Source organism: Micromonospora humi (genome assembly GCF_900090105.1).
GTDB lineage: Bacteria > Actinomycetota > Actinomycetes > Mycobacteriales > Micromonosporaceae > Micromonospora > Micromonospora humi.
The window spans coordinates 1-55463 of record NZ_FMDM01000024.1; the positions used below are offsets into that span (position 1 = coordinate 1).

Sequence of the window (55463 nt, forward strand, 5' to 3'; positions counted from 1 at the left end):
CCCACGATCCCCAACGTGCGACCCCGCTCGACCGCGAACGACACCCCGTCCACCGCCCGGACCACACCGTCCTCGGTGTCGAACCGCACCCGCAGGTCGCTGACCTGGAGATAGGGCGCTTCACCGGAGCGCTGCTCCGGCACCTCCGGGCGGTCCGGCTCCCCGGACGGCACCGCCTCCGACCTGCCCATGACCGCCTCCCCCTCGGTAGTGAAGAGAACCTACAGCAAATCCCTGGAGGCGAAAATAAGCTACAAAGCGCGGGCTGTCAGCGGTCAGAGCGTAACGACTAGGTTTCCGACCTGAACAGCCCTCACCTGGGACATTCACCGCCGCAACTGCGCATCGTCGTCTCGCCGTCGCACCCGAGGTGCGACCATGGTCGTGGCGACCACAGGAGGATTCCCGCCGACACGAGGTGGAGGTGACCATGACCGCGGCGGTGTTCGGCCACAACGGCCCGTGGACTGAAGAGGAGTACCTCGCCCTCGGCGAGACGCAGCAACGCGTCGAACTCTTCGACGGGAGCCTCCACGTGACACCGGCACCGACGCCACGGCACCAGCGGATCCAGCGGAACCTCGGCAACCTGCTCGAGACAGCGGCACGGCGCGTGGGCCTGGAACTGTTGGAGACGGTGAACGTCCGGCTCAGGCCGGGCCGGATCCCCATCCCCGACCTGGTCGTCACCGCGCCGATCGACTTCGACGAGCCGATGGTCGAGGCGCGGGACGTGCGACTCGTCTGCGAGGTCATCTCACCGAGCAACGCGGCGACCGACAAGGTGCTCAAGATGCACTACTACGCCGCGTCCGGCATCGAGTGGTATCTGGTTGTCGAGCAGGAGGACGGCACCCTGCACCTCTACCGGCGGCAGGGGCGGCACTACCGGGAGGTGTCGGTGACCAAGCCCGGCGACGTCCTGGAGCTGACCGAGCCCGTCCGGGCCACGATCCGGCCCGAGGACCTCGTCCCCTGACGGATGTCGGTGCGCTCGCCTAGGGTCGGGCGCATGGGATTCGACGCGGCGACCGCCGCCGTCCAGGCCGCCCTCGACGCGGGAGCCCGCTACGCGGACGCCCGGGTGATGCACCGTCGCTACGAGTCGATGTCGGCGCGCAACGGCGACGTCGAGGAACTGGCCCAGCACGAGAGCATCGGGCTGGGGGTGCGCGCCCTGGTCGGCTCCGGTTGGGGCTTCCACGCCGTACCCGAGCTGTCCGACGCCGCGGCCCGCGACGCCGGCCGGCGCGCGGCGGCGATCGCCACCGCGAGCGCGCGGGTCCCGGGCCCGCCGATCGACCTCGTGCCGGTCGACGCGGCGGTGGCGAGCTGGGCCTCCGACTGCGCGGTCGATCCGCTCGGGGTCCCGCTGTCCGACAAGGGCGACCTGCTGGTCGGCGCCACCGCGACGATGCGCGAGCACGGCGCCGACCTGGCCGAGGGGCTCTACCAGATCTGGGACACCACGAAGTGGTTCGTCTCCAGCGAGGGCCACCGGATCGACCAGCACATCCGGGAGTGCGGTGGCGGCATCTCGGCCACCTCGATCGGCGACGGCGAGACGCAGCGCCGGTCCTACCCGAGCTACCGCGGGCAGTACGGCACCACCGGCTGGGAGCTGGTCACCTCGCTCGACCTGGCCGCGCACGCCGCCCGGATCGCCGAGGAGTCCCGCGAGCTGCTCACCGCCCCGGAGTGCCCGGCCGGCGAGACCGACCTGATCCTCGGTGGCGAGCAGCTCGCGCTGCAGATCCACGAGTCGGTCGGGCACGCCATCGAGCTGGACCGCATCCTCGGCTGGGAGGCGGCGTTCGCCGGCACCTCCTGGCTCGACCTGGCCCGCCTCGGCTCGCTCCGCTACGGCTCCGAACTGATGAACGTGACCATCGACCCGACCATCCCCGGCGCGCTGGGCAGCTTCGGCTTCGACGACGAGGGTTCCCCCGCGGTCGCCCGGGACGCGGTCCGCGAGGGGCGGTGGGTCGGTGTGCTCGCCGGCCGGGACTCGGCCGCCGTCGCCGGTCTGGGCTACGGCGGCAGCGTACGCGCCGACGGCTGGGCCCGGCTGCCGATGGTGCGGATGACGAACGTGGGCCTGGAACCGGGTCCGCACACGCTCGACGAGATCATCGCGGCCACCGACGACGGGGTGCTGATGGACGTCAACCGCTCCTGGTCGATCGACGACAAGCGGCTCAACTTCCAGTTCGGCTGCGAGGTCGGCTGGGAGGTGCGCAACGGCCGCCGGGGGCGGATGCTGCGCAACCCGACCTACACCGGCATCGGGCCGGTCTTCTGGCGCTCGATGGACATGCTCTCCTCGGAGACGGTCGCCTGGGGCACGCCCAACTGCGGCAAGGGGCAGCCCGGCCAGATCGGGCACACCGGCCACCCGGCCGCGCCGGCCCGGTTCCGCGGCGTCCGGGTGGGGGTGCGCGCATGAGCGAAGGCACCGAGCGGGATCTCGCGGCCCGGGTGGTGGAGCTGGTCCGGCGGGTGGCCGGCCCGGCCGCCCAGGCGGAGGTCCTGGTGACCCGCTCCGACCTGGCCCTGACCCGGTTCGCCAACTCGTTCATCCACCAGAACGTGGCCGAGACCGGCACCACCGTGCAGCTGCGACTGCACGTCGACGGCCGGACCGCCGCAGGCGGCAGCAGCCGGGTCGACCCGGACGGGCTGGCCGCACTGGTCGAGCGGACCCGGGCGGCAGCCCGGCTGGCCCCACCCGACCCGGCCTGGCCGGGGCTGACCGCGCCGGCACCCACGCCCGCCGGCCGGCCCGTCGACGAGGCGACCGCGTTCGCGTCGCCCGACGAGCGGGCCGCCCGGGTACGCGCGTTCGTGGACGCGGTCGAGGGGCTGGAGGCGGCCGGCTACTGCCGCACCTCCTACCGGTCCGGGGCGTTCGCCAACTCGGCCGGGCACTCGGCGGTGGGCCGGGCGGCCGAGGCGGCCATGGACGGCATCGCCCGCGCCGGCGGCGCGGACGGAGTGGCCCGGCACAGCGCCGACCGCCTGGCCGACCTGGAAGGCGCCGTGCTCGGCGCCCGCGCGGCGGCCAAGGCGCGGGCCGCGACCGACCCGATCGAGCTGCCGCCCGGGCGCTACGAGGTGGTGCTGGAGCCGGCCGCCGTGGCCGACCTGCTGCAGAACCTCGCCTGGTACGGCTTCAACGGCAAGCGATACGCCGAACGCCAGTCCTTCGCCGAGCCGGGCGTGGCGCAGTTCGACCCGGCGGTGACGCTGGTGGACGATCCGCTGCACGCCTCGACGCTGCCGTTCGACCTGGAGGGCACGGCCCGGCGGGCGCTGCCCCTGGTGGAGGCCGGCACCACCCGGGCGGTGGCGCACGACCGGCGCAGCGGCGCCGAGGTGGGCGCCGGGTCCACCGGGCACGGCATGGCCGGCGGGTCGACGTTCGGCCCGATCCCGCGCAACGTACGCCTGCTGCCGGCGGACCGGGCGGCGGACGTGTCCGTCGGCGCCGCGGCGGTGGGCGCCGGGGTGACGGGCGCGGTGGGCGACCCGGACACCGCGGCACTGGTCGCCGGCGTGCGGCGGGGGTTGCTGGTCAGCGACTTCTGGTACACGCGAGTGCTGGATCCGAAGCAGTTGGTGGTCACCGGGCTGACCCGCAACGGCGTCTGGCTGGTCGAGGACGGCGTGCCCACCCGGGCGGTGCGCGACTTCCGGTTCACCGAGTCCTACCCCCGGGCGCTGGGGCCGGGGCGGGTGCTCGGCCTGGGCCGGTCGCCGGTCCGCCAGCCGGACCGGTCCGACGGGTCCTGGTGTGAGGCGCCGACGGTGCGGCTGTCCTCGTGGAACTTCACCGGCGGCGCGTCCGGCTGACCGGTGGGCCCGCGCCGGCGACCGGTCGGCGCGCAGCTCGCCGCGTCACGCATATTGATCATGATCCGGGTCTTTCCAACCAGCGGGACACACGGGACACTGCGTTGCGCGGCCGGGCCGTGAAGATCGGCGTAACGTGTGTCACTTGACCGCGCCGGTTCGCGGCGTGGTCATGCGTGCGCAATGACGGGGTAGTGACGTCAGGGAGACTCAAATGACATCAACGGCAACGAGGCCGCGGGGTGTGCGGGCGCGTGCCGCCATCGCGGCGAAGACGTTGCGGACCGACCGCTGGTGGCTCGCGCCACTGATCACCGTGGTCGGGCTCAGCGCCTGGGTCATCTACGCGACCGTCCGGGTGTTCATGCACGACTTCTACTGGGTCGCCGACTACCACTACCTGACGCCGTTCTACTCCCCCTGCGTGACCGAGCGGTGCGTCGAGGGCGCCTCGCACTTCGGCAGCTTCCTGCCCGGCTGGTGGATCATCCCGGACGCGGCGTTGACCCTGCCGTTCCTGCTGCTGTTCCGGCTGACCTGCTACTACTACCGCAAGGCCTACTACCGGTCGTTCTGGCTGTCGCCGCCGGCCTGCGCGGTGCCGGACGGCCACGACAGCTACAGCGGTGAGACCCGCTTCCCGCTGCTCGGGCAGAACCTGCACCGTTACTTCTTCTACGCCGCCGCGATCATCTCCCTGATCAACACCTGGGACGCGATCTACGCCTTCCACTCCCCGGAGGGCTTCGGCTTCGGCCTGGGCAACGTCATCCTGCTGGTCAACGTGGTGATGCTCTGGGCGTACACGATCTCCTGCCACTCCTGCCGGCACATCATCGGCGGCCGGCTCAAGCACTTCTCCAAGCACCCGGTGCGATACAAGGCGTGGACCGCGGTGTCCTGGCTGAACGTCCGGCACATGCAGCTCGCCTGGATCACCCTGGGCACCCTGGCGTTCACCGACTTCTACGTGATGGCGATCGCCGCCAACTGGTTCAACGACCTGCGGTTCATCAACTGAAGGCCCCTGACATGACTGAAACGCGAATCGAACGACACCACTACGACGTCGTCGTGATCGGGGCCGGCGGCGCCGGCCTGCGCGCGGCGATCGAGGCCCGGCTGGCCGGCAAGAAGACCGCGATCATCTCGAAGTCGCTGTTCGGCAAGGCGCACACGGTGATGGCCGAGGGCGGCGCCGCGGCCGCGATGGGCAACGTGAACTCGCGCGACAACTGGCAGGTGCACTTCCGGGACACCATGCGCGGCGGCAAGTTCCTCAACAACTTCCGGATGGCCGAGCTTCATGCGAAGGAGTCGCCGCAGCGGATCTGGGAGCTGGAGACGTACGGCGCGCTCTTCGACCGGACCAAGGACGGCAAGATCTCGCAGCGCAACTTCGGCGGTCACGAGTACCCGCGCCTGGCGCACGTCGGCGACCGGACCGGCCTGGAGCTGATCCGCACGCTCCAGCAGAAGATCGTCTCGCTCCAGCAGGAGGACAAGCGCGAGTTCGGCAGCTACGACGCGCGGATCCGGGTCTTCTCCGAGACCACGATCACCGAACTGCTGCTGGACGGCGACCGGGTGGCGGGCGCGTTCGGCTACTACCGGGAGTCCGGCGAGTTCATCCTCTTCGAGGCGCCGGCCGTGGTGCTGGCCACCGGCGGTGTCGGTCGGTCCTACAAGGTCACCTCGAACTCCTGGGAGTACACCGGGGACGGTCACGCGCTGGCGCTGCGCGCCGGGGCCACGCTGATCAACATGGAGTTCCTCCAGTTCCACCCGACCGGCATGGTCTGGCCGCCCTCGGTGAAGGGCATCCTGGTCACCGAGTCGGTGCGCGGCGACGGCGGCGTGCTGAAGAACTCCGACGGCAAGCGGTTCATGTTCGACTACGTCCCCGACGTCTTCCGCAAGCAGTACGCGGAGACCGAGGAGGAGGCGGACCGCTGGTACACCGACCCGGACAACAACCGGCGTCCGCCGGAGCTGCTGCCCCGCGACGAGGTCGCCCGGGCGATCAACAGCGAGGTCAAGGCCGGTCGGGGTACGCCGGCCGGCGGCGTCTACCTGGACATCGCGTCCCGCCGGTCGGCGGAGGAGATCCGTCGCCGGCTGCCCTCGATGTACCACCAGTTCAAGGAGCTGGCCGACGTCGACATCACCAAGGAGCCGATGGAGGTCGGCCCGACCTGTCACTACGTGATGGGTGGTGTCGAGGTGGACCCGGACACCGGCGCGGCGGCGGGCACCGTCCGCGGCCTGTTCGCCGCTGGCGAGGTCTCCGGCGGCATGCACGGCTCCAACCGGCTCGGCGGCAACTCCCTGTCCGACCTGCTGGTCTTCGGCAAGCGGGCGGGCGGGCACGCCGCGACGTACGCCGATCAGCTGGGCGCGCGCCCGGCGGTGTCGGTGGCGGCGGTGGAGGCGGCGGTGGAGACGGCGCTGGCGCCGTTGCAGCGCGACACCGGCGAGAGCCCCTACCAGCTCCAGCAGGACCTCCAGGTGGTGATGGGCGATCTGGTCGGCATCATCAGGCGCGAGGGCGAGCTGGCCGACGCGCTGGGCAGGCTGGCCGAGCTGCGGGAGCGGGTGGCGAAGGTGAGCGCGGTCGGCGGTCGCCGCTACAACCCGGGCTGGCACCTGGCGCTCGACCTGCGCAACATGCTGGTGGTCTCGGAGTGCACCGCGAAGGCGGCGCTGGAGCGGCAGGAGTCGCGCGGCGGGCACACCCGGGAGGACTACCCGGCGATGGACCCGGCGTGGCGTCGGGTCAACCTGGTCTGCGCGCTCGACGGCGACGCGGTCCGGCTCACCCACAAGCCGCTGCCGACGATGCGGCCCGAGTTGATCGGGCTCTTCGACCGGGCGGAGCTGTCCAAATATCTCACCGACGAGGAACTCGCCGAGTTCGACGCTCTCACCGAAGAGGAGCGCTGAGGAATGGGAACCGATCCGCAGCAGGCGGCCGGCAAGCCGGCCGCGAAACGGCAGTTCCGCATCTGGCGGGGCGACGAGACCGGCGGCGACCTGCAGGACTACACGGTCGAGGTGAACGAGGGCGAGGTCGTCCTCGACGTCATCCACCGCCTCCAGGCCACCGAGGCGCCGGACCTGGCGTGCCGGTGGAACTGCAAGGCGGGCAAGTGCGGCTCCTGCTCGATGGAGATCAACGGCAAGCCGCGGCTGGGCTGCATGACGCGGATGTCGACGTTCGAGGAGGCGGAGACCGTCACGGTCACCCCGCTGCGCACCTTCCCGGTGATCCGGGACCTGGTCACCGACGTCTCGTTCAACTACGAGAAGGCCCGGGAGACGCCGGCGTTCGCGCCGCCGGCCGACGTGGCGCCCGGCGACTACCGGATGCAGCAGATCGACGTCGAGCGGTCGCAGGAGTTCCGCAAGTGCATCGAGTGCTTCCTGTGCCAGAACGTCTGCCACGTGATCCGTGACCACGACGAGAACAAGCCGGCGTTCTCCGGTCCCCGGTTCTTCATCCGGGCCTCGGAGCTGGACATGCACCCGCTCGACACGCGCACCGACCGCAAGGAGTACGCGCAGTCGGAGATGGGGCTCGGCTTCTGCAACATCACCAAGTGCTGCACCGAGGTCTGCCCCGAGCACATCAAGATCACCGACAACGGGATCATCCCCATGAAGGAACGGGTCGTGGACCGCAGGTACGATCCCCTTGTGTGGCTCGGTAACAAGATCTTCCGGAGGGGTCAGGTGCCTCAGACCAGCGCGACCAGCGGGCATTCCAGCGGTGCGGTGACCAGCGGCGCGGCCCACGGCGGGGTGCACTCGCACGCCGGCGGCTCGCACGACAGCGGCGCCGAGCGCCAGGCCCAGCAGGGCGTCAACTGGCAGCGGGAGGTGCCGCACCCGACGGCGCCGGCGGTCGACTCCAGCGGCAAGCTGCCGCTGACCGAGCTGACCTTCGACCGGGCCGCCGCGCCGTCGCCGTTCGGCGACGACGTGGAGTTCCCGCTGCCGGCCGAGCATCTCAACTTCGCCCACCCGCAGCAGGACGAACCGAAGCACTGAGCAGCGGCGCGACGATGACGGGGGCCAGCGGCACACGCCGCCGGCCCCCGTCCCGTTTCCGACCGGCTGTCCGGTTCGGCGGCGACCCGGCCCGGCGCGAGGGCGGGCGGCGCGGCTCAGGAGCCGGCGAGCAACGGGCGCAGCGCGGGCACGATCGGCACGTCGGCCGGCAGCCAGTCGACGCTGTCCAGCTCGGCCGCGGAGAGCCAGCGCAGGTCGGCGTGCTCCAGGGCGGTCGGCTGGTCGCCGTGGAGCAGACGGGCCGCGTAGACCCGCAGGACGGACCGGCCGTGGGCCATCCGCACGTCCCGGCCGACGCGGGCGCCGACCGCGACCCGGACGCCCAGTTCCTCGGCGCACTCGCGAGCCAGCGCGTCGGTCTCGGTCTCGCCCGGCTCGACCTTGCCGCCGGGGAACTCCCAACGGCCCGCCACCTCGGCAGGCGCCGCGCGTTCACAGGCGAGGACCCGACCGGCCACGATGATCGCCGCTCCGACGACCACCCTCGGCTCACGCCGGTCGGCCTGCCCACTCCCGCTAAACCGTTCGGTCCGCACGGGCCACCAGCGTGCCAGATCAATCGGCGGTTTGGGTAGCTGAGTCGGCCATCAGGCCAGCAGAACACGGAAGTGTGGGCGTGGACACACCTTCCGTGCGACGACAGACTAGAGGGCGTCGACTGGGACACGGGATGGCGACGATTTGGCCACAAGCCGGCAACGACGCCTGGGAGGTGCGGTGATGCGCGTGCTGTTCAGCAGCCGGGCGAAGCACGACTACCTCAGCGACGCGCTCGCTCTGCTGTCCGGATGGACGCGAGAGGGTGAGCAGATCCGCCGCACGCTCGTCCTCGACGACACCCAGCACGCCGCGCTCACCGAACGGGTGGCCGTGGTGGCCGACGCGCTGCGGCTGCGCCCCGAGATCAGCCGCCGGGCCGACCGGACCCAGATCCGGCTCGGTCACGACGACGGCGAGCCGCTCACGGAGGGCGAGGTCCTGCTCGCGGCGCGCATCGAGGACGCGGTCCGGGCGGTCACCGAGCACTGAGCGCTGGCGCGGCTGTCCTACCGTCGTGGACATGTCTGGCCCGACGTACGACCGCAAGGAACAGTTCCAGCAGATCCAGAGTGGCCTGCTGCCCGGGGAACAGATCGTCGCCGTCTACGACGCGATCGGCACCGGCACCGGCTTCATCGGTCTGACCGACCGGCGGGTGATCGTCCAGGACCGCTCGTTCGTCGGCAAGAAGTTCGCCATCACGAGCATCCCGTACTCGAAGATCACCAGCGTGAGCGTGGTGAGCAACAAGTCCTGGGGCGGCTCGTTCTTCTCCACCGGGGCGATCGCCGTGCACGTCGGCACCCACTCCTACGAGGTGGAGTTCCGGGGCGCGGACAAGGCCCACCACGTGCACAACGTGATCCTGCACCACATCTCCTGAGCGGGCTGGCACAATCGCCGCCATGCGGGGGCTGATCGCACGCGGGCGTGCCTGGCACGCCACCCACCGGCGGGCCGTACGCCTGCTCCGCCGGCTCGTCCTGGTCGCCGCGGCCGGCGTGGTGGCGCTGGCCGTGGTGACCGCGGCCAGCGCGGCCTGGATCCGCGGCGACGCCCGGGGGCGCGTGTTCACCGCCGCCGACGTGCCGGAGGCGCCGGTGGCGCTGGTGCTCGGCGCCAAGGTGGAGGCCGACGGCACGCCGTCGCCGTTCCTGGCCGCCCGGCTGGAGATCGCCCGGCAGCTGTTCGACTCCGGCAAGGTCAAGGTGGTGCTGGTCTCCGGCGACCACATGGACTGGGACTACGACGAGCCGGACGCGATGCGCCGCTGGTTGGTCGAGCGGGGCGTGCCGGCGGAGAAGATCGTGCTCGACCACGCCGGCTTCGACACCTACGACTCGTGCGCCCGGGCCCGACGGATCTTCGGCGTGCGGCGGGCCACCGTGGTCACCCAGTCGTTCCACCTGCCGCGCGCGGTGGCGCTCTGCCGGGAACTCGGCATCGAGACCAACGGCGTCGGTGACGACACCGTCCGCCGGTTCGCCCAGCAGTGGCGGATCAGCACCACCCGGGAGTACGGCGCCGGCGTGAAGGCCGCGGTGGACGTGCTCTCCGGGCGCGACCCGGTGCACCTCGGCCGCCGGGAGACCGGTGTGGACGACGCCCTGCGGGCCGGCTGAGGGGCGGTAATCCGGTTGTCCACCGGGGACGGTCGCTGGTCTGCTGGCGTGATGTCCGTCTTCGACGATCCCGGCCACTTCGGCCGACTCTGGGCCGCCACCTACGACGACCCCGGCAATCCCGACCCCGCACCGGCCGTCGACTTCCTCGCGCCCCTGGCCGGCGGCGGTCCGGCGCTCGAACTGGCCGTCGGCACCGGCCGGGTGGCCCTGCCGCTGGCCGCCCGCGGCCTCACCGTGGAGGGCGTCGAGGCGTCCCCGGAGATGGTGGCGAAGCTGCGCGCCAAGCCGGGCGGCGAGCACATGCCGGTCACCATCGGCGACATGGCCGACGTCCCGGTCTCCGGGCCGTACCGTCTGGTCTTCCTGGTCTTCAACACGCTGTTCAACCTGGTCGACGCGGAGCGTCAGGCCGACTGCTTCCGCAACGTCGCCCGGGTGCTGGCCCCCGGCGGGGCGTTCGTGATCGAGACGTTCGTGCCGGACCCCGCGAACTTCGACCGGGACGAGCAGGTCCAGGTCCGCGAGGTGACCGAGGACTCCGCGACCATCCGCATGCACCGGTACGACCGGGCGGCACAGACGTTCGTGCGGCAGACGATCACGTTCGACGCCGACGGCGTGCATCTGCACCCGTTCGCCATGCGCTACGCCTGGCCGGAGCAGATCGACGAGATGGCGGGGCGGGCCGGCCTGCGCCTCGCCGAGCGGTACGCCGACTGGGACCGGACGCCGTTCGACGCGGACAGCCGGTCGCACATCTCCGTCTACCGGCTCGGATAACGTTCCCGGCGATGACCGTGACCATTGCCGCGATGACCGACGCACACGCCGACGCGGTCCTGGAGATCTACCGCCTCGGCATCGCCGAGGGAAACGCCACGTTCGAGACCGAACCACCCGGCTGGGAGCGGTTCACCGCGGTCCGGATGCCCGGCCACCGGTGGGTGGCGCTCGACCCGACCGGGCGGCTGCTCGGCTGGGTGGCCTGCTCGGCGGTCTCCGACCGCTGCGTCTACGCCGGTGTGGTCGAGCACTCCGTCTACGTGCACCCCGAGGCGCGCGGGCGCGGAGTCGGCCGCGCGCTGCTGGACGCGTTGATCGCCTCCACCGAGGCGGCCGGCGTCTGGACCATCCAGTCCGGCGTGTTCCCGGAGAACACCGCCAGCCTGGCCCTGCACGCGGCCCGGGGATTCCGGGTGGTCGGCACCCGGGAGCGGATCGGCCGGCACCACGGCGTCTGGCGGGACGTCACGCTGATCGAACGGCGCAGCCCCCGGATCCGCTGACGCGGACCGGGGGCTGCGCGCCGGTTTCAGCGCGACTCGCGGTTGAACAGCCGCCGGGACCAGAGGTACCCGCCGAGCGCGACGGCGGCGCACCAGCCGAGCGCGACCCAGCCGTCGCTGCCGATCGGCTCCGCCATCAGCAGCCCGCGGAGGCTCTCGATGATCGGGGTGAACGGCTGGTACTCGGCGAACCAGCGCAGGCCGGCCGGCATCGAGTCGGTGGGCACGAACCCGCTGCCGAGGAACGGCAGCAGGATCAGCGGCATCGGCAGGTTGCTCGCGGTCTCCACGCTCTCGCTCACCTGGCCCAGCGCGACGGCCAGCCAGACCAGCGCGAACGTGACGGCCGCGAGGAGGCCGACCGCGCCCAGCCAACCGGCCGGCCCGGCGGTGGGCCGGAACCCGACCAGCAGCGCCACGCCGATCACCACGGCCAGGCTGATCGCCGCCTGGATCATGCTGCCGAGCACGTGGCCGGTCAACACCGAGACCCGGGCGATGTGCATGGTGCGGAACCGGGCGACGATACCCTCGGTCATGTCCATGGCGATCGAGATCGCGGTGCCCTGGACCGTGGCCGCCACGGTCATCAGGATGATCGCCGGCGCCACGTAGTTGGCGTACTCGGCGCGCCCGCCGCCGCTGGCCAACCCGGCGCCCAGCGTGCCGCCCAGCACGTAGACGAAGAGCAGCAGGAACACCACAGGCATCCCGACGAGCATCACGGTCATCGACGGGTAGCGCAGCATGCGCTTCAGGTTGCGGCGCAGCATCGTCACCGAGTCGCGCAGCGGGTGGAATGTGAGGGCGGCGGTGCTCATGACGTGGTCACCTTCCGGTCGGTGAGGGCGAGGAAGACGTCGTCGAGGTCGGGGGTGTGCACGGACAACTCGTCGACCTCGACGCCCCGGTCGTCGAGCCGGCCGATCAGCGCCCGCAACGAGCGCAGGCTGCCGTCGCCCGGCACCCGCAGGGCGAGCGCGTCGGTGTCACGCGTGGCCCGGTCGAGCACCCGTACCGCCGCGTCGAGAGCCTGCGGGTCGGCGAACCGTAACCGGACGTGCCCGCCGGGGATGCGGCGCTTCAACTCGTCGGGGGTGCCCTCGGCGACCACCCGGCCGCGGTCCAGGACCGCGATCCGGTCGGCCAGCTCGTCCGCCTCCTCCAGGTACTGCGTGGTCAGGAAGATGGTGACGCCACCGGCCACCAGGTCGCGGACGATCTGCCACATGTCGCGTCGACTGCGCGGGTCCAGCCCGGTGGTCGGCTCGTCCAGGAAGATCACACGCGGGTCGCCGACCAGGGTCATCGCCAGGTCGAGCCGGCGCAGCATGCCGCCGGAGTAGGTCGATGCCGGCTTGCCGGCCGCCTCGGTGAGGCCGAACCGTTCGAGCAGCCCGGCGACGCGTTGCCGACCCTCGGCGCGGGGCAGGTGGTGCAGGTCAGCCATCAACCGCAGGTTCTCCGCGCCGGTGAGCAGCTTGTCCACCGCGGAGAACTGCCCGGTCACGCCGATCGCGGCGCGTACCGCGTCCGGCTCGCGGGCCAGGTCGTGCCCGGCGACCCGGACCTCACCCGCGTCGGCGGCGAGCAGGGTGGAGAGGATCCGCACAGTGGTGGTCTTTCCCGCGCCGTTCGCGCCGAGCAGCGAGAAGACCGTCCCCTCGGGTACGCGCAGGTCGATGCCGTCGAGCACGACGTGGTCGCCGAACGACTTCCGGAGCCCGGTGACGGCGATCTGGTTCGTGGTCATGGTCGCTCTCCCTCAAGACCGGCGGACGGTGATGTCGCCGTAGGAGGTGCGGCCGCGCACCTCGACGGTCTGCTCGGCGCCGTCGGGCCGGGCGGTGCTCTCCAGCAGGTTGCGCACCTGGCCGAAGCCGGTGTTGACCTCCAGCCAGGCGGCGGTGCCCTGGGCCACGCCGATGTCCAGGTCGCCCATGGCCGTGCCGAGCACGACCGAGCCGCGCACCACCTCGGCGATCCGGATGCCGCCGTTGGAGGTCTTCGCGTCGACGTCCGCGCCGGCGCGGGCCACCTCGACGGCGCCGTTGGCGTTGCGTACCCGTACGTCCCCGGTGGCCGCGTCGATCGTGGTGTCACCGTTGGAGTTCTTGACCGCCACCGCACCCTGGACCTGGCCGACCTGGACGGTGCCGGAGCCGGTGGAGATCTCCGCGTCGCCGGTGACACCGTCGACGGCGACGCGTCCGGCGCCGGTGTGCAGGCGCAGCGGCCCGGTCTGCTCCAGCCGGACGTTGCCGGTGGTCTTGACCCGGGTCTCACCGAGCCGGCCGGCGGCGCTGACGTCGCCCATCAGCAGGTGCGCGGCCAGCCGGGAGTCGGTCGGCAGCTCGATGGAGACATCCACCGACCTGCTCTTCTTCGAGAAGTCGAAGCTCCGCCTCGGGCCGGTGACCTGGAGCGCGCCGTTGGTGTAGTCGACGCGTACCTGCGCGGCGGCCTGCACGTCGGACTCGTCGTCGCCGTTGCTCGGGCGGACCTCGACCACGGTGTCGGTGCGGTCGCTCGCGGCGATCCGCACGGAGGCGACGCCGAGCTCCATCGTGACGGAGATCGATTCGGGTGTGTCGAAAACAGGCATGGTTGTCCCCGCATCCTGGGTGGTTGGGTCGTCCCCGCAGGTCAGGGGGACGTGAGAGGAGAAGTGGTGCGGTGCCGCGCGGTCAGTGCACCCAGCCGGTGAACCGCTGCTGGGACCGCTTGCCGACGTGCGGCGGCTCGGGGCGCGGCCCACGGTCGCCTCTGGGCAGGCCGGCGGCTGCGGCCCGGACCAGCCAGGCGTTCACCGAACGCCCCTCGGCGGCAGCGGCCTCCTCGACCGCGGTCTTGAGCTGCTCGGGCATGCGTACGTTGATCCGGGCGACCGGGCCGTCCTCGGTGATCGGCAGGTCGGTGTCGGGCGCCGCGCCCGCCTCGGGCGCGGTGGGGAGCGGTTCGGCGGACGGCACCGTCACGACGAAGTCCGGGTCGCGGCCGCGCAGGCGCAGCTCCACCGAACCCGGGGCCAACTCCCGGGTGATCTCGTCGGCGGCGGCGGACAGCGCGTCCAGCAGCGTCATCCGGATCGCCGATTCCAGCGGCCCGGTCAGGCGCTCGACCAGCGCACGCGACTCCTCACCACCGGCTTCGGCGAGCGTGGCGAACTCCCGCCCGAGGTTGCTCACATACGAGGTCAAGTCCATGGCACTACTGTGGCACACGCTGTGGCACCACTGCAAGCCTTAATGGCATCACTTTGGCACTCGATCGCGCCGCATGCGCTCGGCCCTTCTGCGTGGCGGGCCGCGGCTACACTGACGCCTCTCAATCCCCTGCTCGGCAACGGAGACGGAGGCGCGATGGGCAATCCGCTGTTGGACGTCGAGGATGCGCGGGAACGCCTGGAGGCGTGGCGGGCCAATGCCTCGCGCCGGGCCGCCGACACGCAGGCCGCCAGTGCCGGCTTGCGCGCGCTGCGGGTCGCGGCCACCGACGCCTCCGGGGGCGTCGAGGTCACCGTCGACTCCACGGGGGCGATGGCCGACGTCCGGCTCTCCGCGCGGGTGCAGCGCATGAGCCTGGAGCAGACCCAGCAGGCGATCATGGGCGCCTATCGCAACGCGCGGGTCACGCTCGCCGAGGCCGCCGCCGAGGTCGTGCGGGAGACGGTCGGCACCGACTCGGCGACCGGCCGGGCCCTGCTGGCCGGATTCCGGACCGCCGACACCGAGGACGAAGAGGGGCGTTACTGATGTACGGGGGGTTCGAGGTCGACATCGAGGCCCTGCGCGCGCACGCCACGGCCATGTCGGCCATTCACGACCGCTTCGCCGCCGTCAAGGCCGCGAGCGGCACCATCTTCCAGGCCGACGATGCCTACGGGCAGCTCTGCCAGTTCTTCCCGCCCATCCTGGAGGGACGCCACCGGGACCAGGACCGGGGCGTGGCGATACTCGCCGAGAACATCGAGCTGCTCGCCGCGGGAATCAGGAAGACCGCCGACGCCTACCAGCGGGCCGAGGAGTCGACAACCGACGGCTTCAACTCCTTCCACTCCGCGACCTGAGCCGCCCGGGCGTCCTCTCATGAGCAACCCACTGGTCGCCACGACCTCCGACATCCCTTCGACCAGCGCCGCGCACCGCGACGGCTGGACCGGCCTGCCGCTCGCCGACGACTACAAGGGCATCAAGGACGCCATCGACTCCGGCAGCTGGATCGACGGCTCCATCGCGGGCATGGGCGCCGCCCTCGACGCGGCGGCCATCGCCATCGACCCGTTCAGCACGCTCCTGTCGATGGGCATCGAGTGGGCCATCGAGCAGGTCGAGCCACTGAAGCAGGCACTCGACTGGCTCGCCGGTGATCCCGAGACCATCGAGACGCACGCCATGACCTGGGACAACATGGCCAATGAGCTGTTCTCCATCGCCGAGGACCTCAAGGCGCGGCTGGTCGGTGACCTCGACGGATGGCAGGGCGCCGCCGCCGACGCCTACCGCGACATGCTCGCCGTCAACATCGACGTCGCCGGGATCTTCGCGGGCACGGCCGCCGGCATGGGTGCCGCGACCCGTGGCGCGGGAACCCTGGTGCAGATCGTGCGGGAGTTCGTGCGCGCCTTCGTCGCCGACTGCATCGCCAAGGTCGTGGTGTGGCTGGCCGAGGAGGTCCTCTCGCTCGGCGTCGCCACACCACTGGTCGCCTCCCAGCTCGCGGTCGCCGTCGTCCGCTGGACCGGCCGCATCTTCGGCTGGCTGATGGGCCTGATCGCCAGCCTCTCCGCCCTCCGCGCACTCCTCGACGTCTAGGCGGCCCTCGATGCGACAACTCATGGCGGTTCTGCGGACCACCGCCGTCCTGGTGGTCCTGTTCGCTGTGGCGGGCCTCCACAAGCACCCCTCGGGCCCCACTCCACCGCACGGCGGTGGCGACGATGGCCCCAAGCGTCCCAAGTTCAACCCCGGAATGATGCCCAAGCGCGTGGGACCAGCCCAGCAGCACGGCATCAAGCGCGCCCAGGAGGAGGGCCGCCCGAAGGACGCCGACACATCCGAGCCCGAGGCGCCCAAGAGGACCAACCCCTGGGACGACCCCGACTTCGCCGACGCCAGGTACGACATGCGCCGCTTCGGTCAGATGGGCGACGGGGCGATGGACAAGATCTGGGACGGCGACGGCAGGGGCAGTGGCAACCACAAGCCCTCGTCCACCGAGCCCGGCAAGACGCTCTTCCCGCCCGGCACCACCAGGGAGCAGGTCGAGGGCTGGTTCAAGAGCATCGCCACCAACCCCGACAGTCGTCCTCTGGAGCGTCCCGACGGCGACGGCTGGGTCGTCACCGGCACCCGCGACGGCATCACCTGCATCGTTACCCTGGACAAGGACGGCAGCATCTCCGGCGGCCACCCCCTCAGCGGCGAGGGCGTCACCACCAACCCGCCGGCCAAGCGGCCGACCTAGCCGACCGCACCTACGGGAGACCCATGGAAGTCAACGATTTCTACTGGTACAGCCGCCAGATCACCGACCAGCTCGCACCCAAGATCAGCCCGAAGTACCGGCCGATCGTCTTGGCCTCCGGAGGCGCCGGGGCCTGGGACCTGGCGATCCCGATACTCGTCGGCGCCCTGTCGAAGGAAGACGTCGTGATCACCACGGCGGAGAAGGACGCGCTGCGGGAGCTCATGGAGTTCCGCCGGGAGCCTCTGACCTACCTGGAGCAGATCCGGACCTCGGACTGACGGCCGAAGCATAGCTCGGGCCAAACGGGCCGGAGTCAGACGTTGAAGCGGAACTCCACCACGTCGCCGTCCTGCATGACGTACTCCTTGCCCTCGATCCGGACCTTGCCGGCGGCCTTCGCCGCCGCCATCGATCCGGCCGCGACCAGGTCGTCGTAGGAGACCACCTCGGCCTTGATGAAGCCGCGCTGGAAGTCGCTGTGGATCACCCCGGCAGCCTCCGGCGCGGTCGCCCCGACCGCGACGGTCCAGGCCCGCGCCTCCTTGGGGCCGGCGGTGAGGTACGTCTGGAGCCCGAGCGTCCGGAAGCCCACCCGGACCAGCTGGTCCAGACCCGGCTCGGACTGCCCGATCGACTCCAGCAGCTCCCGGGCCTCGTCCTCGGGCAGGTCCACCAGCTCCGACTCGATCTTGGCGTCCATGAAGACCGCCTCGGCGGGCGCGACCAGGGCGCGCAGCTCGTCGAGGAACTCGGCGTTGCCCAGCTCGGCCTCGTCGACGTTGAAGACGTAGATGAACGGCTTGGTGGTGAGCAGGTGCAGCTCGCGCAGGTGCTCCAGCTCGACCTTGGCGGCGGCCGCGCCCGCGTACAGCGTGACGCCCTGGTCGAGAACCTCGGCGGCCTTCTTCGCGGCCTCGACCGCGGCGGCCCGGTCCTTGCGGAGCTTGGCCTCCTTCTCGAGCCGGGGCAGCGCCTTCTCCAGCGTCTGGAGGTCGGCCAGGATCAGCTCGGTGTTGATCGTCTCGATGTCGTCGGCCGGGGAGACCTTGCCGTCGACGTGCACCACGTTCGGGTCGGAGAAGGCGCGCACCACCTGGCAGATCGCCGAGGCGTCGCGGATGTTGGCCAGGAAGGCGTTGCCCCGGCCCTGCCCCTTGGAGGCGCCCCGGACCAGGCCGGCGATGTCGACGAACGAGACCGGCGCCGGCAGCACCTTCTGCGAGGAGAAGATCTCGGCCAGCTTGCCCAGCCGGTCGTCGGGCAGCCCGACCACGCCGACGTTCGGCTCGATGGTGGCGAACGGGTAGTTCGCCGCGAGCACGTCGTTCTTGGTCAGCGCGTTGAACAGGGTGCTCTTGCCCACGTTGGGCAGGCCGACGATGCCGATGGTGAGACTCACGACGAGCCAGCTTACGCGGTCGGCCGGCCGTCCGGCCCGGCGGGCAGCAGCCGGGGCTCGATCCGGGTCTCCCGCACCGTGCCGTCCTCGGCGCGCACCAGCTCGTACGCGGCCACGTCCGGCCGGTCGGCCACCGCCTCGGCCAGCTCGGTGCCCCGGTAGATCAGCCCGACGCCGTCGTCGGTGCAGTGGCTGGTCGGCAGCGTGCCGTCGGCGACCAGCTTGTGCATCAGCGGCCGGCGCTGCTCCTCGCTGTCGTAGTGCACGCCGTTGCCGTACGGGAGCCAGCCCAGCCCGTCGGTGAAGGCCCGCAGGTCGGGGCCGTAGCTGTCGGTGGCGCCGCCGGTGTGCCAGCAGATCGAGCCGGCGGAGACGCCGCCGAGGACCACGCCCGCCTGCCAGCACTCGTGCAGGATCTCCGGCAGGCCGTGCACCCGCCACACCGCGCACAGGTTGGCCACGCTGCCGCCGCCGACCCAGACGATGTCCTGGGCGAGCAGGTGGGCCCGGACGTCGTCGACGGTGGGCATCGGGAAGAGCGCCAGGTGCGACGCGCGGAACCGGGTGTTCGCGAACGCGCCGTAGAACACGGTGAGGCCGGTGGGCTGGTCGCCGACGGCCTGGCCGAGATAGCAGACCTTGGGCGCGTCGCCGGCCTGCGCCAGCTCGGCCATGTGGTCGAAGAGCTGACTGGGCCGGGCGTCCCAGGGGCCCCGGCGCCGGCTGAAGTAGCCCATGCTGGTGGCGACGATCGTCGGTTCAGAGGCGGGCATGGAGATCCTTCCGGCCGGCGGCTGTGGAGATCATTGTGCCTCGTCCGGGGCCACGTCCGCCGCCTCGGCGGCGGCGAGCAGCGAGCGCAGCAGGTCGGCCAGCCGGTCCTGCTCGGCGGGCGGCAGCGCGTCGAGGATCCGGCGCTGCACCTCCAGCCCGGCCTCCGCCGACTCCTCGACCACCCGGCGACCGGCGTCGGTGAGGCTGACCCGCAGGGCCCGCCGGTCGGCCGGGTCGGGGGCGCGGCGCACCAGCCCGGCCCGTTCCAGCCGGTCGAGCCGGCCGGTCATCCCGCCGGAGGTGAGCATCAGCGTGGCGGTGAGCGCCTTCGGCGCCAGGGTGTACGGCGCGCCGGAGCGGCGCAGCGCGGCGAGCACGTCGAACTCGCCGCGGCCGATGCCCCAGCCGGCGTACACCTTCTCCTGACGGTCACCGACCAGCCGGGCCAGCCGGTAGATGCGGCCGAAGACCGCCATCGGCTCGGGCCGCATGCCGGCCCGCTCCCGGCGCCACTGCTCGACTATCGCGTCGACCTCGTCCGTTGCCACGGCTGTCGATTGTGCCGCACCTCGCACTTCCCCTTTCGCTCGACACCAAGTAGCTTGAGACTAAGATACTTAGTGACGTGAGAAGAGGTCGCCATGACCCGTCGGACCGACGTCGCGCTCACCGCGCTCGCGCCCGCGACCTGGGGCACCACCTACCTGGTGACCGCCGAACTGCTGCCCGCCGACCGGCCGCTCTGGGCCGGCGCGGTCCGCGCCCTGCCGGCCGGCCTGCTGCTGCTGGCCGTGACCCGCCGGCGGCCGCACGGGATCTGGTGGGGGCGGGCCGCACTGCTCGGCACGCTCAACATCGGGGCGTTCTTCCCGCTGCTCTTCGTCGCCGCCTACCGGCTGCCCGGCGGCACCGCGGCCGTGCTCGGCGCCGCCCAGCCGTTGCTGGTCGCGGCGCTCACGGTGGCCCTGCTCCGGGACCGGCCCGGCCGACCGGCTCTGCTCGCCGCCGTGGCCGCCCCGGCCGGCGTGGCGCTGGTCGTGCTGCGGCCGGGTGCCGGGCTCGACCCGCTCGGCGTCGCCGCCGGCCTCGCCGGCACCGCCGCGATGGCCGCCGGCCTGGTGCTCACCCGCCGCTGGGGACGGCCGCCCGGGGTGGGCACGCTGGCGGCCACCAGCTGGCAGCTCGTCGCCGGTGGCCTGCTGATCGTGCCGGTCGCCGCCGCCGTCGAGGGCGCGCCGCCCGCGCCGGACGGGCCGGCCCTGCTCGGGTACGCCTGGCTCGGGCTGGTCGGCACCGCGCTCGCCTATGTGCTGTGGTTCCGCGGCGCGGCCCGGCTGCCGGTGTCCCGCGTGTCGATGCTCGGCGCGCTCAGCCCGCTGACCGCCGCGGCGCTCGGCTGGTTGGTGCTCGGCCAGACGCTCGGCCCGGTCCAGCTCGCCGGCTTCGCGGTGGCCGTCGCCGCCATGGTGCTCGGCCAGCTCCCGGGCCGGACCGCGACCGGCAACCAGCACGACCGGCCCGCGACCGGTCCGGAGCCCGATGCGCCGGCTCGAACCGCACTCGGCGCACGGACGGCTCGGTCGGATCAGGCCGAGGTCGACGCACGACCCGCTGGGGCCAAGGTCGGCGCGTCGCCCGCTCAGCCGGCCCGCAGCCGACGCCACTCGTCCGGCCGCGCGTCGTCGGCCACCGCGTCGACCACCGGGTCGGGCAGCGCGCCGGGCGGCAGCTCGGCGGCGGCGGCCATCGGCAGCGCGAACCGGTGCGCGGCGGCGGGCCCGGCCTCGTGGGAGCGGTCGAGCAGCCAGCACACCTCGTCGGCGGTCCAGCCGAGGCCGGACCGGGCGGCGATCTCCCGGACCAGCCGCACCCCGACCCGGGTGTCGTCGTCGTAGAACCGCATGCACCAGTGGTGGGCCCACATGCCGAGCGCCCGCAACCCGGCCGGGGCGAGCGAACCGGCCAGCCGGCCGCACGCGGTGTCGGCGAAGGGCCGCCCCGGGTCGTCGGCCCGGTCCCGCTCGATCGCGCCGTAGGCGGCCGGCGCCACCGCCCGCATCCGGTCGTAGAAGCCCTGCACCACCGCGGCGTCGATTCGTGCCCGCCCCGATCGCATCAGCGGACACCCCGCCCGGCCACGCTCGCCATGCCCCGCACCTTTTCTTGAGTTGGTGGCGGGACGGTACCGACCACTTACGACAGTTTCCCCGGCCCGCCGGCAAGATCCACGCCACGTCGCCGAGGTGGCGGCATCCCCAGGACGGGGAAACCACCACTTCCCCGTCCTGGCGGAACTGCCGTACGTCACGTCCGAATCCCGCCAGCCGAGCGCCCGACCTGCGAGGCAGTATCGGTGTCATGGAACTGGACTTCGAGCGGTGCTACCGGGCCGTCGACAGCCGCGACCCGCGGTTCGACGGCTGGTTCTACACCGGTGTCACCTCGACCGGGATCTACTGCCGGCCGTCCTGTCCGGCGATGACGCCGAAGCGGCAGAATGTCCGGTTCTTCCCGTCCGCCGCCGCCGCCCAGGGCGCCGGGCTGCGGGCCTGCCGCCGCTGCCGGCCGGACGCCGCGCCGGGCTCCCCGCAGTGGGACGTCCGGGCCGACCTGGTCGGCCGCGCGATGCGGTTGATCGCCGACGGCGTGGTCGACCGGGACGGCGTGCCCGGGCTGGCCACCCGGCTGGGCTACACCGAGCGGCACCTGCACCGCATGCTCCGGGCCGAGCTGGGCGCCGGCCCGCTCGCGCTGGCCCGGGCGCAACGCGCGCAGACCGCCCGGATCCTGGTCGAGACCACCGGGCTCGGCCTCGCCGAGGTGGCCTTCGCCGCCGGGTTCGGCAGCGTGCGGCAGTTCAACGACACGGTCCGCGACGTCTACGGCGCCACCCCGTCCGAGCTGCGGGCCGGCCGGAGCAGCCGGCGGGCGACCGGCGGGGCGGGCACCATCACGCTGCGCCTGGCCCACCGGCCGCCGCTGCACGCGGGCGCGCTGCTGGACTTCCTCGCGCTGCGCGCGCTGCCCGGCGTCGAGGAGGTCCGCGGCGGGGCGTACCACCGGGGCCTGCGCCTGCCGCACGGGCCCGGCACGGTGGCGCTGACCCCGGTCGACGGGCACGTGGCCGCCACGCTCCGGCTGGCCGACATGCGCGACCTGGCTCCCGCGGTGGCCCGGTGTCGCCGCCTGCTCGACCTCGACGCGGATCCGGTCGCGGTGGATGCCACCCTGGCCGGCGACCCCGCCCTGGCCCCGGCGGTCACCGCCGAACCCGGGGTCCGGCTCCCGCACGCGGTGGACGGCTTCGAGATGGCCGTCCGTGCCGTCACCACCCAGCAGATTTCGCTCCGTTCGGCCCGGACCACACTCGTCCACCTGCTCACCGCTGTCCGGCGCGCCGACGCGCCGGTCGCCGACGGCGGGCTCCGGGCGTTCCCGAGCGCGGCCGAGGTGCTCGCGGCGCCGGATGAGGCGTTCCGCATGCCGGGGGCCCGGCGGGCGACGATCCGGGCGCTGGCCCGGGCCGTCGCCGACGGCGAGCTGGATCTGGAACCGGGCGGCGACCGGGAGGAGACGGTGCGGCACCTGACCGCGCTGCCCGGCGTCGGGCCGTGGACCGCCGGCTACCTGGCCATGCGCGCGCTCGGCGACCCCGACGTCATGCTCGGCACCGACCTGGGCGTACGCCGTGGCGCAGCCGCGCTCGGCCTGCCCGACGACCCGAAGACCCTGCACGCCCACGCCGATCGCTGGCGCCCCTGGCGGTCGTACGCGACGATCCGACTCTGGAGAGCGGCATGACCACGTTGGACAGCACCGTCATCGACACTCCCGCCGGCCCGCTGAGCGTGCTCGCCGGCCCCGACGGGGCGGTACGCGCCGCCGGCTTCACCGCCGCCCCGGCGACGCTGGTGCCGTTGACCCACCTCAGCCTGCGCGGCGACCTACGGGAGCGGGCCGACCTCGGCCCGGTCACCGCCGCGGTCCGGGCCTACCTCGACGGCGACCTGACCGCGATCGACGCGGTCGAGGTGGAGCAGCACACCGACGGGATCTTCCTGGCGCACGCCTGGCGGGTGCTGCGCGACGTCAAGCCGGGCGACCCGGTGACCTACACCGGTTTCGCCGCGCTGGCCGGGCGACCGGCCGCGGTCCGCGCCGCCGCGGCGGCCTGCGCGCGCAACGCCGCCGCGCTCTTCGTCCCCTGCCACCGGGTGCTGCGCACCGACGGCTCGCTCGGCGGCTACCGCTGGGGGCTGGACGTGAAGAAGTGGCTTCTCGGGCATGAGGGACGGGTGACGGCTAGCTGACCCCGCACCGTCACATCCGGCCGCTACCGTCGGCTGGTGCCCGCGCCCAGCGACGGCAATCCCGCGGCGCATCCCGACGCCCGGTCCCAGCCGCTGCGCAATCTCTGGCGGTTGCGGCCCTACCTGCGTCCGTATGCGGCGGAGTTCGCCTGGCTGCTGGTCGCGGCGCTGGCCGCCACCGCGGCGAGCCTGGCCGTTCCGCTGGTGGTGCAGCGGGTGGTGGACGGGCCGGTGGCCCGGCACGACGAGGTCGGGCTGCTCCGGCTCGGCGCGCTCGCGCTGCTGCTCGGGCTCGCCGAGGCGGTGCTGATCTTCATCCGGCGGTGGACGCAGTCGTCCTCCTCGGTCGGCATGGAGGCGGCGATCCGGGCCGACATCTACGCGCACCTGCAACGACTCCCGGCCGGCTTCCACGACCGCTGGCAGTCCGGCCAACTGCTCTCCCGGGTCACCAGCGACCTGTCGGTGATCCGCCGGTTCCTCTCCTTCGGCCTGCTCTTCCTGGTGCTCAACCTGATCACCTACGCCGCCGTGGTGGTGCTGCTGATCCGGCTGCACCCCTGGCTGGGGCTGCTGGTCGCGGCCAGCGCCGTTCCGCTGTTCCTGATCAGCCGCCGGTTCGCCCGGCACTACCACGCGGCCTCCCGCCGCATGCAGGACCAGCAGGGCGACGTCGCCACGCTGGTCGAGGAGACGGCGCAGGGTTTGCGCACCATGCGCGCGTACGGGCGCGGTCCGGAGCTGGCCGCCCGGTTCGCCGCCGGCGCCCACCGGCTGCACGACACCGGGGTCGGCAAGGCCCGGCTGTTGGCCCGCACGTCCGCGCTGTTCGACCTGGTGCCCAACCTGACGCTCGGCGCGGTCCTGGTGGCCGGTGCCGCCGCCGTGGCCGGGGGCGCGCTCACCATCGGGCAGTTGGTCGCCTTCGTCAGCCTCCAACTCATGTTGATCTGGCCGGTGCAGTCGCTCGGCTGGATCATCGCGAACGGGCAGGAGGCCGCCACCGCCGCCGACCGGATCCAGGAGGTGCTCGACACACCGCCGACCATCGTGGACGCTCCGGACGCCCGGCCGTTGCGCCGCTCCGAGGTCCGTGGCCGGCTCCGGTTCGAGCGGGTGAGCTTCCGCTACCCGGGCGCGCCCACCCCGGTGCTGCACGAGCTGGACCTCACCGTCGAGCCGGGCGAGACGCTCGCGCTGGTCGGCGCCACCGGGTGCGGCAAGAGCACGCTGCTCTCGCTGGTCCCCCGGTTGCACGAGGTGACCGGTGGCCGGATCACGCTCGACGGGCACGACCTGCGTGACCTGCGGCTCGGCTCGCTGCGCCGGCTGGTCGCGGTGGCTTTCGAGGAGCCGACCCTGTTCTCCATGTCGGTCCGGGAGAACCTCACCCTGGGGCGGCCGGACGCCGGCGACGAGGAGGTCCGGGCCGCGCTGACGCTGGCGCAGGCGGACTTCGCGTACGAGCTGCCCTGGGGGCTGGCGACCCGGATCGGCGAGCAGGGGCTGTCGCTCTCCGGCGGCCAGCGGCAGCGGTTGGCGCTGGCCCGAGCCGTCCTCGGGCGGCCCGCGCTGCTGGTCCTCGACGACCCGCTCTCCGCGTTGGACGTGCACACCGAGGCGCTGGTCGAGACGGCGCTGCGCCGGGTGCTGCGGGACACCACGGCGCTGCTGGTGGTGCACCGCCCCTCCACTGTGGCGCTGGCCGACCGGGTGGCGCTGATGGAGGGCGGCCGGATCGTCGCCGTCGGCACCCACTCGGAGATGCTCGCCGAGGTGCCGGCCTACCGGGCGGTGCTCTCCGCCGAGCCGGAACGCCGTCCCGACGGCGTCCGTCTGGTGCGGTCGTGACCGGGCGCGCCGCGCGGGTGCCGCCACCTCGCGGCCCGGCCGCCCGGCGCAACTCCGCCGACCGCGCCGCCGACCGCGCTGCCACCGGGCGCGACGCCTCGGACCGCGACGCCGACGCCGACCTGGACCGGTGGCGGGGCCGGGCCACCGACCCGGACGCCGACCGCAGCCGCGCCGAGGACTCGTCACCCGCGGCGGTCGCCCGGCTCCGCGCCCGCAGCCGATTGCTGCTGCGGCGCCTGCTCCGCCCGCACCGGCGTCCGCTCGGTCTGGCCGTGGCGTTGCTGCTGGCGCAGAACGCGGCCGCGATGGCCGGCCCGTACCTGGTCATGCTCGGCATCGACCGGGGCATCGCGCCACTGCGGGCCGGCGACGCGGGCCCGCTGATCGCGGTGGCCGCCGCCTTCGTGGTGGCCACCGCCATCGAGTACGCGGCCCGGCGCGCGTTCCTCGCCCTCGCCGCCCGGATCGGCCAGGCCGTCCTGCTCGACCTGCGCCGCCGGGTGTACGCGCACTTCCTGCGGCTCGACGTCGGCTTCCACGAGCGTTACACGTCCGGTCGGATGGTGTCCCGGCTGACCAGCGACCTGGAGTCGATCGGCGAACTGGTCGACGGCGGGATCGACCGGCTGGTCATGGCCGTGCTGTCCGTGCTGTCGGTGGCGGGCATCCTGCTCTGGCTGGACCTGCCGCTGGCCGCGGTCACCCTGTCCGCGTTCCCGTTCCTGTTCTGGCTGTCCCGCTGGTTCGCCCGGGCGTCGGCCGGGGCGTACCGGCGCACCCGGGAGGCGGTGGCGCTGGTCATCGTGCACTTCGTCGAGTCGCTGCGCGGGATCCGGGCGGTGCAGGCGTTCCGCCGCGAGTCCCGCAACCAGCGCATCTTCGACGCGGTCAACGACGACTACCGGCGGGCCAGCCTGCGCGCGTTCCGGATGATCGCGGTCTACTCCCCCGGCATCCGGCTGATCGGCAACCTCACCGCCGCGACGGTGCTCGCGTACGGGGGCTGGCGGGTGCTGGGCGGCCACACCGAGGTGGGCGTGCTCGCCGCCTTCCTGCTCTACCTGCGACGGTTCTTCGAGCCGATGGAGGAGTTGAGCCAGTTCTACAACTCGCTCCAGTCGGCGACCGCGGCGCTGGAGAAGCTGGCCGGGGTGCTGGACGAGCGGCCGGCGGTGGCCGAACCGGCCCGGCCGGCGTCGCTGCCCGCCGGGCCGTCTCGCGGCGCGGTGGTCTTCCGCTCGGTCTCCTTCGGCTACCGGCCGGAGACGCCGATCCTGTCCGGCCTTGAGCTGACCGTGCCGGCGGGGCAGACGGTCGCGCTGATCGGGCCGACCGGGGCAGGGAAGTCCACGGTGGCCAAGCTGCTGGCCCGGTTCCACGACCCGGACGCCGGCGCGGTCCGCCTGGACGGTGTGGACCTGCGCGACCTGGCCGACGCCGAGCTGCGCCGGGCGGTGGTGCTGGTCACCCAGGAGACGCACCTGTTCAGCGGGTCCGTCGCGGAGAACATCAGGTTCGGCCGCCCGGATGCCGACGACGCCGCCGTGGTCGCCGCCGCGCGGGCCATCGGCGCGCACGAGTTCATCGTCGCGCTGCCCGACGGGTACGCCACCGACGTGCACCGGCGCGGCGGCCGGCTCTCCGCCGGGCAGCGGCAACTTGTCGCGTTCGCCCGGGCGTTCCTGGCCGACCCCCGGGTGCTGATCCTCGACGAGGCCACGTCGTCGCTCGACGTGCCGACCGAACGCCTGGTGCAGCGGGCGCTGCGCAACGTGCTGCGCGACCGCACCGCGTTGGTGATCGCGCACCGGCTCTCCACCGTGGAGATCGCCGACCGGGTGCTGGTGCTGGACGCGGGCGGGATCGTCGAGGACGGCTCGCCGGCCGACCTGGCCGCCGCCGGGGGGCGCTACGCCGCGCTGCACCGCCAGTGGCGCGACTCGCTGCTCTAGGTTCTCGACCCGGCCGCGGCCTCGGCGCGCAGGTCGCGCCGGATCCGGTCGACCGCCCGGCCGAAGCCGAAGAGCAGCACGAGGACCACCGCGCAGGCCGCGACCAGCACCGGCACGGTCACTGCCACCCCTTGGGCCGGGGCGGTGCTCAGGCCCACGAGCAGCGTCGGGGCCAGTGCCAGCGCGGACAGCGTCGCCGCGGCCACGCCGAGCGCCAGGACCCCGGCCGCGCGCCCCGGCTCCGCGTCGACCCCGCCGACCCGCCCGGCGGGGGTGTCCGTGCGCGCGGGGACGTCCGGACCGCAGGCAGCGTCCGGGCCGGCGGCCGGGTCCGGACCGGAGGCGAGGTCCGGACCGGCAACGCCGTCCCGGGCGGGAGGCACGTCCCGGCCGGCGGGAGCCGTGTCCGGGCCGGCGGCGACGAGCACCAGGCCGAAGCCGAGCGCCAGGCCGAGCCCGACCGCCGAGGGCAGCGACACGACGAGGTTGGCGGTGCCCGGCAGCTCGGCCTGGACCGCCGGGGCGGCGAGCGGCACCGCCAACGCGGCCAGGAGCAGGCCCACCGCGTCCCAGGGCAGCAGGCCCGGACGCAACCGGGCCATCGCCGCACCGGCCAGCACCGCCGCGACGCCGGCCAGCACCACGAGGTACGCCTGCGACCGCTGACCGGTGAAGACGAGCCGCAGCCCGAGGAAGAGCAGTGGCCCGGCGGCGAACCCGAGGACCACCCAGCGCGCGGCCACCACCCGCCCGGTGCGGTAGGCGTAGCCGAGCAGGACCAGACCGGCCAGCACCGCGACGGCCACCGGGGAGAAGTAGGCGACCGACTCGACGAACCGGGCCCGCCGCGGCCCGGCCAGCCCGTCCGGACTGAGCCGGAACACGTCCACCACCCACCAGCGGACCACCAGCCCGACCAGGGTGAGCACGGCCGCCAGCGCGGTGACCACCACGGGGCCGATCCGCGGCGGCCCGGCCGGAGCGCGGCCGGCGGGCCGGGCGAGGTGGGCCAGCACGGCGGCCACCGCGACCGCCAGGACGCTGACCCCGGCCTGCGCCGGCCAGGCCCGCTCGACGCCCTGGTAGTCGTCGCTCACCGCGAGGCGGAACACGTCCGCCACGCCCGGATGCACCACCAGGCCGGCGGCGAGCGCCGCGGCGACCGGCCAGCGCCGCGGCGGCCCGAGCCGGGCCAGTGCGGACAGCGCCCCGCCGAGCGCCAGCCCCGCCCCGACCGCCATGGCGAGGACCGTCGACACCTGCCCGGCGGTGAGCGGCTGCTGGGGCACGATCCCGGCCCCGCCACCCAGGGCCACCCCGCCGGCCAGGTAGTCCAGCGCCAGGCCGGTCAGCGCGACCGGCCAGCCGGGCAACCGGTCGACCACGGCGACCGCGACCAGGACCACGGCGAGCAGCCCGCCGGCGGCCAACGGGAGCAGCGTCACGCCCGCCCGCAGCGACCCGGTCGGGAAGCCCTGGGCGAGATCGGCGAAGCCGGCCTGGCGGGCCACCGCGAGGCCCCGCGTGCCGAAGTAGGCCCCGACCGCGAACGCCGCGATGGCGGCGGCGACGAGCGCCGGTGTGCGTGTTCTTCCGTCCATCGTGGTGCCTCCCCCGCATCCCTGGACGGGCAGATGCTGTCACACCCCGCGACCGGCCCGCTGTCCCCCGAGCGCCGGAAAGCCGTGGAGCGGCCCGCCGGGCCTGCCTACCATCGGCAGATGACCGACACGACGAGGACGGCCCGCGCCGGGATCCCCGAGCGCCCGAGCCTGGACGGCCTCGAGGAGACCTGGGCCCGCCGCTGGCAGTCCGACGGCACGTACGCGTTCGACCGTACGAAGGAACGCGCGGACGTCTACTCCATCGACACCCCGCCACCGACCGTGTCGGGTGAGCTGCACATGGGGCACGTCTTCTCCTACACGCACACCGACACGGTGGCCCGTTTCCAGCGGATGCGCGGGCGGACCGTGTTCTACCCGATGGGCTGGGACGACAACGGGCTGCCCACCGAACGCCGGGTGCAGAACGTCTACGGGGTGCGCCCCGACCCGGCGCTGCCGTACGACAGGGACTGGCGACCGCCGGCCGCCCCGGTGGGCGACGACGCCCGGAAGAACCCGACGGCAATCTCCCGGCGCAACTTCATCGAGCTGTGCGAGACGCTGACCGTGCAGGACGAGAAGGTCTTCGAGGCGCTGTGGCGCCGGCTCGGCCTGTCGGTGGACTGGTCGCTGACCTACACCACGATCGGGCGGGCGGCCCGCGCCGCCAGCCAGCGCGCGTTCCTGCGCAACCTGGCCCGGGGCGAGGCCTACCAGGCGGAGGCGCCGACGCTCTGGGACGTCGGCTTCGGCACCGCGGTCGCCCAGGCCGAGCTGGAGGACCGGGATCGACCGGGCGCCTACCACCGGCTGCGGTTCACCGGCCCCGGCGGGCGCGAGGTGCTGATCGACACCACCCGCCCGGAGCTGCTGCCGGCCTGCGTGGCGCTGGTCTGCCACCCGGAGGACGAGAGGTACGCCGACCTGGTCGGCGCGTCCGTGCGTACCCCGGTCTTCGGGGTGGAGGTGCCGGTGCGCGCGCACCCGCTGGCGGACCCGGCCAAGGGCACCGGCATCGCGATGGTCTGCACGTTCGGCGACCTGACGGACGTGACCTGGTGGCGGGAGCTGCGGCTGGACACCCGGGTGGTGATCGGCCGGGACGGCCGGTTGCTGCCGGAACCGCCGGCCGGCGTGCCGGCGGGGCCCTACGCGGCGCTGGCCGGGCAGACGGTCAACGGTGCCCGGCGGACGCTGGTGGAGCTGCTGGGCGACGCGGGTGCCCTGGTCGGCGAGCCGCGCCCGATCACCCACCCGGTGAAGTTCTACGAGCGCGGCGACCGACCGCTGGAGATCGTGTCGACCCGGCAGTGGTATCTGCGCAACGGCGGCCGGGACGCCGACCTGCGCGAGGAGTTGCTGGCCCGGGGGCGCGAGCTGCGCTGGGTGCCGGAGCACATGCGGCACCGTTACGAGCACTGGGTGGGTGGCCTCACCGGTGACTGGCTGGTCAGCCGGCAGCGGTTCTTCGGCGTGCCGGTGCCGGTGTGGTACCGGCTCGACGACGCTGGCGAACCGGACTGGGCCCACCCTCTCACACCGGACGAGGCGACGCTGCCGATCGATCCCACCAGTGAGCCGCCGCCCGGCTACCGGGAGGCGCAGCGCGGCGTCCCCGGCGGTTTCACCGGGGATCCGGACGTGCTGGACACCTGGGCCACGTCGTCGTTGACCCCGCAGATCGTCGGCGGCTGGGAGACCGACCCGGACCTGCACCGCCGGGTCTTCCCGATGGACCTGCGCCCGCAGGGGCACGACATCATCCGCACCTGGCTGTTCGCCACCGTGGTCCGGTCCCATCTGGAGCACGGCGTGCTGCCCTGGCGGACGGCGGTGCTCTCCGGCTGGATCCTCGACCCGGACCGGAAGAAGATGTCGAAGTCCAAGGGGAACGTGGTGACCCCGATGGGGCTGCTGGAGCAGCACGGCTCCGACGCGGTGCGCTACTGGGCCGCCAACGGCAAGCCGGGCACCGACCTGGCCTTCGACCCGGCCCAGGTCAAGGTGGGTCGCCGGCTGGCCACCAAGCTGCTCAACGCGTCCCGCTTCGCGCTCGGGCTGGGCGCCGCCGACGCGCTGCGCGCGCCGGTCACGGCACCCCTGGACAGCGCGATGCTCGCCGAGCTTTCCGGCGTGGTCGCCACCGCGACCGCCGCCTTCGACGGGTACGACCACACGGCCGCCCTGATGGCCACGGAGGCGTTCTTCTGGCGGTTCTGCGACGACTACATCGAGCTGGTGAAGGAGCGCGCCTACGGTTCCGGGCCGGCGGCCGACTCGGCCCGGGCGGCGCTGGCGACCGCGCTGTCGGTGCAGTTGCGGCTGTTCGCCCCGGTGCTGCCGTTCGTGACCGAGGAGGTCTGGTCCTGGTGGCGGTACGGCTCGGTGCACCGCTCGACGTGGCCGACCACCTACGAGGTGGGCCGCGCGATGGCCGCGCCCGGCGACCCGGAGCTGCTGCGGCTGGCCGCCGACGCGCTGGGGCAGGTGCGCCGGGCCAAGTCGGAGCGGAAGCTGTCGATGAAGGCGGACGTGCCGCTGGCCGAGGCGCTCGGGCCGGCGGCCCTGCTGGAGCAGCTCACCACCGTGGCCGACGACCTGCGCGCGGCGGGGCGGATCGCGAAGCTCGACCTGCTCCCCGACCGCACCGGAGAACTGGTCATCGCCTGCGCGTTCTGAGCACCCGGAGCGGGGCGGCCCGGCGTGTGCCGGGCCGCCCCTCGACGTGCTAACCGGCCGCGCAGGCCGTCTTGAGCTTCGCCTGGGCGGCGGTGAGGTCCGCCTTGCTGGGCGCCTTCTTCGGCGCCTTGGCCCAGGTGTCGGCGAGGTCGCCCATCTCGGTCGCGACCGCCTTCACCGCGCCGTTGACCTCGTCGCTGCTGGTGAACGCGTGCGTGTACATGGTCGCCGCGCCGGCGGAGTATTGCGCGCTCACGGCGGAGTGACCGGCCGGCGGGCCGATCTTCTCCGCCTTGGCGACCTCCTTGAGCGCGGCCGTGATGTCCTTCTCGGCGGCCGTGCAGGTGGTCCTGGTGGCGTCGTCGAGACCCACCGGGGCGGGTGACAGCGACGGCGCGGACGGCGTCGCCGCGGCCGGCGCGGACGACCCGGCGGGCTCGGCCGCCGACGTGTCGTCGTCGTCGGGGGTGCAGCCGGACAGAACGATCAGCGCCACCGCGGCCGGAGCCAGCAGGGCGGGTCGAGCGAAACGCAATGTGTTCTCCCCGTGTCTGGTGTTGTCGCCGCCGCAACGTAACAGAACCACGGGGGTCGGGCGGGACCCCTTTTCCCGCCGCCGGAGCGCGCGGGGCCGGGGTCCCGCCCGACTCAGCTCGTCTCGCCGGCCACGCTGAACGACCGGAGGCGGTCGATCGCCAGGACCGTGAAACCGACCGCCACCAGGGCGGTCAGCACGGCCGCGACCGGCACCGAGACGGTGGTGCCGAGCAGCGACGTGGGCGCCATCCGGTCGGCCAGCGCGATCACCCACTGCTGGATCGAGAGCACCTTGGTGCCGTTGACGAACCGGCCGAGCAGACCCTCCCAGATCAGCACGTAGACCAGACCGAGCAGCACCGGCCGGCGGGTCACCAGGCTGAGCGCCAGGAACAGCGCCGAGTACGCCAGCGCACCCGCGGCCGAGGCGGCGACCAGGGCCAGCCCGAGGCGTACCGAATCGGCCAGCACGCCCGCGACGTAGAGCGGGATGCCCGCGGTGACCGCGCTGACCGCGGCCGCCACCGCCAGCTTGGGCAGCACGATCTGCCAGCGGGGCAGCGGCTTGGTGAGGATGTGCACCACGGTGCCGTCGTCGATCTCGGCGCCGAGCACGCCGGTGCCCACGATCAGCGCCACCACCGGCAGGACCACGGCCAGGCCCAGGCCGACGAGCACCGGCGGGCCCCACTGGCCCGGGTCCACGCCGAGCGACCGGCAGAGCACCGCCAGGCCGATCAGGATCAGCGGCAACGGCAGGAGCATCAGGAACCGGCTACGGCCGAACAGGCCGCGGGCGGTGATCCAGGTAACTGTCGACATCAGGCCTCCACCAGATACGAGAAGACGCTCTCCAGCGACTCGTCCTCCGGCAGCAGCTGCCGGACCCGGATGCCGTGGCGGAGCGCGATCCTGGGCAACGCCCGGGTGAAGGCGCCGTAGTCGCCGGCCTTCACGGTCAGGCCGGTGCGGCCCAGCTCGACGCCGCCGACCGACGGCTCGGCCATCAGCGCCACCGCCAGGGCCCGGTCGTCGGTGGAGCGCACCGTGAACACGTGCGGCCGGTTGGTCATCAACCGGCGGATGGTGCGGTAGTCGCCGGACGCGGCCAGCCGGCCGGCGACCATCACCTGGACGGTGCCGGAGACCTGCTCGACCTCCTCCAGGATGTGCGAGCTGAACAGGATCGTCCGGCCGGCGTCGCCGAGCCGGTGCAGCAGCGCCATCATGTGCAGCCGCTGCCGCGGGTCCATGCCGTTGAACGGCTCGTCGAGCAGCAGCACCTGCGGGTCGTGCACCAGCGCGGCGGCCACCCGGGTGCGCTGCCGCATGCCCTTGGAGTAGGTGCCGATCCGGCGGCCCTGCGCGTCCTGCATCTCCACCAGGTCGATCGCCCGCCGGGCTGCCGCCTCCGGGTCGGGCAGCCGGTGCAGCTTCGCGCTGGCCAGCACGAACTCGTACGCGCTGAGGAAGGTGTGCACCGCCTCCCGCTCGCTGACCAGGCCGAGCCGCCGGTAGACGCCCGGGTTGCGCCAGGTCGGCTCCCCGTCCAGCGTCACCGCGCCCCGGGACGGGGCGAGGAAGCCGGCCATCATGTGCAGCAGCGTGGTCTTGCCGGCCCCGTTCGGGCCGAGCAGGCCGGTCACCCCGGGGCCGAGCCGCATGGTGACGTCGTTGACCGCCACCACGTTGCCGTACCAGCGGGAGACGCCGGCCAGGTCGAGGGTGCTGGTCGTGGCGGCGGGCACGTCGGCCGCCGGTTGCGTGTGCAGCGCCGTCATCGGGCGGCCACCTTCCGGTATCGCAGGAGCAGCAGGCTGACGCAGGCGGCGACGAGCAGGAGGGCGACCACCGCGTAGACCGGCCCGAAGCCGCCGATCGGTATGCCACCCTCCTGCCCCTGGGTCAGCAGGTCGCCGAGCGCCCAGGTGCCCACGCCGCTGACGAGCGACGACGGGGAGGCGAGGAACGCCAGCTCGTTGACCGTCCGGGAGGGCATGATCGAGAGCACGCCGACCACCGGCGTGGTCATCAGGAACACCGCGACGATGCCGCCGGCGGCGAAGGCGCGCTTGCCGGTCAGCGAGGCGACCAGCAGGCCGATCGAGGCGAAGACCACCGCCCACAGCCCGGCGTAGAGCAGGCCGGGCAGCAGGTCGAGCAGCTCGTCCCACACCCCGCGCATGCCCCGCGAGGTGGTGAACGCGGCGCCCAGGAACATCACCAGCTGCGGGCCGCCGAGCAGCAGCCAGAGCGCGGTGATCAGGGCCGCCAGCTTGGCCAGGGCGTAGTCGCCGCGGGGCAGCGGACGGGAGAAGTAGAGCGGCAGCACGCCGCTGCGCAGGTCGCGGGAGACCAGCTCGGGCGCGGCCACCGCGACGAAGAAGATGACCAGCCAGCTCATCGCGTCGGCGAACTGGGCGTACGTCAGCACCACCTGGCCGATCTGGCTGCGCACCGCGGTCAGCCCGGCGGCCACCACGGTGACCACGGCGACCACCAGCCAGGGGAAGATCTTCGCCTTGGCGCTGCGGCCCAGCCCGAAGACGGTACGCAGACCGTGGCCGTATAGCGCGCCGAAGACCTGCCGGCGGCCCAGCCGGGGGCCGGTGTAGCGCTGGTAGCCGATGTCGTGGATGACGCCGGTGGCTTCAGACATGGCTTGGCTCCCTCGGGGCGAAGAGCTCGGCCACCCGGTGCCGCCGCTGGTCCAGCCGGTGCAACGGCAGGTCCAGCTCGGCTACCGCGCCGAGGATCAGGTCGTAGGTGTGGTCGTCGGCGAGCGGGACCAGCAGCAGCCGCCCGTCGCGGGACACCGGCAGGTCGAGCGCGGCCAGCCGGGCGGCCAGCTCGTCCGTGCCCTCGCTCACCTCGACGGCGAGCACGTCGGTGGCGGTGGTCATCGCGGCGACCCGGTCGGCGCGCAGCAGCCGGCCACCGTCGATCGCGACGAGCGTGTCGCAGATCCGCTCCACCTCGCCAAGCAGGTGCGAGCAGACCACCACGGAGATGCCGAACTCGGTGCCGATCCGGTGGATCAGGGCGAGCATGGCGTCCCGGCCGGCCGGGTCGAGGCCGTTGGTGGGCTCGTCGAGCAGCAGCAGGTCGGGGTCGTGCACCAGCGCCTGGGCGAGCTTGACCCGCTGCTTCATGCCGGTGGAGTAGCCACCGACGGCCCGGTGCCGCTCCTCGTGCAGGCCGACGTGGCGCAGCGCCTCGGAGGCCCGTTCCCGGGCGACGGTGCGCGGCAGCCCGCTCATCCGGCCCAGGTGGGTGACCAGCTCGGCGGCGGACAGGTCCGGCGGGAGGGCGTCGTGCTCCGGCATGTAGCCGACCCGGGCGCGGACCGCCGCCGGGTCGGTGGTGGGGTCGAGGCCGAGCACCCGCACCCGGCCGGTGGTCGGCGGGAGCAGACCCAGCAGGATCTTGATCAGGGTGGACTTGCCGGCGCCGTTGGCACCGACCAGCCCGATGATCCCCGGCTCGACCGACACGGTGAGGTCGGCCAACGCGGTGACCCGGCCTCCGTACGTCTTGGTCAGCGACTCGGTCGCGAGCAGTGTCACGCTGCCAGCCTAGGAAGCGAGGGCTCCCCGGTGCACCGGGAAACGCTCGGGGATGTCCCTGATTCCGCCCGGACGCCGCCGGTAAGGCTTCCGTAAGCGGCCGGACCGGTGACCGCGCGGCCGGCGCCCGGGAGACTCGACGCATGCCGATGCGTCTCCTGCGCGCCCCGCTGACCTGGGTCGCCGTCACCGTCCTCGCGCTCGGCGCGGCGGTCGCGCTCTACTGGTTCCAGCCCTGGAAGCTGGTCACCGACACCGAGGTGCACGAGGAGTTGGCAGCGGTGCCGTCCGCGACGACGCCGGCACCGTCGCCGTCGGGTCCGTCGCCGTCGGCCGCGCCCGCGTCGACGCCGGCCGGCCCGGTGCTGCTCGGCAGCGGCGAGTTCGTCAGCCACGAGCACGACACCCGCGGCACCGCCCGGATCGTCCGTACCGCCGACGGGCGGCACCGGTTGGAACTGGTCGGGCTGGACACCTCCAACGGTCCGGATCTTCAGGTCTGGCTGACCGACCAGCCGGTTCGGACCGGTCCGTCCGGGTGGCATGTCTTCGACGACGGCCGGCACGTGGCGCTCGGCCCGCTCAAGGGCAACCGGGGCGACCAGGCGTACCCGATTCCCGCCGGAACCGATCTCGCCGGGCTGACCAGCGTCTCGATCTGGTGCGAACGGTTCGCCGTCTCGTTCGGCGCGGCGGCGCTGGCCGCCGCCGGCTGATCCCCGATCCCGGTCCGCCGTCCCAGCCGGTGTCCACGGGGCAGCGGGCGCGGGTGGAAGCTGCGACGGTGTGTGGCGGACCGGGTCCGGAGGACGGGCGGCGGTCCGTTCGACCGTCGAGGGGGAACGGCATGGGTGGCGGCACGGATCGGCCCGGCGTGAGCGTCGTGGTGCCCACGCACGACAGCGGGCCGCACCTGGACCCGCTGGTCACCTCGCTGGGCCGGCAGGGGCTGCCGCCCGGCGGCTACGAGGTGATCTTCGCCGACGACGGGTCGACCGACGACACCCCGCAGCGCCTGGACGAGCTGGCCGCCGCCGACCCGCGGCACGTGCGGGTGCTGCACCTCGAGCACTCGGGCTGGCCGTCGCGCCCCCGCAACCTGGGCGTCGAGGCGGCGCGCGGCGAGTACGTCTTCTTCGCCGACGACGACGACTGGTTCGGCGACGATGCGCTGGCCCGGCTGCTCACCTGCGCCCGGGAGCACGACGCGGACATCGTCATCGGCCGGATCGTCGGGCACGGGCGGGGCGTGCCGCGGGAGCTGTTCCGGGGGAACAGGTTCGGCGTCAACCTGGCGAACGCGCCGTTGTCCGACAGCATGACCTGCCACAAGCTGTTCCGGCGGTCCTTCCTCGCGCGGCACGGGCTGCGGTTTCCCGAGGGGCGCCCGCGCCGCCTGGAGGACCACCGGCTGGTGGCGGAGGCCTACGTGCTCGCCGAGCGGGTCTGCGTGCTCGCCGATCATCCCTGCTACCACCACGTCCGCCGCTCGGACGCCGGAAACGTCACCGCGACCCGGATGGACCCGGCCGAATACTATGCCGCCCTCCGGGCGGCGATGGACGTCGTGGACGCGCACGAGCCGCCCGAGGCGGCCCGGCTCCGGCTGCATCGCCGCTGGCTGCGGCAGGAGGCGCTGGACCGGCTCCGGGGGCGCCGCGCGCTCGCCGCGCCGGAGCCCTGGCTGGAGCAGGTCGTACGCGAGGTGGGACCGCTCGTCCGGGACCGCTTCGCGCCGGAGGCCGTCGCCGGGGTGCCCCCGCTCTATCGGGTGACCGCGCACCTCGCCGAGCAGGGCCGGGTCGCGGACCTGCGTCGGTTGGCGGAGTGGGAGGTGGGCGTCCGAGCGTGCGCCACCGTCGACCGCTGGACGGTGGCCGGGCGGACGCTGACGATCGACCTCTCCGCCCACCTGGCCGCCGGGGACGAGCCGCTGCGGTTCGACGGCCGGGGGCTGCCGGTGCTCCCGGTGGCCGGGGCGGAACCCCCGGGCGGGGCCGCGATGCGGGCCGGCGGCGCGAGGACGGATGTCGTGGTGCGCCGCCGGGAGACCCGGGAGGAGTTCTTCCTGCCGGTCACCACCACGACCGAGCGGGTTCCGACCGACGGCGGCGCGGGCGACCAGGTGCTGCACCGGACCACCGCAACGGTGGACTTCGCGACGCTCAGCAGGGGCCGGACCCGGGGCGGATGGGAGGTCCGGGCCCGGGTGATCCAGGCGGGATGGGCGCTGGACTCCCGCCTGCCCCTGGTCGTGCGCTGCGCGACCGACGGCGGCGTGCCGCGCGTGGAGGACACGCGCCGGCCCCACTCCCGCCTCCGCCGGGCGGTCCGGCGGATCCGCCGCGCGCTCCGCCGGACGGCGCGCACCGGCGACCGGTCGCCCGATCGACCCGCCGGGTCCCGTCGGTGAGGATTCGGGGACCCTGAACTCCACCGCCGTCCCGTTCACCGACCGTGGTCGGAACGCGCGGTCACCGGCCGGTGGAGTGGCGCTCTCGACCGATCGCCGGTGGGCTGCGAAACTGTGTGCCGGCCGGCGAGTTGGGGGTTCGATGAGCAACGGGTGGATCCTGCCCGAGGATGTGCTGCGGGATGCGCCGTCGTACGCGCCCAGGCCCGCTGAGCTGGCCGATCTCGAGTTGTTGCTGACCGGGGCGTACGCGCCGTTGACCGGTTTCATGACCCGGGCGGACCTCGCCGCGCTGGGTCGGCGCGGTCGGCTCGCCGACGGCACGCCGTGGCCGGTGCCGGTGACGCTGCAGGTGCCGGCCGCGCTCGCGGACGGCTTGGAGCTGGCCGACCCGGCCCGCCGGGCGCTGGTGCTCACCGACGGCGAGGGCGCGCCGGTGGCGGCCATGGACGTGACCGACGTCTGGCCGGCCCGCGAGGGCACGGTGGGCGTGGGCGGCGCGGTACGCCGGCTGGGCGACGGTGGTCACGGGCCGTTCCAGCGGCTGCGGCGCAGCCCGGACGAGGTGCGCGGGCTGCTGCCGCCGGGCCGGGTGCTCGGTGTCTTCGCCGACCGCCCGCTGCACCGCCCGCAGTTGGCCCAGATCGCGCACGCGGCCCGCACGCTCGGCGCGCACCTGCTGGTGCTGATCCCGGTGGGCGAGGAGTCGACGGGCGGCCTGCCGGCCGAGGCGCTGGTGCGCGGCGTGTTCGCGGCCCGCGACCGGATGCCGCCGGCGACACTGGTGGCGGTGCCGCTGGCCCGCCGGCCCGACGAGATCAGCGACGCGTTGCTGCGGGCGCGGGTCGCCGCCGCCTACGGGGTGAGCCACCTGCTCTCCACCGAGGGCATGCTCTCCGGCGCCGGCTTGCGGGTGCTGGTGCCGCGGGAGCTGGCGTACGACAACCGGGACGGGCAGTGGCGCTGGCGGGAGGACATCCCGCCGCGCAACCGCCGGCTGGCGCTCAGCCAGGACGAGATCGACGACCTGCTCGACCGGGGCTTCCCGCTGCCCGAGTGGCACACCCCGCCGGCGGTGGCCCGGGAGCTGGCGCGGGCCCGCCCGCCCCGGCGGCACCGTGGTCTGGTGATCTTCCTGACCGGGCTCTCCGGCTCGGGCAAGTCGACAATCGCCCGGGGTCTCGCGGACGTGCTGCGGGAGCAGGGCGACCGGAGCATCACGCTGCTCGACGGCGACGTGGTGCGGCGGGAGCTGTCGGCCGGGTTGGGCTTCAGCAAGGCCGACCGGGATCTCAACGTGCGCCGGATCGGCTGGGTGGCCGCCGAGATCGCCCGGCACCGGGGCGTCGGCATCTGCTGCCCGATCGCGCCGTACGCGGCCGCCCGGGCGACCGCCCGGGAGATGGCCCAGGCGGCCGGGGCGGGCTTCCTGCTGGTGCACGTCGCCACCCCGCTGGCGGTGTGCGAGCAGCGCGACCGCAAGGGCCTCTACGCCCGCGCCCGGGCCGGTCTGATCACCGGGATGACCGGCATCGACGACCCGTACGAGGAGCCCACCGACGCCGACCTGGTGGTGGACACCTCGGACCTGACCGTCGACGAGGCGGTGCAGCGGGTGATGGAGCACCTCGGCGAGACCGGCTGGGTGGAGCCCCGCCTCCAGCCGGCCTGATCTCCCCCAGGTCACCGACCCGCGCGACCACCGTCGTCCCACCTCGCGTCCACCGCTCCTGCGCGGTAGTGTTCGGGTTTGTTGGAACACGTTCGACCGCGTTCGCACGGTCGGTGACGCTCGGGAGGCGACGCGGGATGCTGGCGCGACAGCGGCAGACGGCCATCCTGGAACGGGTCCGCGCCGCCGGCGGGGTCCGGGTCACCGACCTGGCCGCCGAGTTCGGCGTCTCCGACATGACCATCCGGCGGGACCTGGAGACGCTGCACGAGCAGGGGCTGCTCGCCAAGGTGCACGGCGGGGCGACGCTGGCCGGGCCCGGCTCGACCGACGAACCCGGCTTCCGGGCCAAGTCGGTGCGCCAGTCCGCCGAGAAGTCGGCCATCGCCGGGCACGCCGCGCGGCTGGTCCGCCCCGGTGCCGCGATCGCCCTCTCCGCCGGCACCACCACCGCCGAACTCGCCCGCCGCCTGGTGGACGTGCCCGGCCTGACGGTGGTCACCAACTCGCTGCCGGTGGCCGAGATCCTGCACGTCGGCGGTCGACCCGACCAGACCGTGGTGCTCACCGGCGGGGTCCGCACCCCGTCCGACGCGCTGGTCGGCCCGCTCGCCGTGGCCGCCATCGCCGCGCTCCACCTCGACCTGCTCTTCCTCGGCGTGCACGGGATCAGCGAGCGGGCCGGGTTCACCACGCCCAACCTGATGGAGGCGGACACGAACCGGGCGCTGGTGGCGGCCGCCGACGCCCTGGTGGTGCTCGCCGACCACACCAAGTGGGGCACGGTCGGGATCTCCTCCATCGTCGGCCTGGACGCGGCGGACGTGCTGGTCACCGACGACCGGTTGACACCCGACGCACGGCGGGTACTCGAGGACAGGGTGGGTGAGCTGGTGACGGTGCCGGCGACGAAGGGGGCGGAGTGAAGCGTACGCAGATCGAGCTGGCCGACGGCCGTGAGCTGATCTACTTCGACGAGCGGGACGACGCGGTGCGCGACCAGCCGGACCGGCGGGACCTGCCCCCGCCACCGCCCGCCTCCCAACTGCGCCACGACCCGCTGACCGACGAGTGGGTGGCGGTGGCGGTGCACCGGCAGACCCGGACGTTCCTGCCCCCGGCCGACCAGTGCCCGCTCTGCCCGTCCCGCGGCGACCGGCACACCGAGATCCCGGCGCCGGACTACGACGTGGTGGTCTTCGAGAACCGGTTCCCGTCGCTGAGCCAGCGCCCGGCCGACGAGCCGGCCGAGATCACGCCGTTCACCCCGGTCCGCCCCGGGCTCGGCCGGTGCGAGGTGGTCTGCTTCACCGACGACCACAACGCCTCGTTCGCGCGCCTCTCCCCGTCGCGGGTGCGCACCGTGCTGGACGCGCTCGCCGACCGCACCGCCGCGCTGAGCGAGCTGCCCGGCGTGGAGCAGGTGTTCCCGTTCGAGAACCGGGGCGAGGAGATCGGGGTGACGTTGAACCACCCGCACGGTCAGATCTACGCGTACCCGTTCGTGACGCCGCGGACCCGGAGCCTGCTGGCCGCCGCCCGGCGGCATGCCGAGCGCACCGGGGGCAACCTCTACGCCGACGTGCTGGCCGCGGAACGGGCCGGCGGCGACCGGGTGGTGGCGAGCAACGCGCACTGGACCGCGTACGTGCCGGCGGCGGCCCGCTGGCCGTTCGAGGTGCACGTGGCCCCGCACCGCCCGGTGCCGGACATCCCCGCGCTGGACGACGCCGAGCGGGACGCCTTCGGCCCGCTCTACCTCGACCTGCTGCGCCGCTTCGACGGGCTGTTCGACGTGCCGATGCCCTACATCGCGGCCTGGCACCAGGCGCCGGTGCGCGTCGACCGCGAGCTGGGCCACCTGCACCTGCAGTTGTTCAGCATCCGGCGGGCGAAGGACAAGCTGAAGTACCTGGCCGGTTCCGAGTCCGGCATGGGCGTGTTCATCAACGACATCGCCCCGGAGCGCGCCGCCGAACTCCTGCGCGCCGCGTAAGGCGGGGCCCCCGCTTAACGCCTCCGGTAGAGGCGGGGCCCCTTTTTAACCGGCCCCGGGAGACAGGGCGCGGGGGGCCCGGAGAACGGGCCCCCCGCAGGGAAGGGACGGCTGGACGCCGACTGGCATCGCGTCCACCTGGTGCAACGAGTCCGGGCGCGCCCGGGTGACGCCGGCACACCACGACGGAGCCCGCCGGCGCGGGCCGGCGGGCTCCGTGGTGATCGGCGAGGTGATCAGGCCGCGAGCTTGCGGGCCAGGTTCTCGTCGAGCGCGTTCATGAACTCGTCGGTGGTCAGCCACGGCGCGTCCCGCGAGATGAGCAGCGCGAGGTCCTTGGTCATCTGGCCGCCCTCGACGGTCTCCACGATGACCTTCTCCAGCGTGTTCGCGAACTCGGTGACCGCCGGGGTGCCGTCCAGCTTGCCCCGGTGGGCCAGGCCCCGGGTCCAGGCGTAGATCGACGCGATCGGGTTGGTCGAGGTCTTCTCGCCCTTCTGGTACTGCCGGTAGTGCCGGGTCACCGTGCCGTGCGCGGCCTCGGCCTCGACGGTACGGCCGTCCGGGGAGAGCAGCACCGAGGTCATCAGGCCGAGCGAGCCGAAGCCCTGCGCGACGGTGTCGGACTGCACGTCACCGTCGTAGTTCTTGCAGGCCCAGACGTATCCGCCCTCCCACTTGAGCGCGGCGGCGACCATGTCGTCGATCAGCCGGTGCTCGTAGGTCAGGCCGGCGGCGTCGAACTCGGCCTTGAACTCGGCCTCGAACACCTCGGCGAAGATGTCCTTGAACCGGCCGTCGTACGCCTTGAGGATGGTGTTCTTGGTCGACATGTAGACCGGGTAGTTGCGGTCCAGGCCGTACCGGAACGAGGCCCGGGCGAAGTCCCGGATCGACTCGTCGAAGTTGTACATGCCCATGGCGATGCCGCCGCCGGGGAAGTCGGCGACCTCCATCTCCATCGGCGCGGAGCCGTCGGTCGGGGTGTAGGTGATGGTGACCTTGCCCGGGCCGGGGACGACGAAGTCGGTGGCCTTGTACTGGTCGCCGTGCGCGTGCCGGCCGATGATGATCGGCTTGGTCCAGCCCGGGACGAGCCGCGGCACGTTCGACATGATGATCGGCTCGCGGAAGACCACGCCGCCGAGGATGTTGCGGATGGTGCCGTTCGGCGACCGCCACATCTTCTTCAGGCCGAACTCCTCCACCCGGGCCTCGTCCGGGGTGATGGTGGCGCACTTGACGCCGACGCCGTGCTCCTTGATGGCGTTGGCGGCGTCGACGGTGACCTGGTCGTCGGTCTCGTCGCGGTACTGGATCGACAGGTCGTAGTAGTGCAGGTCGACGTCGAGGTAGGGCAGGATCAGCTGCTCCCGGATCTGCTTCCAGATGATCCGGGTCATCTCGTCGCCGTCGATTTCCACGACCGGGTTGTTTACCTTGATCTTCGCCATCGGCCGGCGCTCCTCTCGGGGGACACGTGCTCAAGCAGTACGAGCGTACTGGAAACCGACCGGGGCGCCCCAGCCGGCCTCGCGGTGGCATCCTTCCCGGATGCCGCTGACGCACACGCTCGGGTCTATCACGATCACCGCGCTGCTCGACGGTGCGGGCTCCTTCTTCCAGCCGCGCGCGCAGGCCTTCCCCGACGCCACCGAGGCGCAGTGGCGCGAGGCGGACCGCCGGGACCCGGACGCGGTCGGGCCGGACGGCGGCTGGTGGCTGCCGTTCCGCGCGTTCGCGCTGCGCCGCGACGACGGGCCGGTCGTCCTGGTCGACGCCGGCATCGGTCCGGCGGACGCGCTCGCCGCGAGCTGGGCGCCGGTGCCGGGGCGGCTGCCCGAGGAGCTGTCGGCGGCCGGCATCGACCCGGCGGACGTCCGCACCGTCGTCCTCACCCACCTGCACACCGACCACGTCGGCTGGGCCGGGCCGCTCTTCGGCAACGCCGACCATCTCGTCCAGCGCGCGGAGCTGGCCGCGCTGGAGCTGTTCCATCCGGAGCTGCCGGCCCGGCTGCTGGGGCCGTTGCGCGCCGCCGGCCGGCTGCGGGTGGTCGACGGCGACACCGAGCTGACCCCCGGGGTACGCGTGCTGAGCACGCCCGGCCACACCCCCGGCCACCAGTCGGTGCTGGTGGAGCAGGGCGACGACCGCCTCCTGGTCACCGGCGACCTCCTGGTGCACGCGATCCAGTTGGTCGACCCGTCCCTGCCCTACGCCCACGAGGAGAACCCGCCCGAGGCCCGCCGCACCCGCGAGCACGTCCTGCGCACCCTCACCCCCGTCCTCCTGGCCACCCCCCACCTGACCACCCCCTTCACCCCCCACCCCCACCCCGCCTGACCCCGTCGATCATGAAGTTGGCGGCGTTCTCGATCTCCGGAACTGCCGCCAACTTCATGATCGACGCGGTGAGGGACGGGGGACGCTGAAGGGCGGCCGGCGGGACGCCGGCCGCCCTTCAGCGGGGTGGTGCTGGGTGGGTCAGAGGGAGGAGATGTCGGCCTGCTTGGCGCGGACGGCCTCGGCGGCCTCCTTCAGGGCGGCCATCTCGTCGGCGTCCAGGTCGGTCTCGACGACCCGCTTCACGCCCTGCGCGCCGATCTCGGCCTCGACGCCCAGGTAGACGCCGGAGATGCCGTACTCACCGTCGACCCAGGCGCAGACCGGCATGACGTCGCCGGAGTCCTCGGCCACGGCCTTCGCCATCCGCGCCGCGGCGGCGGACGGGGCGTAGTAGGCCGAGCCGGTCTTCAGCAGCGCCACGACCTCGGCGCCACCGTTGCGGGTCTTGACGACCAGTTCCTCGATCTGCTCGGCCGGCATGACGTCGCGCAGCGGCTTGCCGTTCACCGTGCTCTTGGACGGCACCGGGACCATGGTGTCGCCGTGCGAGCCGAGGGTCAGGGTCCGCACCGACTTCACCGGTACGCTCAGCGCCTCGGCGACGAAGTTGGTGAACCGGGCGGTGTCGAGCATGCCGGCCTGACCGAGCACCCGGTTCTTCGGGAACTGGGTGGCGAGCTGGGCCAGCGCGGTCATCTCGTCGAGCGGGTTCGAGACCACGATGACGACGGCGTTCGGGGCGTACTTGGCGACGTTCTCGGCGACCTGACGGACGATCTTGGCGTTCGTCTCCAGCAGGTCCATCCGGCTCATGCCCGGCTTGCGGGGCAGCCCGGCGGTGATGACGACGACGTCGGAGCCCTCGATGGCCTCGTAGCCCTCGCCGTTCGGGCCGGTGGTGACACCGACGATCGTGGTCTCGAAGCCCTCGACCGGCCGCGACTGGTTGAGGTCGAGGGCGAGGCCCGCCGGCTTGCCCTCCACGATGTCGGTGATGACGACGGTGTCGAAGACGTCGTACTCGGCCAGGCGCTGTGCGGTGGTGGAGCCGTAGAAGCCGGCCCCGACGACAGTGACCTTCTTACCCATGGTCGTCCCACTCCCTGATACCAGTCGGTTTCCCGGACCGTATCAGCCATCCTGGCACCGAACGGGCGAGGGGCGGACGGTTATGACCTGTCTGGGTGGTCAGGCGTCCCGTTCGGCCCGCTCGACCACGTTGGTGAGCAGCATGGCCCGGGTCATCGGCCCGACGCCGCCGGGCATCGGCACCACCTTGCCGGCCACCTGGACCACCTCCGGGTCGACGTCGCCGGTGTAGCGCCCCTTGCCGTCGTCGCCGATCACCCGGGTGATGCCGACGTCCACCACTGTCGCCCCGGGGGTGACCATGTCGGCGGTGAGCAGCCCGGGCACCCCGGCGGCGACGATGACCACGTCGGCGGCGCGGGTGTGCGAGGCGAGGTCGAGGGTGCCGGTGTGGCAGAGCGTGACGGTGGCGTTCTCGCTGCGCCGGGTGAGCAGCAGGCCGAGCGGCCGGCCGACCGTGTTGCCGCGCCCGACCACCGCGACGTTCGCGCCGCGCAGCGGCACGTCGTGCCGGCGCAGCAGTTCGACGATGCCGCGCGGGGTGCAGGGCAGCGGGGCGTCGTAGCCGAGCACGAGCCGGCCCAGGTTGACCGGGTGCAGGCCGTCGGCGTCCTTGTCCGGGTCGATGGACTCCAGCGCCCGCTGGGTGTCCAGGTGGGCCGGGAGCGGGAGCTGGACGATGTAGCCGTGGCAGGCCGGGTCGGCGTTCAGCTCGGCGAGCGCCGCGTCGAGTTGCTCCTGGCTCGCGTCGGCGGGCAGCGTCACCCGCAGCGAGGCGATGCCGACCTCGGCGCAGTCGCGGTGCTTGCCGTTGACGTACGCCTGGGAGCCGGGGTCCTCCCCGACCAGGACCGTGCCGAGGCCGGGGGTGATGCCGCGCTCCGCGAGCGCCTTGACCCGCGCCCGCAGCTCGTCCTTGATCTCCGCCGCCGTGGCCTTGCCGTCCAGGATCGTCGCCGTCACCACGTGATCGTCTCACGTCTGCGCGGAGGAGCCGCGCCGCCCGGCAAGGACGCGCCGAGGCGTGGCCTTCATCACCGACAGTCACCAGACACCTCGCGAACCGGAACATTCGGGCACGATGCATCACCACTCCGTTACTCATTCGTTGTCGATCCACCGCACCGCGACCTACCGTTACGGCTCGTTGCGCAGCGTCACCCAGCGTCGGGCCGACCGCGCAGCGTGAGGAGATGAGGAGACTCCATGCGTGTTCGTAGGCTCGCGGCCTGGACCGCTCTCCCGCTCGCGGTGACCCTGGGCCTCGCGGCCTGCGGCACGGGCGGCGGCAGCGGCGGCGCAAGCGACCCCGACGCGGCCGTGCGGATCGAGATCGCCGAGCCGCAGCACCTGGTGCCGACCAACACCAACGAGACCAGTGGCTCGCAGGTGCTGTCGGCCCTGTTCAGCCCGCTCGTCGACTACGACGAGGCGAACAAGCCGCACGAGGTGGCGGCCGACTCGATCACCTCGTCGGACAACAAGGCCTGGACGATCAAGCTGAAGCCCGGCTACACGTTCCACAACGGCGAGAAGGTCACCGCCGACAACTACCTCGACGCCTGGAACTACGGCGCGTACGCGCCGAACGGGCAGAACTCCAGCTACTTCTTCGAGAAGATCGCCGGCTACGACGACCTCCAGGGCGAGAAGCCGAAGGCGAAGACGCTCAGCGGCCTGAAGAAGGTCGACGACCTGACCTTCACGGTGACGCTCACCGAGCCGTACGTGGACTTCAAGACCATGCTCGGCTACACCGCCTTCTACCCGCTGCCCGAGGCGGCGTTCTCCGCGCCGGGCGTGCTCGCGGAGGGCTACGAGCAGGCGCCGATCGGCCAGGGCCCGTTCAAGATGAAGGGCAACTGGCAGCACGACGCCAAGGTCGAGGTGGAGAAGTACGACGCGTTCCCGGGCCAGCAGCCCAAGGTGGGCGGCGTCGAGTTCCGGATCTACCAGCAGCCGACCGCCGCGTACGCGGACGTGCTGTCGGACAACCTCGACGTGATCAAGACGATCCCGACCGAGAACCTGTCGACCGCCGCGACCGACCTCGGCGACCGGTTCCAGCAGAGCCCGGCCTCGTCGCTCCAGGTGCTGGCGTTCCCGACGTTCCAGAAGGAGTTCAGCAAGCCCGAGGTGCGCAAGGCCATCTCGATGGCGATCGACCGGGACGAGATCACCAAGTCGATCTTCAAGGACTCGCAGCAGCCGGCCCGCTCGTTCGTCTCGCCGGTGGTCGCGGGCTACCGGGAGAACACCATCGGCGCCGCCGGCTCGTTCGACCCGGCCAAGGCCAAGGCGATGTACGAGGCCGCGGGCGGCCCGAAGAAGATCGAGCTGTCCTACAACGGCGACGGCGGCCACAAGGACTGGATCGACGCCACCTGCAACCAGCTCAAGGCCAACCTGGGCGTGGAGTGCGTCGGCACCGCCGAGCCGAAGTTCGCGGACCTGCTGACCAAGCTCAAGCAGAAGCAGTCGGTCGGCCTGTTCCGGATGGGCTGGGTCATGGACTACCCGTCCATGGAGAACTACCTGGGCCCGCTGTACAGCACCAACGGCTCGTCGAACTACTACGGCTACAGCAACCCGGAGTTCGACAAGCTGCTCGCCGAGGGCGCCCGCGCGGCGACCCAGGACGAGGCGGTCAAGAAGTACCAGGCCGCGGAGGACCTGCTGGCGCAGGACATGCCGGTGATCCCGCTGCGGTTCGGGCAGAACAACTTCGGTCACTCGACCAAGGTCAAGAACGTCCACGTGGACCTCTTCGACCGGGTGGACCTGCTGAAGATCGAACGCGCCTGACCTGACCGACCACGGGCCGGGCCACCCCCACCGGGTGGCCCGGCCCTGGCATTGGCACGCATTTGGCCCGTTTTCGGCACACTGGCCAGCATGCTCCGGTTCATCCTGCGGCGACTGCTCCAGATGGTCCTCGCCTTCTTCGGGACCACGCTGATCGTCTACGCGCTGATGTTCGCCGGGCAGGGTGACCCGATCCAGGCGCTCGCCGGGGAACGGCCGGTCACCGCGGCCCAACGCGCCTACCTGACCGAGAAGTACCACCTGGACGCGACCGGGGTCGGCGGGTTCTTCTACCGCTACCTCAACTATCTCGGCGGCCTGCTCCGGGGCGACCTCGGCCAGTCGCTGACCGGTCGGCAGATCGGCGACATCCTCGCCGCCGCCTGGCCGGTCACCGTGAAACTCGCAGTGATCGCGATGGCCGTGACCATCCTCGTCGGAGTCACCGCAGGGGTGATCGCCGGCATCCGGCGGGCGGGCGTCTTCGACCACGCGACGCTCGTGCTCACGCTGCTGGTGCTCGGCATCCCGACCATCGTGCTGGCCCCGCTGGCGCAGTACTTCCTCGGCGTACGCTGGCCGATCTTCCCGCCCACCGCCGGCGCGCAGCCCTCGCTGTGGGCGCTGCTGCTGCCCGGCATCGTGCTCGGCTCGCTGTCGCTGGCCACCGCGCTGCGGCTGACCCGCACGTCGGTGTCGGAGAACCTGCGCGCCGACTACGTGCGGACCGCCCGGTCGAAGGGGCTGGTGCGACGCCGCATCGTCGGCGTGCACGTGCTGCGCAACTCGCTCATCCCGGTGGTCACCTTCCTCGGCGTCGAACTCGGCAACCTGATGAGCGGCGCGATCATCACCGAGGGCGTGTTCAACATCCCCGGCGTCGGCTTCAACCTGTTCCGCGGCATCCGCACCGAGGACGGGCCGCTGGTGGTCGGCATCGTCAGCGTGCTCGTCGTGGTCTACCTGCTGTCCAACCTGGTGGTGGACGTGCTCTACGCCGTACTCGACCCGAGGATTCGCTATGAGTGATTTCGAGACGGTGGCGGCGACCGAGGACCAGTCGGCGCGACGGGGCGTCTCCGGCGAGCCCGGCACCCCGGACCGGGCCGGTGAGCCGAACCGGCCGCGCAGCCTGGCCGGGGACGCCTGGCGGGACCTGCGCCGCAACCCGGTCTTCTGGCTCAGCCTGCTGCTGGTCGTGCTGGTCGCCGCGATGGCCGTCGCCCCGGGGCTGTTCACCGCCAACGACCCGCGCGACTGCGTGCTCTCCCGACAGCACGCCGGGCCGTCCGGCGGGGCCATCCTCGGGTACGACTTCCAGGGCTGCGACACGTTCGCCCGGGCGGTCTACGGCGCCCGGGCCTCGCTGCTGGTCGGCGCGCTGTCGGCGCTGATCACCGGCGTGATCGCGCTGGTCGTCGGGATGCTCGCCGGCTACTTCGGTGGCTGGGTCGACGCGGTGCTCTCCCGGGTGATCGACATCGTGCTCGGCATCCCGCTGCTGCTGGCGGCGATCGTGCTGCTCAAGCGGGTCAGCACCAGCGGCGAGACGGTACGCCTGTTCGCGGTCATCCTGGTGCTGGCGCTGCTCGGCTGGACCACGGCGGCCCGGGTGGTGCGCTCCTCGGTGATCACCGCCCGGGAGCAGGACTACGTGGCCGCCGCCCGGATGCTCGGCGCCGGCAACGGCCGGATCATGTGGCGGCACATCCTGCCGAACGCGCTGGCCCCGGCGATCGTGGTGCTCACCATCGCGCTCGGGTCGTTCATCGCGGCCGAGGCCACGCTGAGCTTCCTCGGCATCGGCCTGAAGGCGCCGACCATCTCCTGGGGCATCGACATCGACGCGGGCCGGGTGCACATGCGCGAGTCGGCGACGCCGCTGATCGTGCCGTCGACCTTCCTCGCGCTGACCGTGCTCGCCTTCATCATGCTCGGCGACGCGATCCGCGACGCCTTCGACCCGAAGCTGCGGTGAGCCCGATGCCGACACCCGTCTCCCCCACCCCGCCGGACGGGCACCTGCTGGAGGTGCGGGACCTGCACGTGGAGTTCCGCACCGGCGAGGGCGTGGCCCGGGTGATCAACGGGGTGAGCTACCACCTGGACGCCGGCGAGACGCTCGCCGTGCTCGGCGAGTCCGGCTCCGGCAAGTCGGTCACCGCTCAGGCGATCATGGGCATCCTGGACACCCCGCCCGCGCACGTCCGCTCCGGCGAGATCCGCTACCAGGGGCGGGACCTGCTCACCCTCGGCGAGGAGGAGCGCCGGCGGATCCGCGGCGCGGAGATCGCGATGATCTTCCAGGACGCGCTGTCCGCGTTGAACCCGGTGTTCCCGGTCGGGTGGCAGATCGGCGAGTCGCTGCGGCAGCGGGCCGGGCTGTCCCGCGCCGACGCACGCCGACGCACCGTGGAGCTGATGGACCTGGTCCGGATCCCGGCCGCGGCGAAGCGGCTCGGCGACTACCCGCACCAGTTCTCCGGCGGCATGCGGCAGCGCGTCATGATCGCGATGGCGCTGGCGCTGGACCCGAAGGTGCTGATCGCCGACGAACCCACCACCGCGCTCGACGTCACCGTGCAGGCCCAGATCATGGACCTCCTGGCCGACCTGCGGCGGGACCTCGGCATGGCGCTGATCCTGATCACCCACGACCTCGGCGTGGTGGCCGGCGTGGCGGACCGGATCGCGGTCATGTACGCGGGCCGGATCATCGAGCACGCCGACGTGCGCGCGCTCTACCGGGCGCCCGCCCACCCGTACACCAAGGGGTTGCTGGAGTCGATCCCCCGGCTCGACGTGCGCGGCCAGGCGCTGTCGACCATCCGGGGGCTGCCGCCGAACCTGATGCGGATCCCACCCGGCTGCCCGTTCCACCCCCGCTGCCCCTACGCGCGGCAGGTCTGCGTGGACGAGGTGCCGCACGACCTGGTCCTCGGCGACGGCCGGACCAGCGCGTGCCACTTCGCGCAGGAGGTTCACGATGACCGTGCCCGCTAGCCCCGCCAAGGTCCGGGGCGAGACCATCCTCGGGGTCGACGAACTGGTCAAGCACTTCCCGATCACCCAGGGCGTCCTGTTCAAGCGGCAGATCGACGCCGTGCGGGCGGTCGACGGGGTGAGCTTCGAGCTGCGTCGCGGCGAGACGCTCGGCGTGGTCGGCGAGTCCGGCTGCGGCAAGTCCACGCTGGCCCGGCTGCTCATGCGGTTGGAGACGCCGACGTCCGGCCGGGCCACGTTGGAGGGGCGGGACCTGTTCGCGGCGTCCGGCGGGGAACTGCGCCGGCTGCGGCGGAACATGCAGATGGTGATGCAGGACCCGTACACCTCGCTCAATCCGCGGATGACAGTGGGTGACATCGTCGGCGAGCCGTTCGCGATCCATCCGGACGCCGCGCCGAAGGGCAGCCGGCGGCAGCGGGTGCGGGAACTGCTGGACGTGGTCGGGCTCAACCCGGAGCACGTCAACCGCTACCCGCACCAGTTCTCCGGCGGCCAGCGGCAGCGCATCGGCATCGCCCGGGCGCTCGCGCTGCGGCCCGACGTCATCGTCTGCGACGAGCCGGTGTCGGCCCTGGACGTCTCCATCCAGGCCCAGGTGATCAACCTGCTGGAGCAGCTCCAGGACGAGTTCGGCCTCTCCTACATCTTCATCGCGCACGACCTGTCGGTGGTCCGGCACATCTGCGACCGGGTGGCGGTGATGTACCTGGGCCGGATCGTGGAGATCGGCACCGAGGAGGAGATCTACCAGCGCGCCACCCACCCGTACACCCAGGCGCTGCTCTCCGCGGTGCCGGTGCCCGACCCGGAGGCCCGCGACCGGCGGACCGTCATCCGGCTCACCGGCGACGTGCCCAGCCCGGCCGACCCGCCGTCCGGCTGCCGGTTCCGCACCCGGTGCTGGAAGGCGGAGGAGGTGTGCGCCGTCCAGGACCCGCAGACGGTGCCCCGCGCGGCCGACCCGCACCCGTCGGCCTGCCACTTCGCCGAGGTACGCACGGACGTCTGAGGCCCCGTCCCCCGGAGGAAGTGGGGACGAGGCCTCGTGGGACGCGGACGGGGTGCGTGAGGCGCGCCCCCGTGGGCGACAGCGGCACGCCACGGAACCGCCGGGTCGACGCGGCGGAATCCGGTGCGGTTCAGGCGGTGGGCGGCGCCCGCGCGGCGCGCACGCCGCGCGGCGGCAGCGGCGGGGCTGACGAGCGGCGAGCGGGCGCGGACCGCGCCGCCACGACCGGGCCGGCCACGCTCGGGGGCACTGTCGGAAGCGGCCCGTCCGGCCCGTCGCCGTAGGCGGGGCCGTCGCGCCGGTCACCCCACCATCCGCCGGAGACCTCCGCGCACCGCCGTTGCGGGTACGCGCCGACCGCCGCGACCGGGTCCGCCCCGCCCCGGCACCCGGAGGCGGGTACGACGCCGGACGAGCCGGTGCCGGGCCACGCGACGGTGGGTGCCCCCGTTGCCGGCTGCGCGACGGCCGACACCGGCGCGGCGGCAGGCGGCGGCGCGGCGGCAGGCGGCCCGGCGGCGGACGGGGCGGCGGGCGGCGACGCCGGGACGGCGGGCGGGCCGAGTGCCACGGGGACGAACGCCAGCGTGACGACGGCGGCGGTCAACCGGTCGCGCACGCGCATGGCACACCTGCCGGGGCTCATGAACAGCGGCGACGGTCGATCGGCCGTCGCCGGGCACACGCTAGCAACCAGCCTCGGCTGCCGGCAACGGAGTCCGGACGGACGCGGGGATCGCAGGCCACCCGGTCCGTGTGCCGCACTGGCCGCCGGGGTGCCGGGGCCGGCGGCGTGTCGGGGCCGGCGGCGTGCCGGGGCCGGCGGCGTGTCGGGGCCGGCGGCGTGTCGGGGCCGGCGGCGTGTCGGGGCCGGCGGCGTGTCGGGGCCGGCGGCATCGAAGCGGAGAAAGCGGTATACCTCAGAGGCATAAATATGTCTCTGAGGTATACCGCTCAGACCTGACTGTTTCTTTGCCGGAGCTCACGCACGGTGATCGGCGGCGCGGCGCGGCGCGCGGCTCGGACCTAGTGGAAGAAGTGCCGGGTGCCGGTGAGGTACATGGTCACGCCGGCCTCCTTGCAGGCCGCGATGGTCTCCTCGTCGCGGATCGAGCCGCCGGGCTGCACGATCGCCCGGACGCCGGCGTCGATGAGGATCTGCGGCCCGTCGGCGAACGGGAAGAACGCGTCCGAGGCGCAGACCGAGCCGCGGGCCCGGTCGGCACCGGCCCGGGCGACCGCCAGCCGCGCCGAGTCGACCCGGTTGACCTGCCCCATCCCGACGCCGACCGTGGCGCCGTCATGGGCCAGCAGGATCGCGTTGCTCTTCACCGCCCGCACCGCCCGCCAGGCGAACGCGAGGTCACGCAGCATCGATTCGTCGGCCGGGTCGCCGGTGGCGAGCGTCCAGCCGGACGGGTCGTCGCCGGGGGCGTCCACCGCGTCCCGCGCCTGCACCAGAACGCCGCCGGTGACCTGCCGCCACTCGGCCGGACGCGGCGCGAACGCGGGCGCGCGCAGCAGCCGGATGTTCTTCTTGGCCCGCAACAGCTCCAGCGCGCCCTCGTCGAAGCCGGGCGCCACCAGCACCTCGGTGAAGATCTCCGCGACCTGCCCGGCCAACTCCACGCTGACCGGCCGGTTCACCGCGATCACGCCGCCGAACGCGGAGGCCGGGTCGCAGGCGTGCGCCTTGCGGTGCGCCTCGGCCACGTCCGCGCCGACCGCGAGGCCGCACGGGTTCGCGTGCTTGATGATCGCCACCGCCGGCTGGTCCGGGAAGTCGTACGCGGCCCGCCAGGCGGCGTCCGCGTCGACGTAGTTGTTGTAGGACATCTCCTTGCCGTGCAGCTGCTCGGCCTGGGCCAGCCCGGCCGGCGCGCCCGGGTCGGCGTAGAGCGCCGCCGCCTGGTGCGGGTTCTCGCCGTAGCGCAGCACGGCCTGCCGGCGCAGCGCCAGCCCGGCGAACTCCGGGAAGCGGTCCTCGGCCGGCGCGACAGTGGTGGCGAACCAGTCGGCCACCGCCACGTCGTAGTCGGCGATGTCGGCGAACGCCCGGGCCGCGAGCGCGCGCCGCCGGGCCAGGGTGAAGCCGCCGTCGGCGAGTGCGGCCACCACCGTCGGGTACGCGGCCGGGTCGGTCACCACCGCCACCGAGGCGTGGTTCTTCGCGGCCGCCCGCACCATCGCCGGGCCGCCGATGTCGATCTGCTCGACGCACTCGTCGGCGTCCGCGCCGGAGGCGACGGTGGCCTGGAACGGGTAGAGGTTGGAGACCAGCAGGTCGATCCCGGCGATGCCGTGCTCGTCGAGCTGAGTGGCGTGGGTGTCCTTGCGCAGGTCGGCGAGGAGGCCACCGTGGATCTTCGGGTGCAGGGTCTTCACCCGGCCGTCGAGGATCTCCGGGAAGCCGGTGACCTGCTCGACCGGGGTGACCGGAACCCCGGCGCCGGAGATCGTCGAGGCGGTGCTGCCGGTCGAGACGATCTCCACGCCGGCCTCGTGCAGGGCCCGGGCCAGCTCGGCCAGGCCGGTCTTGTCGTAGACGCTGACCAGCGCGCGCCGGATCGGGCGACGGCCTTCCTCAGTGGTGCTCACGGAATGCTGACCTTTCTGCCGGTGATCGTCCAACCTTCACGGACCAGGCGGCCGACCTGCTCGACGAGCTGGCGCCGCTCGGCGGACTTGATGCGCTCGGTGAGCGTCTCCACGTCGTCGTCGTCGCGCACCGGAACGGCGACCTGGGCGACGATCGGGCCGGTGTCCATGCCGGCGTCGACGAAGAACAGCGTGGCCCCGGTGACCTTCACGCCGTACGCCAGCGCGTCGCGGGGGCCGTGGATGCCGGGGAACGCCGGCAGCAGCGTGTTGTGCGTGTTCAGGTAGCGGTCGCCGAACGACGCCAGGAACTCCGGGCCGACCAGCTTGAGGAACCCCGCGCTGACGACCAGGTCGGGCCGGTGCTCGGCCACCCGGGCGGTGAGCGCCTTGTCCCAGTCGGCCCGGGTCGGATGGTCCTTGACCCGCTCGACGAAGGACGGCACACCCGCGGCGGCGGCCCGGTCCAGGCCGGCGATCCCGTCCCGGTCGGCGCCGACGGCCACCACCCGCGCCCCGTAGCCGGGGTCGGCGGCGGCGTCCAACAGCGCCTGGAGGTTGCTGCCGGAGCCGGAGACGAGGACGACGAGGCGGGCGACGGACGCGGGCTCGGTCACCCGGCAACCCTATCGGGCAGTCCGGCCGGTCCGGCCGTCGGGCGGCGGCTTGTCGGGTGATCTCCCGGGTGGCGCCGTCGCGGTACGCTGCCGGTCGCCCGGTGTCCGGCCTACGCCCGACCCGCACCCCCAGAGAACCCGGCACGTCGCCCGTGCCGCCGGACCTAGGAGTCACCCCCATGCAGCCCGGTTACCCCCAGCAGCAGCCCCCGCAGCAGATCGACAACAACATGACGATGTCGATCGTCGCGATCTTCCTGTTCTGGCCGCTCGCCATCCCGGCGATCATCAACGCGTCCAAGGTCAACCCGCTGATCCAGCAGGGCGACTACGCCGGCGCCCAGGCCGCCGCCGCCGAGTCCAAGAAGTGGTCCAAGTGGGCCCTGAT

The 55463-nt window shown here is 73.1% G+C and carries 55 protein-coding genes and 2 pseudogenes (1 of these 57 running past the window's edge); 35 read left to right on the plus strand and 22 right to left on the minus strand.

Annotated features, from left to right (window positions below):
* Window positions 1–191 (minus strand): annotated as a pseudogene (locus tag GA0070213_RS29620) (ABC transporter ATP-binding protein); the annotation flags it as partial.
* Between the two features lie 239 nt (window positions 192–430).
* Here GA0070213_RS29620 and GA0070213_RS29625 point away from each other — a divergent pair.
* From GA0070213_RS29625 to GA0070213_RS29650, 6 genes are all read left to right on the plus strand, one after another.
* Window positions 431–979, plus strand: coding sequence for a Uma2 family endonuclease (locus GA0070213_RS29625; RefSeq protein ID WP_091072186.1), 549 nt, complete (start codon window positions 431–433; stop codon window positions 977–979).
* A 33-nt stretch (window positions 980–1012) separates the two neighbouring features.
* Entirely contained in the window at window positions 1013–2446 is a 1434-nt protein-coding gene (locus GA0070213_RS29630; RefSeq protein ID WP_091071946.1) for a TldD/PmbA family protein, read from the plus strand.
* Window positions 2443–3852 carry a TldD/PmbA family protein gene (locus GA0070213_RS29635; RefSeq protein ID WP_091071949.1) on the plus strand — a complete coding sequence of 470 codons (1410 nt, stop codon included), beginning with the start codon at window positions 2443–2445 and terminating at the stop codon, window positions 3850–3852. Before GA0070213_RS29630 ends, GA0070213_RS29635 begins: the two co-directional genes overlap by 4 nt.
* Window positions 3853–4066: 214 nt before the next feature.
* Window positions 4067–4873: a hypothetical protein gene (locus GA0070213_RS29640; RefSeq protein WP_091071951.1), complete on the plus strand. Its 807-nt coding sequence runs from the start codon at window positions 4067–4069 to the stop codon at window positions 4871–4873.
* 11 nt (window positions 4874–4884) lie between these two features.
* A complete protein-coding gene (locus GA0070213_RS29645; RefSeq protein WP_091071956.1) occupies window positions 4885–6795 on the plus strand; it encodes a fumarate reductase/succinate dehydrogenase flavoprotein subunit in 1911 nt (636 codons plus the stop codon).
* Window positions 6796–6798: 3 nt separating this feature from the next.
* The gene (locus GA0070213_RS29650; RefSeq protein ID WP_091071960.1) at window positions 6799–7902 is read left to right on the plus strand and encodes a succinate dehydrogenase/fumarate reductase iron-sulfur subunit; all 1104 of its coding nucleotides are present in this window, start codon (window positions 6799–6801) and stop codon (window positions 7900–7902) included.
* 116 nt (window positions 7903–8018) lie between these two features.
* On the opposite strand, the gene GA0070213_RS29655 is transcribed toward GA0070213_RS29650, so the two are convergent.
* Window positions 8019–8405 (minus strand): (deoxy)nucleoside triphosphate pyrophosphohydrolase, encoded by a 387-nt coding sequence (locus GA0070213_RS29655; RefSeq protein WP_091071963.1) that lies wholly within the window; start codon window positions 8403–8405, stop codon window positions 8019–8021.
* 238 nt (window positions 8406–8643) lie between these two features.
* Between GA0070213_RS29655 and GA0070213_RS29660 the strand changes: the two genes are divergently transcribed.
* Genes GA0070213_RS29660 through GA0070213_RS29680 form a run of 5 tightly spaced genes read left to right on the plus strand, consistent with a single transcriptional unit; the run spans window position 8644 to window position 11374 of the window.
* Window positions 8644–8952, plus strand: a complete 309-nt coding sequence (locus GA0070213_RS29660) for a 4a-hydroxytetrahydrobiopterin dehydratase (RefSeq protein ID WP_091071967.1) — start codon at window positions 8644–8646, stop codon at window positions 8950–8952.
* A gap of 31 nt (window positions 8953–8983) precedes the next feature.
* Complete coding sequence (locus GA0070213_RS29665) at window positions 8984–9346, plus strand: PH domain-containing protein (protein WP_091071970.1); 363 nt, start codon at window positions 8984–8986, stop codon at window positions 9344–9346.
* Between the two features lie 22 nt (window positions 9347–9368).
* Window positions 9369–10085 carry a SanA/YdcF family protein gene (locus GA0070213_RS29670; protein WP_091071973.1) on the plus strand — a complete coding sequence of 239 codons (717 nt, stop codon included), beginning with the start codon at window positions 9369–9371 and terminating at the stop codon, window positions 10083–10085.
* Window positions 10086–10136: 51 nt separating this feature from the next.
* Window positions 10137–10868, plus strand: a complete 732-nt coding sequence (locus tag GA0070213_RS29675; RefSeq protein ID WP_091071980.1) for a class I SAM-dependent methyltransferase — start codon at window positions 10137–10139, stop codon at window positions 10866–10868.
* Window positions 10869–10879: 11 nt separating this feature from the next.
* Window positions 10880–11374, plus strand: coding sequence for a GNAT family N-acetyltransferase (locus GA0070213_RS29680; protein WP_091071984.1), 495 nt, complete (start codon window positions 10880–10882; stop codon window positions 11372–11374).
* 26 nt (window positions 11375–11400) lie between these two features.
* On the opposite strand, the gene GA0070213_RS29685 is transcribed toward GA0070213_RS29680, so the two are convergent.
* The 4 genes from GA0070213_RS29685 to GA0070213_RS29700 form a co-directional block, all read right to left on the minus strand.
* A complete protein-coding gene (locus GA0070213_RS29685) occupies window positions 11401–12195 on the minus strand; it encodes an ABC transporter permease (protein ID WP_091071986.1) in 795 nt (264 codons plus the stop codon).
* Window positions 12192–13127, minus strand: a complete 936-nt coding sequence (locus GA0070213_RS29690; RefSeq protein WP_091071989.1) for an ATP-binding cassette domain-containing protein — start codon at window positions 13125–13127, stop codon at window positions 12192–12194. The genes GA0070213_RS29685 and GA0070213_RS29690 overlap by 4 nt, the downstream gene beginning before the upstream one ends.
* Before the next feature lie 12 nt (window positions 13128–13139).
* Window positions 13140–13979: a DUF4097 family beta strand repeat-containing protein gene (locus GA0070213_RS29695; RefSeq protein ID WP_091071992.1), complete on the minus strand. Its 840-nt coding sequence runs from the start codon at window positions 13977–13979 to the stop codon at window positions 13140–13142.
* Window positions 13980–14061: 82 nt separating this feature from the next.
* Complete coding sequence (locus GA0070213_RS29700) at window positions 14062–14580, minus strand: Arc family DNA-binding protein (RefSeq protein WP_091071995.1); 519 nt, start codon at window positions 14578–14580, stop codon at window positions 14062–14064.
* Between the two features lie 156 nt (window positions 14581–14736).
* Between GA0070213_RS29700 and GA0070213_RS29705 the strand changes: the two genes are divergently transcribed.
* From GA0070213_RS29705 to GA0070213_RS29725, 5 genes are all read left to right on the plus strand, one after another.
* Window positions 14737–15129 carry a YbaB/EbfC family nucleoid-associated protein gene (locus tag GA0070213_RS29705; protein ID WP_091071999.1) on the plus strand — a complete coding sequence of 131 codons (393 nt, stop codon included), beginning with the start codon at window positions 14737–14739 and terminating at the stop codon, window positions 15127–15129.
* Window positions 15129–15443: a type VII secretion target gene (locus tag GA0070213_RS29710; protein ID WP_091072002.1), complete on the plus strand. Its 315-nt coding sequence runs from the start codon at window positions 15129–15131 to the stop codon at window positions 15441–15443. Before GA0070213_RS29705 ends, GA0070213_RS29710 begins: the two co-directional genes overlap by 1 nt.
* A gap of 19 nt (window positions 15444–15462) precedes the next feature.
* On the plus strand, window positions 15463–16188 hold the full coding sequence (locus tag GA0070213_RS29715; RefSeq protein ID WP_091072005.1) for a WXG100 family type VII secretion target: 726 nt from the start codon (window positions 15463–15465) through the stop codon (window positions 16186–16188).
* Between the two features lie 160 nt (window positions 16189–16348).
* Window positions 16349–16840, plus strand: coding sequence for an EndoU domain-containing protein (locus tag GA0070213_RS29720; RefSeq protein ID WP_175441558.1), 492 nt, complete (start codon window positions 16349–16351; stop codon window positions 16838–16840).
* Between the two features lie 23 nt (window positions 16841–16863).
* The gene (locus GA0070213_RS29725; RefSeq protein WP_091072011.1) at window positions 16864–17121 is read left to right on the plus strand and encodes a hypothetical protein; all 258 of its coding nucleotides are present in this window, start codon (window positions 16864–16866) and stop codon (window positions 17119–17121) included.
* A gap of 35 nt (window positions 17122–17156) precedes the next feature.
* Here GA0070213_RS29725 and ychF read toward each other — a convergent pair whose 3' ends face one another.
* Genes ychF through GA0070213_RS29740 form a run of 3 tightly spaced genes read right to left on the minus strand, consistent with a single transcriptional unit; the run spans window position 17157 to window position 19564 of the window.
* Window positions 17157–18242 carry a redox-regulated ATPase YchF gene (gene ychF, locus GA0070213_RS29730; protein ID WP_091072016.1) on the minus strand — a complete coding sequence of 362 codons (1086 nt, stop codon included), beginning with the start codon at window positions 18240–18242 and terminating at the stop codon, window positions 17157–17159.
* An 11-nt stretch (window positions 18243–18253) separates the two neighbouring features.
* The gene (locus tag GA0070213_RS29735) at window positions 18254–19015 is read right to left on the minus strand and encodes a Type 1 glutamine amidotransferase-like domain-containing protein (RefSeq protein ID WP_091072020.1); all 762 of its coding nucleotides are present in this window, start codon (window positions 19013–19015) and stop codon (window positions 18254–18256) included.
* A 30-nt stretch (window positions 19016–19045) separates the two neighbouring features.
* Complete coding sequence (locus tag GA0070213_RS29740; RefSeq protein WP_091072023.1) at window positions 19046–19564, minus strand: MarR family winged helix-turn-helix transcriptional regulator; 519 nt, start codon at window positions 19562–19564, stop codon at window positions 19046–19048.
* 93 nt (window positions 19565–19657) lie between these two features.
* Between GA0070213_RS29740 and GA0070213_RS32395 the strand changes: the two are divergent.
* Window positions 19658–20476 (plus strand): annotated as a pseudogene (locus GA0070213_RS32395) (EamA family transporter); the annotation flags it as partial.
* A 179-nt stretch (window positions 20477–20655) separates the two neighbouring features.
* Here GA0070213_RS32395 and GA0070213_RS32400 read toward each other — a convergent pair.
* Entirely contained in the window at window positions 20656–21132 is a 477-nt protein-coding gene (locus GA0070213_RS32400; protein ID WP_245716613.1) for a hypothetical protein, read from the minus strand.
* A 242-nt stretch (window positions 21133–21374) separates the two neighbouring features.
* Here GA0070213_RS32400 and GA0070213_RS29750 point away from each other — a divergent pair, with 242 nt between their 5' ends.
* Genes GA0070213_RS29750 through GA0070213_RS29765 form a run of 4 tightly spaced genes read left to right on the plus strand, consistent with a single transcriptional unit; the run spans window position 21375 to window position 27132 of the window.
* A complete protein-coding gene (locus GA0070213_RS29750; RefSeq protein ID WP_091072029.1) occupies window positions 21375–22817 on the plus strand; it encodes an AlkA N-terminal domain-containing protein in 1443 nt (480 codons plus the stop codon).
* Window positions 22814–23326 (plus strand): methylated-DNA--[protein]-cysteine S-methyltransferase, encoded by a 513-nt coding sequence (locus GA0070213_RS29755; RefSeq protein WP_091072033.1) that lies wholly within the window; start codon window positions 22814–22816, stop codon window positions 23324–23326. The genes GA0070213_RS29750 and GA0070213_RS29755 overlap by 4 nt, the downstream gene beginning before the upstream one ends.
* Window positions 23327–23362: 36 nt before the next feature.
* On the plus strand, window positions 23363–25177 hold the full coding sequence (locus GA0070213_RS29760) for an ABC transporter ATP-binding protein (RefSeq protein WP_091072036.1): 1815 nt from the start codon (window positions 23363–23365) through the stop codon (window positions 25175–25177).
* Window positions 25174–27132, plus strand: a complete 1959-nt coding sequence (locus GA0070213_RS29765; RefSeq protein ID WP_425412877.1) for an ABC transporter ATP-binding protein — start codon at window positions 25174–25176, stop codon at window positions 27130–27132. The genes GA0070213_RS29760 and GA0070213_RS29765 overlap by 4 nt, the downstream gene beginning before the upstream one ends.
* Here the strand turns inward: GA0070213_RS29765 and GA0070213_RS29770 are convergent.
* Window positions 27129–28733, minus strand: coding sequence for a hypothetical protein (locus tag GA0070213_RS29770; protein ID WP_091072039.1), 1605 nt, complete (start codon window positions 28731–28733; stop codon window positions 27129–27131). The two genes, GA0070213_RS29765 and GA0070213_RS29770, sit on opposite strands and share 4 nt — an antisense overlap.
* A gap of 120 nt (window positions 28734–28853) precedes the next feature.
* On the opposite strand from GA0070213_RS29770, the gene valS reads away from it, so the two are divergent.
* Window positions 28854–31418, plus strand: coding sequence for a valine--tRNA ligase (valS, locus tag GA0070213_RS29775; protein ID WP_091072043.1), 2565 nt, complete (start codon window positions 28854–28856; stop codon window positions 31416–31418).
* Window positions 31419–31467: 49 nt separating this feature from the next.
* Here valS and GA0070213_RS29780 read toward each other — a convergent pair whose 3' ends face one another.
* From GA0070213_RS29780 to GA0070213_RS29800, 5 genes are all read right to left on the minus strand, one after another.
* Window positions 31468–31953, minus strand: a complete 486-nt coding sequence (locus GA0070213_RS29780; protein WP_245716614.1) for a hypothetical protein — start codon at window positions 31951–31953, stop codon at window positions 31468–31470.
* A 113-nt stretch (window positions 31954–32066) separates the two neighbouring features.
* Window positions 32067–32777, minus strand: a complete 711-nt coding sequence (locus GA0070213_RS29785; RefSeq protein WP_091072046.1) for an ABC transporter permease — start codon at window positions 32775–32777, stop codon at window positions 32067–32069.
* Window positions 32777–33736, minus strand: coding sequence for an ABC transporter ATP-binding protein (locus GA0070213_RS29790; RefSeq protein WP_091072050.1), 960 nt, complete (start codon window positions 33734–33736; stop codon window positions 32777–32779). The genes GA0070213_RS29785 and GA0070213_RS29790 overlap by 1 nt, the downstream gene beginning before the upstream one ends.
* On the minus strand, window positions 33733–34614 hold the full coding sequence (locus GA0070213_RS29795) for an ABC transporter permease (RefSeq protein ID WP_091072055.1): 882 nt from the start codon (window positions 34612–34614) through the stop codon (window positions 33733–33735). The genes GA0070213_RS29790 and GA0070213_RS29795 overlap by 4 nt, the downstream gene beginning before the upstream one ends.
* A complete protein-coding gene (locus tag GA0070213_RS29800) occupies window positions 34607–35521 on the minus strand; it encodes an ABC transporter ATP-binding protein (RefSeq protein ID WP_091072059.1) in 915 nt (304 codons plus the stop codon). The genes GA0070213_RS29795 and GA0070213_RS29800 overlap by 8 nt, the downstream gene beginning before the upstream one ends.
* A gap of 143 nt (window positions 35522–35664) precedes the next feature.
* Between GA0070213_RS29800 and GA0070213_RS29805 the strand changes: the two genes are divergently transcribed.
* From GA0070213_RS29805 to galT, 5 genes are all read left to right on the plus strand, one after another.
* The gene (locus GA0070213_RS29805) at window positions 35665–36237 is read left to right on the plus strand and encodes a DM13 domain-containing protein (RefSeq protein ID WP_091072062.1); all 573 of its coding nucleotides are present in this window, start codon (window positions 35665–35667) and stop codon (window positions 36235–36237) included.
* A gap of 158 nt (window positions 36238–36395) precedes the next feature.
* Window positions 36396–37934, plus strand: a complete 1539-nt coding sequence (locus GA0070213_RS29810) for a glycosyltransferase family 2 protein (protein WP_245716615.1) — start codon at window positions 36396–36398, stop codon at window positions 37932–37934.
* 142 nt (window positions 37935–38076) lie between these two features.
* Window positions 38077–39606: an adenylyl-sulfate kinase gene (gene cysC, locus GA0070213_RS29815; RefSeq protein ID WP_091072069.1), complete on the plus strand. Its 1530-nt coding sequence runs from the start codon at window positions 38077–38079 to the stop codon at window positions 39604–39606.
* A gap of 137 nt (window positions 39607–39743) precedes the next feature.
* Window positions 39744–40532, plus strand: a complete 789-nt coding sequence (locus GA0070213_RS29820; protein WP_091072073.1) for a DeoR/GlpR family DNA-binding transcription regulator — start codon at window positions 39744–39746, stop codon at window positions 40530–40532.
* Window positions 40529–41602: a galactose-1-phosphate uridylyltransferase gene (galT, locus tag GA0070213_RS29825; RefSeq protein ID WP_091072077.1), complete on the plus strand. Its 1074-nt coding sequence runs from the start codon at window positions 40529–40531 to the stop codon at window positions 41600–41602. The genes GA0070213_RS29820 and galT overlap by 4 nt, the downstream gene beginning before the upstream one ends.
* A 236-nt stretch (window positions 41603–41838) precedes the next feature.
* Here the strand turns inward: galT and GA0070213_RS29830 are convergent, their stop codons facing one another.
* Window positions 41839–43056: an NADP-dependent isocitrate dehydrogenase gene (locus tag GA0070213_RS29830; RefSeq protein ID WP_091072084.1), complete on the minus strand. Its 1218-nt coding sequence runs from the start codon at window positions 43054–43056 to the stop codon at window positions 41839–41841.
* Between the two features lie 100 nt (window positions 43057–43156).
* On the opposite strand from GA0070213_RS29830, the gene GA0070213_RS29835 reads away from it, so the two are divergent.
* Window positions 43157–43948, plus strand: a complete 792-nt coding sequence (locus tag GA0070213_RS29835; protein WP_091072104.1) for an MBL fold metallo-hydrolase — start codon at window positions 43157–43159, stop codon at window positions 43946–43948.
* 141 nt (window positions 43949–44089) lie between these two features.
* Here GA0070213_RS29835 and mdh read toward each other — a convergent pair whose 3' ends face one another.
* Both mdh and GA0070213_RS29845 read right to left on the minus strand, forming a co-directional pair.
* Window positions 44090–45040 (minus strand): malate dehydrogenase, encoded by a 951-nt coding sequence (gene mdh, locus GA0070213_RS29840; RefSeq protein ID WP_091072108.1) that lies wholly within the window; start codon window positions 45038–45040, stop codon window positions 44090–44092.
* A 99-nt stretch (window positions 45041–45139) separates the two neighbouring features.
* Window positions 45140–46003, minus strand: a complete 864-nt coding sequence (locus GA0070213_RS29845; protein WP_091072192.1) for a bifunctional methylenetetrahydrofolate dehydrogenase/methenyltetrahydrofolate cyclohydrolase — start codon at window positions 46001–46003, stop codon at window positions 45140–45142.
* A gap of 61 nt (window positions 46004–46064) precedes the next feature.
* Here GA0070213_RS29845 and GA0070213_RS31770 point away from each other — a divergent pair, with 61 nt between their 5' ends.
* From GA0070213_RS31770 to GA0070213_RS29870, 6 genes are all read left to right on the plus strand, one after another.
* Window positions 46065–46229: a hypothetical protein gene (locus GA0070213_RS31770; protein ID WP_175441559.1), complete on the plus strand. Its 165-nt coding sequence runs from the start codon at window positions 46065–46067 to the stop codon at window positions 46227–46229.
* Between the two features lie 17 nt (window positions 46230–46246).
* Window positions 46247–47845 carry a peptide ABC transporter substrate-binding protein gene (locus GA0070213_RS29850; protein WP_091072111.1) on the plus strand — a complete coding sequence of 533 codons (1599 nt, stop codon included), beginning with the start codon at window positions 46247–46249 and terminating at the stop codon, window positions 47843–47845.
* Window positions 47846–47935: 90 nt separating this feature from the next.
* Window positions 47936–48874, plus strand: coding sequence for an ABC transporter permease (locus GA0070213_RS29855; protein WP_091072116.1), 939 nt, complete (start codon window positions 47936–47938; stop codon window positions 48872–48874).
* A complete protein-coding gene (locus GA0070213_RS29860; protein ID WP_091072120.1) occupies window positions 48867–49823 on the plus strand; it encodes an ABC transporter permease in 957 nt (318 codons plus the stop codon). Before GA0070213_RS29855 ends, GA0070213_RS29860 begins: the two co-directional genes overlap by 8 nt.
* A 5-nt stretch (window positions 49824–49828) precedes the next feature.
* Complete coding sequence (locus GA0070213_RS29865) at window positions 49829–50848, plus strand: ABC transporter ATP-binding protein (RefSeq protein WP_091072194.1); 1020 nt, start codon at window positions 49829–49831, stop codon at window positions 50846–50848.
* Window positions 50832–51860 carry an ABC transporter ATP-binding protein gene (locus GA0070213_RS29870; RefSeq protein WP_091072123.1) on the plus strand — a complete coding sequence of 343 codons (1029 nt, stop codon included), beginning with the start codon at window positions 50832–50834 and terminating at the stop codon, window positions 51858–51860. Before GA0070213_RS29865 ends, GA0070213_RS29870 begins: the two co-directional genes overlap by 17 nt.
* Before the next feature lie 130 nt (window positions 51861–51990).
* Here GA0070213_RS29870 and GA0070213_RS29875 read toward each other — a convergent pair whose 3' ends face one another.
* The 3 genes from GA0070213_RS29875 to purN all read right to left on the minus strand — a co-directional run bounded on the left by GA0070213_RS29875 (window position 51991) and on the right by purN (window position 55075).
* The gene (locus GA0070213_RS29875) at window positions 51991–52485 is read right to left on the minus strand and encodes a hypothetical protein (RefSeq protein ID WP_091072127.1); all 495 of its coding nucleotides are present in this window, start codon (window positions 52483–52485) and stop codon (window positions 51991–51993) included.
* A gap of 401 nt (window positions 52486–52886) precedes the next feature.
* A complete protein-coding gene (purH, locus tag GA0070213_RS29880; protein WP_091072130.1) occupies window positions 52887–54458 on the minus strand; it encodes a bifunctional phosphoribosylaminoimidazolecarboxamide formyltransferase/IMP cyclohydrolase in 1572 nt (523 codons plus the stop codon).
* Complete coding sequence (gene purN / locus GA0070213_RS29885) at window positions 54455–55075, minus strand: phosphoribosylglycinamide formyltransferase (protein ID WP_091072134.1); 621 nt, start codon at window positions 55073–55075, stop codon at window positions 54455–54457. The genes purH and purN overlap by 4 nt, the downstream gene beginning before the upstream one ends.
* Window positions 55076–55254: 179 nt before the next feature.
* On the opposite strand from purN, the gene GA0070213_RS29890 reads away from it, so the two are divergent.
* Window positions 55255–55463 carry the 5' portion of a CD225/dispanin family protein gene (locus GA0070213_RS29890; RefSeq protein ID WP_091072139.1) on the plus strand. Its footprint extends 91 nt past the window's final position, so the window shows 209 of its 300 coding nt (coding positions 1–209); it begins with the start codon at window positions 55255–55257; its stop codon lies off the right edge, out of view.

Coding starts and splice junctions, on each gene's coding strand:
- GA0070213_RS29640 (WP_091071951.1), top strand. CDS start 4,067: ATGACATCAACGGCAACGAGGCCGCGGGGTGTGCGGGCGCGTGCCGCC.
- GA0070213_RS29790 (WP_091072050.1), bottom strand. CDS start 33,736: ATGACGGCGCTGCACACGCAACCGGCGGCCGACGTGCCCGCCGCCACG.
- GA0070213_RS29715 (WP_091072005.1), top strand. CDS start 15,463: ATGAGCAACCCACTGGTCGCCACGACCTCCGACATCCCTTCGACCAGC.
- GA0070213_RS29860 (WP_091072120.1), top strand. CDS start 48,867: ATGAGTGATTTCGAGACGGTGGCGGCGACCGAGGACCAGTCGGCGCGA.
- GA0070213_RS29630 (WP_091071946.1), top strand. CDS start 1,013: ATGGGATTCGACGCGGCGACCGCCGCCGTCCAGGCCGCCCTCGACGCG.
- GA0070213_RS29855 (WP_091072116.1), top strand. CDS start 47,936: ATGCTCCGGTTCATCCTGCGGCGACTGCTCCAGATGGTCCTCGCCTTC.
- GA0070213_RS29870 (WP_091072123.1), top strand. CDS start 50,832: ATGACCGTGCCCGCTAGCCCCGCCAAGGTCCGGGGCGAGACCATCCTC.
- GA0070213_RS29865 (WP_091072194.1), top strand. CDS start 49,829: ATGCCGACACCCGTCTCCCCCACCCCGCCGGACGGGCACCTGCTGGAG.
- GA0070213_RS29705 (WP_091071999.1), top strand. CDS start 14,737: ATGGGCAATCCGCTGTTGGACGTCGAGGATGCGCGGGAACGCCTGGAG.
- GA0070213_RS29650 (WP_091071960.1), top strand. CDS start 6,799: ATGGGAACCGATCCGCAGCAGGCGGCCGGCAAGCCGGCCGCGAAACGG.
- GA0070213_RS29755 (WP_091072033.1), top strand. CDS start 22,814: ATGACCACGTTGGACAGCACCGTCATCGACACTCCCGCCGGCCCGCTG.
- GA0070213_RS29795 (WP_091072055.1), bottom strand. CDS start 34,614: ATGTCTGAAGCCACCGGCGTCATCCACGACATCGGCTACCAGCGCTAC.
- GA0070213_RS29700 (WP_091071995.1), bottom strand. CDS start 14,580: ATGGACTTGACCTCGTATGTGAGCAACCTCGGGCGGGAGTTCGCCACG.
- GA0070213_RS29850 (WP_091072111.1), top strand. CDS start 46,247: ATGCGTGTTCGTAGGCTCGCGGCCTGGACCGCTCTCCCGCTCGCGGTG.
- GA0070213_RS29835 (WP_091072104.1), top strand. CDS start 43,157: ATGCCGCTGACGCACACGCTCGGGTCTATCACGATCACCGCGCTGCTC.
- GA0070213_RS29675 (WP_091071980.1), top strand. CDS start 10,137: ATGTCCGTCTTCGACGATCCCGGCCACTTCGGCCGACTCTGGGCCGCC.
- GA0070213_RS29770 (WP_091072039.1), bottom strand. CDS start 28,733: ATGGACGGAAGAACACGCACACCGGCGCTCGTCGCCGCCGCCATCGCG.
- GA0070213_RS29635 (WP_091071949.1), top strand. CDS start 2,443: ATGAGCGAAGGCACCGAGCGGGATCTCGCGGCCCGGGTGGTGGAGCTG.
- GA0070213_RS29725 (WP_091072011.1), top strand. CDS start 16,864: ATGGAAGTCAACGATTTCTACTGGTACAGCCGCCAGATCACCGACCAG.
- GA0070213_RS29660 (WP_091071967.1), top strand. CDS start 8,644: ATGCGCGTGCTGTTCAGCAGCCGGGCGAAGCACGACTACCTCAGCGAC.
- valS (WP_091072043.1), top strand. CDS start 28,854: ATGACCGACACGACGAGGACGGCCCGCGCCGGGATCCCCGAGCGCCCG.
- GA0070213_RS29750 (WP_091072029.1), top strand. CDS start 21,375: ATGGAACTGGACTTCGAGCGGTGCTACCGGGCCGTCGACAGCCGCGAC.
- GA0070213_RS29830 (WP_091072084.1), bottom strand. CDS start 43,056: ATGGCGAAGATCAAGGTAAACAACCCGGTCGTGGAAATCGACGGCGAC.
- GA0070213_RS29695 (WP_091071992.1), bottom strand. CDS start 13,979: ATGCCTGTTTTCGACACACCCGAATCGATCTCCGTCACGATGGAGCTC.
- GA0070213_RS29645 (WP_091071956.1), top strand. CDS start 4,885: ATGACTGAAACGCGAATCGAACGACACCACTACGACGTCGTCGTGATC.
- GA0070213_RS29875 (WP_091072127.1), bottom strand. CDS start 52,485: ATGCGCGTGCGCGACCGGTTGACCGCCGCCGTCGTCACGCTGGCGTTC.
- GA0070213_RS29785 (WP_091072046.1), bottom strand. CDS start 32,777: ATGTCGACAGTTACCTGGATCACCGCCCGCGGCCTGTTCGGCCGTAGC.
- GA0070213_RS32400 (WP_245716613.1), bottom strand. CDS start 21,132: ATGCGATCGGGGCGGGCACGAATCGACGCCGCGGTGGTGCAGGGCTTC.
- GA0070213_RS29670 (WP_091071973.1), top strand. CDS start 9,369: ATGCGGGGGCTGATCGCACGCGGGCGTGCCTGGCACGCCACCCACCGG.
- GA0070213_RS29820 (WP_091072073.1), top strand. CDS start 39,744: ATGCTGGCGCGACAGCGGCAGACGGCCATCCTGGAACGGGTCCGCGCC.
- GA0070213_RS29710 (WP_091072002.1), top strand. CDS start 15,129: ATGTACGGGGGGTTCGAGGTCGACATCGAGGCCCTGCGCGCGCACGCC.
- GA0070213_RS29735 (WP_091072020.1), bottom strand. CDS start 19,015: ATGCCCGCCTCTGAACCGACGATCGTCGCCACCAGCATGGGCTACTTC.
- GA0070213_RS29685 (WP_091071986.1), bottom strand. CDS start 12,195: ATGAGCACCGCCGCCCTCACATTCCACCCGCTGCGCGACTCGGTGACG.
- mdh (WP_091072108.1), bottom strand. CDS start 45,040: ATGGGTAAGAAGGTCACTGTCGTCGGGGCCGGCTTCTACGGCTCCACC.
- GA0070213_RS29690 (WP_091071989.1), bottom strand. CDS start 13,127: ATGACCACGAACCAGATCGCCGTCACCGGGCTCCGGAAGTCGTTCGGC.
- GA0070213_RS29665 (WP_091071970.1), top strand. CDS start 8,984: ATGTCTGGCCCGACGTACGACCGCAAGGAACAGTTCCAGCAGATCCAG.
- GA0070213_RS29805 (WP_091072062.1), top strand. CDS start 35,665: ATGCCGATGCGTCTCCTGCGCGCCCCGCTGACCTGGGTCGCCGTCACC.
- cysC (WP_091072069.1), top strand. CDS start 38,077: ATGAGCAACGGGTGGATCCTGCCCGAGGATGTGCTGCGGGATGCGCCG.
- GA0070213_RS29625 (WP_091072186.1), top strand. CDS start 431: ATGACCGCGGCGGTGTTCGGCCACAACGGCCCGTGGACTGAAGAGGAG.
- GA0070213_RS29680 (WP_091071984.1), top strand. CDS start 10,880: ATGACCGTGACCATTGCCGCGATGACCGACGCACACGCCGACGCGGTC.
- GA0070213_RS29720 (WP_175441558.1), top strand. CDS start 16,349: ATGCCCAAGCGCGTGGGACCAGCCCAGCAGCACGGCATCAAGCGCGCC.